This window comes from Nocardia jejuensis NBRC 103114 (assembly GCF_001613145.1).
Lineage (GTDB): Bacteria > Actinomycetota > Actinomycetes > Mycobacteriales > Mycobacteriaceae > Nocardia > Nocardia jejuensis.
In genome coordinates this window covers 56,102-112,172 of the sequence record NZ_BDBU01000011.1, presented here as the reverse complement: position 1 = coordinate 112,172, position 56,071 = coordinate 56,102, and the positions used below count along the sequence as shown (strand labels likewise).

General features: G+C 67.1%; 55 protein-coding genes and 2 pseudogenes (1 of these 57 only partly in view). 39 read left to right on the top strand and 18 right to left on the bottom strand.

What is annotated here, in order from left to right; genetic code table 11:
- Positions 1-13 precede the first annotated feature (13 nt).
- The 3 genes from NJ1_RS08970 (at position 14) to NJ1_RS08960 (ending at position 2,383) form a co-directional block, all read left to right on the top strand.
- Positions 14-601, top strand: a complete 588-nt coding sequence (locus NJ1_RS08970) for a TetR/AcrR family transcriptional regulator (protein WP_067690235.1) — start codon at positions 14-16, stop codon at positions 599-601.
- A 151-nt stretch (positions 602-752) separates the two neighbouring features.
- Positions 753-1,196 carry a Zn-ribbon domain-containing OB-fold protein gene (locus NJ1_RS08965; protein ID WP_067690148.1) on the top strand — a complete coding sequence of 148 codons (444 nt, stop codon included), beginning with the start codon at positions 753-755 and terminating at the stop codon, positions 1,194-1,196.
- A complete protein-coding gene (locus NJ1_RS08960) occupies positions 1,193-2,383 on the top strand; it encodes a lipid-transfer protein (protein WP_067690146.1) in 1,191 nt (396 codons plus the stop codon). The genes NJ1_RS08965 and NJ1_RS08960 overlap by 4 nt, the downstream gene beginning before the upstream one ends.
- A gap of 76 nt (positions 2,384-2,459) precedes the next feature.
- On the opposite strand, the gene NJ1_RS08955 is transcribed toward NJ1_RS08960, so the two are convergent.
- Both NJ1_RS08955 and NJ1_RS08950 read right to left on the bottom strand, forming a co-directional pair.
- Entirely contained in the window at positions 2,460-2,684 is a 225-nt protein-coding gene (locus NJ1_RS08955; protein WP_067690144.1) for a DUF1049 domain-containing protein, read from the bottom strand.
- A gap of 253 nt (positions 2,685-2,937) precedes the next feature.
- Positions 2,938-3,285 (bottom strand): STAS domain-containing protein, encoded by a 348-nt coding sequence (locus NJ1_RS08950; protein ID WP_067690131.1) that lies wholly within the window; start codon positions 3,283-3,285, stop codon positions 2,938-2,940.
- Positions 3,286-3,591: 306 nt separating this feature from the next.
- Here NJ1_RS08950 and NJ1_RS08945 point away from each other — a divergent pair, with 306 nt between their 5' ends.
- On the top strand, positions 3,592-3,849 hold the full coding sequence (locus NJ1_RS08945; RefSeq protein WP_218025156.1) for a helix-turn-helix domain-containing protein: 258 nt from the start codon (positions 3,592-3,594) through the stop codon (positions 3,847-3,849).
- Positions 3,850-3,955: 106 nt separating this feature from the next.
- Entirely contained in the window at positions 3,956-4,129 is a 174-nt protein-coding gene (locus tag NJ1_RS08940) for a CsbD family protein (RefSeq protein WP_067690125.1), read from the top strand.
- 207 nt (positions 4,130-4,336) lie between these two features.
- Here the strand turns inward: NJ1_RS08940 and NJ1_RS08935 are convergent, their stop codons facing one another.
- Positions 4,337-5,254 carry a M23 family metallopeptidase gene (locus NJ1_RS08935; protein ID WP_067690122.1) on the bottom strand — a complete coding sequence of 306 codons (918 nt, stop codon included), beginning with the start codon at positions 5,252-5,254 and terminating at the stop codon, positions 4,337-4,339.
- Positions 5,255-5,374: 120 nt separating this feature from the next.
- Complete coding sequence (locus tag NJ1_RS08930) at positions 5,375-6,085, bottom strand: hypothetical protein (protein ID WP_067690119.1); 711 nt, start codon at positions 6,083-6,085, stop codon at positions 5,375-5,377.
- A gap of 312 nt (positions 6,086-6,397) precedes the next feature.
- Between NJ1_RS08930 and NJ1_RS08925 the strand changes: the two genes are divergently transcribed.
- Entirely contained in the window at positions 6,398-7,012 is a 615-nt protein-coding gene (locus tag NJ1_RS08925) for a cutinase family protein (protein WP_067690116.1), read from the top strand.
- A gap of 17 nt (positions 7,013-7,029) precedes the next feature.
- On the opposite strand, the gene NJ1_RS08920 is transcribed toward NJ1_RS08925, so the two are convergent.
- Positions 7,030-7,734 carry a hypothetical protein gene (locus NJ1_RS08920; protein ID WP_157573848.1) on the bottom strand — a complete coding sequence of 235 codons (705 nt, stop codon included), beginning with the start codon at positions 7,732-7,734 and terminating at the stop codon, positions 7,030-7,032.
- A gap of 20 nt (positions 7,735-7,754) precedes the next feature.
- Here NJ1_RS08920 and NJ1_RS08915 point away from each other — a divergent pair, with 20 nt between their 5' ends.
- The 3 genes from NJ1_RS08915 (at position 7,755) to NJ1_RS08905 (ending at position 11,728) form a co-directional block, all read left to right on the top strand.
- Positions 7,755-9,200, top strand: coding sequence for a glycosyltransferase 87 family protein (locus NJ1_RS08915; RefSeq protein WP_067690110.1), 1,446 nt, complete (start codon positions 7,755-7,757; stop codon positions 9,198-9,200).
- A 108-nt stretch (positions 9,201-9,308) separates the two neighbouring features.
- Entirely contained in the window at positions 9,309-10,541 is a 1,233-nt protein-coding gene (locus NJ1_RS08910; RefSeq protein ID WP_067690107.1) for a cytochrome P450 family protein, read from the top strand.
- 29 nt (positions 10,542-10,570) lie between these two features.
- The gene (locus NJ1_RS08905; RefSeq protein ID WP_084477899.1) at positions 10,571-11,728 is read left to right on the top strand and encodes an aminotransferase class I/II-fold pyridoxal phosphate-dependent enzyme; all 1,158 of its coding nucleotides are present in this window, start codon (positions 10,571-10,573) and stop codon (positions 11,726-11,728) included.
- 41 nt (positions 11,729-11,769) lie between these two features.
- On the opposite strand, the gene NJ1_RS08900 is transcribed toward NJ1_RS08905, so the two are convergent.
- Complete coding sequence (locus NJ1_RS08900) at positions 11,770-12,273, bottom strand: hypothetical protein (protein ID WP_245717293.1); 504 nt, start codon at positions 12,271-12,273, stop codon at positions 11,770-11,772.
- A gap of 207 nt (positions 12,274-12,480) precedes the next feature.
- Between NJ1_RS08900 and NJ1_RS08895 the strand changes: the two genes are divergently transcribed.
- Positions 12,481-12,813: a hypothetical protein gene (locus NJ1_RS08895; RefSeq protein ID WP_067690221.1), complete on the top strand. Its 333-nt coding sequence runs from the start codon at positions 12,481-12,483 to the stop codon at positions 12,811-12,813.
- Positions 12,791-13,312, top strand: a complete 522-nt coding sequence (locus NJ1_RS08890) for a DUF6879 family protein (RefSeq protein ID WP_339380955.1) — start codon at positions 12,791-12,793, stop codon at positions 13,310-13,312. The genes NJ1_RS08895 and NJ1_RS08890 overlap by 23 nt, the downstream gene beginning before the upstream one ends.
- Here NJ1_RS08890 and NJ1_RS40400 read toward each other — a convergent pair.
- Positions 13,264-13,419 (bottom strand): hypothetical protein, encoded by a 156-nt coding sequence (locus NJ1_RS40400; protein WP_245717295.1) that lies wholly within the window; start codon positions 13,417-13,419, stop codon positions 13,264-13,266. The genes NJ1_RS08890 and NJ1_RS40400 overlap by 49 nt on opposite strands.
- Between NJ1_RS40400 and NJ1_RS08885 the strand changes: the two genes are divergently transcribed.
- A complete protein-coding gene (locus NJ1_RS08885) occupies positions 13,363-14,157 on the top strand; it encodes a helix-turn-helix domain-containing protein (protein ID WP_067690218.1) in 795 nt (264 codons plus the stop codon). The genes NJ1_RS40400 and NJ1_RS08885 overlap by 57 nt on opposite strands.
- 102 nt (positions 14,158-14,259) lie before the next feature.
- On the opposite strand, the gene NJ1_RS38865 is transcribed toward NJ1_RS08885, so the two are convergent.
- Complete coding sequence (locus NJ1_RS38865) at positions 14,260-14,397, bottom strand: hypothetical protein (protein ID WP_157573846.1); 138 nt, start codon at positions 14,395-14,397, stop codon at positions 14,260-14,262.
- Between the two features lie 164 nt (positions 14,398-14,561).
- Between NJ1_RS38865 and NJ1_RS08880 the strand changes: the two genes are divergently transcribed.
- The 3 genes from NJ1_RS08880 (at position 14,562) to NJ1_RS08870 (ending at position 18,337) form a co-directional block, all read left to right on the top strand.
- Positions 14,562-15,908 (top strand): ammonium transporter, encoded by a 1,347-nt coding sequence (locus tag NJ1_RS08880; RefSeq protein ID WP_218025154.1) that lies wholly within the window; start codon positions 14,562-14,564, stop codon positions 15,906-15,908.
- A gap of 69 nt (positions 15,909-15,977) precedes the next feature.
- Complete coding sequence (locus NJ1_RS08875; RefSeq protein ID WP_157573845.1) at positions 15,978-16,637, top strand: chymotrypsin family serine protease; 660 nt, start codon at positions 15,978-15,980, stop codon at positions 16,635-16,637.
- Between the two features lie 143 nt (positions 16,638-16,780).
- Positions 16,781-18,337, top strand: coding sequence for an amino acid permease (locus NJ1_RS08870; protein WP_067690079.1), 1,557 nt, complete (start codon positions 16,781-16,783; stop codon positions 18,335-18,337).
- Between the two features lie 7 nt (positions 18,338-18,344).
- Here the strand turns inward: NJ1_RS08870 and NJ1_RS08865 are convergent, their stop codons facing one another.
- The 4 genes from NJ1_RS08865 to NJ1_RS08850 are packed head-to-tail and all read right to left on the bottom strand — an operon-like array spanning position 18,345 to position 22,610.
- Entirely contained in the window at positions 18,345-19,112 is a 768-nt protein-coding gene (locus NJ1_RS08865; protein ID WP_067690077.1) for a 3-oxoacyl-ACP reductase, read from the bottom strand.
- Between the two features lie 24 nt (positions 19,113-19,136).
- Positions 19,137-20,501 carry an aldehyde dehydrogenase family protein gene (locus NJ1_RS08860; RefSeq protein WP_067690074.1) on the bottom strand — a complete coding sequence of 455 codons (1,365 nt, stop codon included), beginning with the start codon at positions 20,499-20,501 and terminating at the stop codon, positions 19,137-19,139.
- The gene (locus tag NJ1_RS08855) at positions 20,498-21,265 is read right to left on the bottom strand and encodes a gamma-glutamyl-gamma-aminobutyrate hydrolase family protein (RefSeq protein WP_067690071.1); all 768 of its coding nucleotides are present in this window, start codon (positions 21,263-21,265) and stop codon (positions 20,498-20,500) included. Before NJ1_RS08855 ends, NJ1_RS08860 begins: the two co-directional genes overlap by 4 nt.
- Positions 21,246-22,610 (bottom strand): glutamine synthetase family protein, encoded by a 1,365-nt coding sequence (locus tag NJ1_RS08850; protein ID WP_067690068.1) that lies wholly within the window; start codon positions 22,608-22,610, stop codon positions 21,246-21,248. The genes NJ1_RS08855 and NJ1_RS08850 overlap by 20 nt, the downstream gene beginning before the upstream one ends.
- 197 nt (positions 22,611-22,807) lie before the next feature.
- On the opposite strand from NJ1_RS08850, the gene NJ1_RS08845 reads away from it, so the two are divergent.
- Positions 22,808-23,821: an alpha/beta hydrolase gene (locus NJ1_RS08845; protein ID WP_067690066.1), complete on the top strand. Its 1,014-nt coding sequence runs from the start codon at positions 22,808-22,810 to the stop codon at positions 23,819-23,821.
- 95 nt (positions 23,822-23,916) lie between these two features.
- Here the strand turns inward: NJ1_RS08845 and NJ1_RS08840 are convergent, their stop codons facing one another.
- On the bottom strand, positions 23,917-24,576 hold the full coding sequence (locus tag NJ1_RS08840; RefSeq protein WP_067690063.1) for a hypothetical protein: 660 nt from the start codon (positions 24,574-24,576) through the stop codon (positions 23,917-23,919).
- Positions 24,577-24,883: 307 nt separating this feature from the next.
- Here NJ1_RS08840 and NJ1_RS08835 point away from each other — a divergent pair, with 307 nt between their 5' ends.
- Complete coding sequence (locus tag NJ1_RS08835; RefSeq protein WP_157573844.1) at positions 24,884-25,366, top strand: hypothetical protein; 483 nt, start codon at positions 24,884-24,886, stop codon at positions 25,364-25,366.
- A gap of 25 nt (positions 25,367-25,391) precedes the next feature.
- Here NJ1_RS08835 and NJ1_RS08830 read toward each other — a convergent pair whose 3' ends face one another.
- Positions 25,392-26,018 (bottom strand): DedA family protein, encoded by a 627-nt coding sequence (locus NJ1_RS08830; RefSeq protein ID WP_067690057.1) that lies wholly within the window; start codon positions 26,016-26,018, stop codon positions 25,392-25,394.
- Positions 26,019-26,187: 169 nt separating this feature from the next.
- Here NJ1_RS08830 and NJ1_RS08825 point away from each other — a divergent pair, with 169 nt between their 5' ends.
- The 12 genes and pseudogenes from NJ1_RS08825 to NJ1_RS08770 all read left to right on the top strand — a co-directional run bounded on the left by NJ1_RS08825 (position 26,188) and on the right by NJ1_RS08770 (position 39,166).
- Entirely contained in the window at positions 26,188-26,796 is a 609-nt protein-coding gene (locus tag NJ1_RS08825; RefSeq protein ID WP_067690054.1) for a TenA family protein, read from the top strand.
- A gap of 292 nt (positions 26,797-27,088) precedes the next feature.
- Positions 27,089-28,177, top strand: a pseudogene (locus NJ1_RS40135) (nitric oxide synthase oxygenase); the annotation flags it as partial.
- 810 nt (positions 28,178-28,987) lie between these two features.
- Positions 28,988-29,866 (top strand): ABC transporter permease, encoded by an 879-nt coding sequence (locus NJ1_RS08815; protein WP_067690049.1) that lies wholly within the window; start codon positions 28,988-28,990, stop codon positions 29,864-29,866.
- Positions 29,867-30,598 carry an ABC transporter ATP-binding protein gene (locus NJ1_RS08810; RefSeq protein WP_067690046.1) on the top strand — a complete coding sequence of 244 codons (732 nt, stop codon included), beginning with the start codon at positions 29,867-29,869 and terminating at the stop codon, positions 30,596-30,598.
- The gene (locus NJ1_RS08805) at positions 30,591-32,204 is read left to right on the top strand and encodes an FAD-dependent oxidoreductase (protein WP_067690044.1); all 1,614 of its coding nucleotides are present in this window, start codon (positions 30,591-30,593) and stop codon (positions 32,202-32,204) included. The genes NJ1_RS08810 and NJ1_RS08805 overlap by 8 nt, the downstream gene beginning before the upstream one ends.
- Positions 32,204-32,545, top strand: a complete 342-nt coding sequence (locus NJ1_RS08800) for a 4Fe-4S dicluster domain-containing protein (protein WP_067690215.1) — start codon at positions 32,204-32,206, stop codon at positions 32,543-32,545. Before NJ1_RS08805 ends, NJ1_RS08800 begins: the two co-directional genes overlap by 1 nt.
- An 18-nt stretch (positions 32,546-32,563) precedes the next feature.
- Positions 32,564-33,565 (top strand): ABC transporter substrate-binding protein, encoded by a 1,002-nt coding sequence (locus NJ1_RS08795; protein ID WP_067690041.1) that lies wholly within the window; start codon positions 32,564-32,566, stop codon positions 33,563-33,565.
- Positions 33,566-33,802: 237 nt separating this feature from the next.
- The gene (locus NJ1_RS08790) at positions 33,803-35,413 is read left to right on the top strand and encodes an MFS transporter (RefSeq protein ID WP_067690039.1); all 1,611 of its coding nucleotides are present in this window, start codon (positions 33,803-33,805) and stop codon (positions 35,411-35,413) included.
- Between the two features lie 10 nt (positions 35,414-35,423).
- Positions 35,424-36,797 carry an FAD-dependent oxidoreductase gene (locus NJ1_RS08785; protein ID WP_067690036.1) on the top strand — a complete coding sequence of 458 codons (1,374 nt, stop codon included), beginning with the start codon at positions 35,424-35,426 and terminating at the stop codon, positions 36,795-36,797.
- 212 nt (positions 36,798-37,009) lie between these two features.
- Positions 37,010-38,068: a M23 family metallopeptidase gene (locus NJ1_RS08780; RefSeq protein WP_067690033.1), complete on the top strand. Its 1,059-nt coding sequence runs from the start codon at positions 37,010-37,012 to the stop codon at positions 38,066-38,068.
- A gap of 36 nt (positions 38,069-38,104) precedes the next feature.
- On the top strand, positions 38,105-38,761 hold the full coding sequence (locus NJ1_RS08775) for a hypothetical protein (protein ID WP_067690030.1): 657 nt from the start codon (positions 38,105-38,107) through the stop codon (positions 38,759-38,761).
- A 3-nt stretch (positions 38,762-38,764) separates the two neighbouring features.
- A complete protein-coding gene (locus tag NJ1_RS08770) occupies positions 38,765-39,166 on the top strand; it encodes a hypothetical protein (protein WP_067690028.1) in 402 nt (133 codons plus the stop codon).
- Positions 39,167-39,221: 55 nt separating this feature from the next.
- Here NJ1_RS08770 and NJ1_RS08765 read toward each other — a convergent pair whose 3' ends face one another.
- Positions 39,222-39,899, bottom strand: coding sequence for a TetR/AcrR family transcriptional regulator (locus tag NJ1_RS08765; RefSeq protein ID WP_067690025.1), 678 nt, complete (start codon positions 39,897-39,899; stop codon positions 39,222-39,224).
- 92 nt (positions 39,900-39,991) lie between these two features.
- Here NJ1_RS08765 and NJ1_RS08760 point away from each other — a divergent pair, with 92 nt between their 5' ends.
- Positions 39,992-41,431, top strand: coding sequence for an MFS transporter (locus tag NJ1_RS08760; protein WP_067690023.1), 1,440 nt, complete (start codon positions 39,992-39,994; stop codon positions 41,429-41,431).
- A 359-nt stretch (positions 41,432-41,790) separates the two neighbouring features.
- Complete coding sequence (locus tag NJ1_RS08755; protein WP_067690020.1) at positions 41,791-42,699, top strand: STAS domain-containing protein; 909 nt, start codon at positions 41,791-41,793, stop codon at positions 42,697-42,699.
- Positions 42,700-42,703: 4 nt separating this feature from the next.
- On the opposite strand, the pseudogene NJ1_RS08750 reads toward NJ1_RS08755, so the two are convergent.
- The 3 genes and pseudogenes from NJ1_RS08750 to NJ1_RS08740 all read right to left on the bottom strand — a co-directional run bounded on the left by NJ1_RS08750 (position 42,704) and on the right by NJ1_RS08740 (position 45,692).
- Positions 42,704-44,268 (bottom strand): annotated as a pseudogene (locus NJ1_RS08750) (adenylate/guanylate cyclase domain-containing protein).
- Positions 44,269-44,328: 60 nt separating this feature from the next.
- Positions 44,329-45,135: a helix-turn-helix transcriptional regulator gene (locus NJ1_RS08745; RefSeq protein WP_084477896.1), complete on the bottom strand. Its 807-nt coding sequence runs from the start codon at positions 45,133-45,135 to the stop codon at positions 44,329-44,331.
- A gap of 302 nt (positions 45,136-45,437) precedes the next feature.
- Positions 45,438-45,692, bottom strand: coding sequence for a hypothetical protein (locus NJ1_RS08740; protein ID WP_067690017.1), 255 nt, complete (start codon positions 45,690-45,692; stop codon positions 45,438-45,440).
- Between the two features lie 279 nt (positions 45,693-45,971).
- Between NJ1_RS08740 and NJ1_RS37885 the strand changes: the two genes are divergently transcribed.
- From NJ1_RS37885 to pgsA, 8 genes are all read left to right on the top strand, one after another.
- Positions 45,972-46,172, top strand: a complete 201-nt coding sequence (locus tag NJ1_RS37885; RefSeq protein ID WP_084477895.1) for a CsbD family protein — start codon at positions 45,972-45,974, stop codon at positions 46,170-46,172.
- Positions 46,173-46,176: 4 nt separating this feature from the next.
- A complete protein-coding gene (locus NJ1_RS38860) occupies positions 46,177-46,332 on the top strand; it encodes a hypothetical protein (protein WP_157573843.1) in 156 nt (51 codons plus the stop codon).
- A gap of 317 nt (positions 46,333-46,649) precedes the next feature.
- A complete protein-coding gene (locus tag NJ1_RS08735; RefSeq protein WP_067690012.1) occupies positions 46,650-48,887 on the top strand; it encodes a SulP family inorganic anion transporter in 2,238 nt (745 codons plus the stop codon).
- Between the two features lie 206 nt (positions 48,888-49,093).
- A complete protein-coding gene (locus NJ1_RS08730) occupies positions 49,094-51,328 on the top strand; it encodes a SulP family inorganic anion transporter (RefSeq protein WP_067690010.1) in 2,235 nt (744 codons plus the stop codon).
- Between the two features lie 540 nt (positions 51,329-51,868).
- Positions 51,869-52,645 (top strand): (2Fe-2S)-binding protein, encoded by a 777-nt coding sequence (locus NJ1_RS08725; RefSeq protein ID WP_245717292.1) that lies wholly within the window; start codon positions 51,869-51,871, stop codon positions 52,643-52,645.
- 343 nt (positions 52,646-52,988) lie between these two features.
- The gene (gene thrS / locus NJ1_RS08720; RefSeq protein WP_067690209.1) at positions 52,989-55,061 is read left to right on the top strand and encodes a threonine--tRNA ligase; all 2,073 of its coding nucleotides are present in this window, start codon (positions 52,989-52,991) and stop codon (positions 55,059-55,061) included.
- A 70-nt stretch (positions 55,062-55,131) separates the two neighbouring features.
- The gene (locus NJ1_RS08715) at positions 55,132-55,746 is read left to right on the top strand and encodes an ATP adenylyltransferase (RefSeq protein WP_067690004.1); all 615 of its coding nucleotides are present in this window, start codon (positions 55,132-55,134) and stop codon (positions 55,744-55,746) included.
- An 82-nt stretch (positions 55,747-55,828) separates the two neighbouring features.
- A protein-coding gene (pgsA, locus tag NJ1_RS08710; RefSeq protein ID WP_067690001.1) for a phosphatidylinositol phosphate synthase crosses the window boundary here: on the top strand, positions 55,829-56,071 show its beginning. The gene runs 429 nt beyond the window's last position; 243 of the gene's 672 nt are visible here — the first part of the coding sequence; the start codon lies at positions 55,829-55,831; its stop codon lies off the right edge, out of view.

The following is a 56,071-nucleotide window of genomic DNA, read 5'->3' as shown; positions in this document are numbered from 1 at the left end:
TTGGATGGGCCACATGGCATGGGATACCGAGGGCACCAAGCGGCGGCTGCTGGAAGCGGCGGTGCACGAGTTCGCCGAACGCGGACCCGACGCGGGCCGGGTCGCGGCCATCGCCACCCGGGCGGGTGTCAACAAGGAACGCATCTACCAGTACTTCGGCGATAAGCGCGGCCTGTTCGAGGCCGTCCTGACCGACCAGCTCGAGCAGCTCGCCGCCGCCAGCCCGCTCTCGCCCGACAAGGCCGGCGAGCTGGCCGAGTACGCCGGGCACGTGTTCGACTTCCATCTCACCCACCCGCAGTTCCTGCGCCTGCTGCACTGGGAGGGATTGCAGCCCCCGGAGCACACGCTCTCCGCCGAATCCGCGCGCGCCGCGCACTACGCCGAGAAGGTGGCCGCGCTCGGCGCCGCCCAACGCGCGGGGGCGCTTCCGGGAGAGGTGTCGCCGGGCTATCTGCTGTACGCGGTGGCGGCGCTGGCGGCCTGGTGGTTCTCGGTGCCGCAGGTGGCCCGCATGGTCATCGGCGCGGACTCCGAGGACCCGCAGGCCCTGCGCGCCGGGCTGATCGCACTGGTGCGGCGGCTCGAGTCCCGGACCTGATCCGCGCGGGTTCGCCGGCCGTCCCACTGGTCGGACCAAAGCATTTCCGTCTCACGGGGATTCACGTAGTATCGCCGCGAATCCGTCGGATAAGCGTGGGCGCTTAAAGTGGGCTCGGAGCGAGCCGACGGAGAAGCCTGGAGGATATGGGATGAGAACGAGAAAACCGGCGTTGGGCGCCGAGGGCTGGTTCACCGAGGAGGGCGGTCCGGCCCTGCTCGGCAGCCGATGCCAGGCGTGCGGCACGGTCGCGTTCCCGGCGGCGAGCTACCGGTGCCCGAATCCCGACTGCGGGGCGAACGATTTCGCGGAGACCCGGCTCGGCCCGGGCGGCACGGTGTGGAGCTACACGGATCTGCGGTATCAGCCGCCGCCGCCGTTCGTGCCCACCACCGATCCCTATGAGCCGTTCGCGCTGATCGCGGTCGAGGTCGACGACAGCGGTCTGGTGGTGCTCGGTGCGGCCGTCGACGGTGTGACGGTCGAGGACCTGCGGGTCGGAAACCGGGTGGAACTGGTGGTGGACACGCTGTTCAGCGATGACGACCACGAGTACACGATGTGGAAGTGGCGTCCGGTAGGAGTGGCGAAATGAGCGAGGTAATCGTTGCCGGCGTCGGTATGACGCCATGGGGCAAGTGGGGCCGCTCGTTCGTCGAGTACGGCGTGGAAGCTGCCGTGGAGGCTCTCGCCGATGCCGGAATCGCTTGGCGTGACGTGCAATTCGTCGCAGCCGGGGAGACCGTGCGCAGTGGCTACGCGGGCTATGTCGCGGGCTCCTCGATCGCGCAGGCGCTGGGCTGGACCGGCGCGCAGCTGGCGACCGCGTACGGGGCCTGTGCCTCGGGCGCGATGGCCATCGACGTGGCCCGCGCGCGAATCATGGCCGGGCTCTGCGATATCGCGCTGGTCGTGGGCGCGGACACCACCCCGAAGGGCTTCCTGGCCCCCAATGCCGGTGACCGGCCCAATGATCCGGACTGGCTGCGATTCCGGCTGCTGGGTGCGACCAACCCGACCTACTTCGCGTTCAGCGCGCGCCGGCGCATGGATGTCTACGGCGCGACCGTCGAGGACTTCGCCGCGGTGAAGGTCAAGAACGCGCGCCACGGTCTGGCCAATCCGCGCGCTCGCTTCCGCAAGGAGGTCAGCGAGGCGGATGTGCTCGCCTCGCCGGTCGTCTCGGATCCACTGCATCTGCTGGACATCTGCGCCACCTCCGACGGCGGCGCGGCGCTGGTGCTGATGAGCGAGGCCAAGGCGCGCGAGCTGGGCCTCAACGCCCCCGCGGTGTGCATCAAGGGCGTCGCGAGCATCACCCCGACCTACCCCAACACGGTCATGGAGATGCCGAACATCGCCACCGACTCCTCCGTGGTGGTTCCGGCTCCGGCACGCTCGTTCATGGACTCCATCGGCGACGCGGTCTACGAGCAGTCCGGCATCAGCCCCGAGGACGTGAACGTCGCCGAGGTCTACGACCTGGCCACATCGCTCGAGCTCGACTGGTACGAGCACCTCGGCTTCTGCGGGCGCGGTGAAGCGGAGAAGTTGCTGCGCGAGGGCGAGACCACGCTCGGCGGCCGCATTCCGGTCAACCCCAGCGGCGGCCTGGCCTGCTTCGGCGAGGCGGTCCCCGCCCAGGCCATCGCGCAGGTCTGTGAGATCACCTGGCAGCTGCAGGGCCGCGCCACCGGTCGGCAGGTCGAGGACGCCCGGGTCGGCATCACCGCCAACAAGGGGCTGTTCGGCCACGGTTCCACCGTGGTGCTGAGCCGCTGAGTTCCACGCGGTCCCGCGAAAGGGGCTGTCTCCGTGATGTTTCGGAGGCAGTCCCTGCCGCTGTGGAAGCGCTGGGTCAGTTGCGGGATCGGCGAATCAGAAATCCCGCGAGCCAGCCGACCGCGAAGGTGACCAGCAGCACCAGCCACATCGGCGAGCTGATCGTGAGGAGCAGGAATTCGATGTCGACCCTGTGCCGGTTCTCGGCGATGAAGGCGATGGCCAGCACGATGAGGATGATGGCCAGCCACTGATTGCGCGAGATGCGGGATATCAGGGACGGCTTTGCCGGGACGGTCATGGGTGGCTCCTGAGGTGGTGGGCCGGTGCTGCGTGGGGTGTCCTCGAATCTTCTGCCATTCACGGTGGCTATTGCTGTTTGTTTGCCCGAATTGGCTGATTTGTAATCGCTGATCCGGCGAACGCGGCATCACCGCGATCGCGAGGGCGGCGTTGAACCGGGCCCGTACGCACGGCGAGCACCGGGAACCCGTGGGGGTGGCGGCTGGGCCGTCGGTTCCGTGGATTCCCGGTGCTCGTCCGATCGATCTGGATCAGATCTGCGGTAGGGCGTCTTCGAGGGATTCGGTCAGGGTGAAGAACTCAGCCATTCCGGTCACCTCGATCGGGCGGCGTGCCTGCTGGGAGACCACGATCTGCAATTCGATCGTGGTCGACTCCCGCAGGGCGATCAGGACGCTGAGCCCCACCGACCCGAGGAAGGTGATCCCCGACAGATCCACGATGAGCATCGAGGGATCGGCCTGTACTGCCTCGTCCAGGGCGGACTTCAGCAGAGGAGCCGATACGATGTCGATCTCGCCGCTGGCGGCGACGACCGGAATCGAGTGCACAATCCGAGATTGAACCTCGAGGATTTCCGAATCGCCTTCGTTGTTCATTGGTGCCCTCCACGTCACTCACAGGCTCCGTGGTCGCGCGTGGTCTGTACGGCCGACGGAGTCGGCACCGGCACGGCGCGGGAAACCCGCGCCGCATCGATGCCCGCGTAGATTTGTACCACGCATCGGTCAGGAAATCTACAGCATCGAGTATAGATATCCTGCCATGTCTGTCATCATGTATTCTTCACCAGGAGTGCAGGAAACATACTCGTCGAGTATGAGGTACGACGAAGGGCACACATGACTTCAGGTCCCGGGAGCGCCAACGCCAGGTTCGACGACGATGACTATCCGGCCTACACGATGGGGCGTGCGGCGGAGATGCTGGGTACCACCCCCGCCTTTCTGCGCAGCCTCGATGAGGCGAAACTGCTCACCCCCCAACGATCCGAGGGCGGCCATCGCCGCTACTCACGCTATCAACTGCGGATCGCGGGACGCGTGCGCGAGCTGATCGACCAGGGCACGGCGCTCGATGCCGCCTGCCGCATCATCATCCTCGAGGATCAACTGCAGGATGCCCTCGAACTCAACGCCAAGCTGAGTCGCACCGACGAGTGATCTGGATCTCTATCTCCGCGCCCCGGTGTTTGTGTGCCCGGGAGCCGGGTAGGCCGCAAACAGGTCGCACCACCACGGTGTGACCGGCCGAGAGAGGAACATTCGTATGAGTGCCACTGACAAGGCCAAGAACAAGGTCGAGGACCTCGCCGGTAAGGCGAAGGAAAAACTGGGCCAGGTTACCGGCGACCACAGCACCGAGAACGAGGGCAAGGCCGATCAGGCCAAGTCCGACGTGAAGGACGCGGGGGAAAAGGTCAAGGACGCCTTCAAACACTGAGCACGACGATGACCTGATCGAGTCGTGATTCGATCACCGGCACAGCGATGACGCCGCCACTCCTCCGCGGACGATGTCGTGGGAACGCCGGGCGATTCGGCCCCCGAGGCGCCGCACAGCGCACCGGGGGCCGGTCCGTGTCCGGGGTCGAAATGCCAGTGCGTGTCCGGGGCCGACGCGTCAGTGCGTGTCCACGGGACCGACGAGTCAGTCCGCGCCCCAATGCTGTTCCGTGAGAATTCCTTTGCCCGCCAGCCAGGCGACGGGATCGACCTTCTTGCCGTTCACGTCCCAGATCTCCAGATGCAGATGCGGGCCGGTGGACTGGCCGCGATTGCCCACCGAGGCGATCACGTCGCCCGCCTCGACGTGCTGACCCGCCTGGACGTACATGTCGTTGACGTGGCCGTAGACCGCGATGGTCCCGTCCTCCTGCTGCACGCGGACCCACTGGCCGAAGCCGGACGCGGGACCCGCCTCGAGGACCGTGCCGCTCATGGCGGAGTGAATCGGAGTGCCCAGCGCGTCGGCGATGTCCACCCCGTAGTGGAATTCGCCCCAGCGACTACCGAATCCGGAGCTGATCTGCCCGGCGGACACCGGAAGCACCGTCGTGTCAGCGGGTTTCGCCGCCTCGGGAATCGCGGGCAGGGCCTCGATCGCCTGCTGCTGCAGATCGACCGCCTGCTGCTGCAGGCCCGCGGCTTGCTGCTGAACATCTTTGATGAACTGCTCGGCCTGCGCGAGCGGCGCCGCGATCTCCGCCGGAAGGCCGACGAGGCCGAAGGGCGTACTGACCGGCGCCACCGGAGGCGCGAGTTGCACTGGGGCGGTATCGGGTTCGGCTTCGGGGGCGAGATCCTCGGCCGGGCCGATCGGCGCCGCGGTGGCGAGCGCGGGCGTCAGATGCGCGCCGGTGGTCAGCAGTGCGCCGGCGGCCATCGCGATACCGGCGAGCGCCCGGAAGCTGCCGGTAGCGGGGGAGTCGGCGCGATGACCGGTGGGACAACGGGTATCGGTCGCGCCGCGACGGTGGGTATCGGTCGCGCCGCGATTGCGCGTATCGGTCTCGCCGAGTAGATCTGCGACGGATAGGGAACCGGAAGACACACGATGGTTCGGCAAGGCTCATCCTCAGGTCGATCGTCGAGGTGTCGCGCTCTCCGATCGCGGCCGTCCGAGTGTCCGAGTGCGCGACGTGACGGGAACTGTACCGATCGCCGATCGTCCTGTACGGGAATCGGATCAATCGGGCAGTGCGTCGGTCGGATCGGCGGTGAGCGCGAGATAGGCGGTATCGAGGGGCAGATCCACCCCGAACCAGGCCGCGGGGCGCTCGTCGTCACGGGGGCACCATGCGGTCGCGATGCACACGCGGACCGCCTCGCCCGCCGCCAGCGCCGGCAGCTGCCAGGCGATGCTCGCCGGATCCCCGTAGCGCACACCGTATTCGGAGGAGTCGTTCTCGTAGGGCGGCAGCACATCGGCCCAGTCCCCGGGCAGCAGGCGGCCGTCCGCGGCCTGCAGGGCCAGCAGCTCGGAGTCCGGTCCGCCGATCGACACCGCGAAGTGATCGTTCTCCACGCTGACTGCGGCCAGGCATTCGCCGGGGTCGGCGCCGCCGGACGCACCGGCGGGCAGATCGGTCATCTCGGCCGAGAATCTCAGACCGGGGACGGCTGCCCGGGCCGTCACCTGCCAGATCGCGGCCCAGGTGGTGACCGGCGCGCCGCCGTCCCAGGCGGGTACGTGAATATTGCCGATCAGCAGATCGACCGTGGCGCCGCGGTGCTGCCATCGATGCAGGCGCGCGCCGCTGGGCAGCACCCACACCGAATCCGGTCCGGCCGGTAGCGTCTCGCCGCCGAGTGCGACGGCGAACCCGACGATGCCCAGCGGCGTGTCGATCAGGGCGGGACGACGGTCTGCCTGTGCCAGCTGCTCGGTGGGGAACATCTGACCATCATGCAGGCGGGGTCGGACACCGATCGCGACAACCCCCGCGTGCGAGGCGGCGCGAATGTTCGGTTATACGAGTCGCGCGCGGGGCCAGCGGGTTTCGCGAGCGTCGCCGCGGAGGGTGGGCGCGGAGTTGTCCGGGCAGCTGAAGACCGATTTCGGAAGCCGGTCTCGGACATTGCGTTCCGGCGTAGGAAATGACGGCCGTTGTAACTGTTTCGCCAGAAATCAAGAACGCCAGCAATTCCTGGGTACACCGAGCTCAGCCGGGCACGCCCCGGAGTTACACCACAGCAAGAAAGTACGACCATGCGTAGAGCAACGGCGCTCTTCGCCGCATTACTGCTGGCCGCCCTCCTCTCCATTACATACGCGACAAGTCCGAAGGCTCACGCTGATGTCTGTACTGGCGACTGGGCCATCGGTATCGGCGGACTAGGCGATAACAGTTCATCGGTTTTCGTCGCCTTCGTGGATCAGCCCATGGGATACAACTCCCTCGACCCGATGTCGGGGTTGAACGAACTCAACCGGCTGTTCTGGTCGCATCGCGACCAGTGTCCCGGTGACCACATTCGACTGATCGGGCACAGTGAGGGTGCGGGCATCCTGCACGCGTGGGTCACCGCGCATCAGGATGCCGACAATGCCAATGCCATTCTGCTGGCGGATCCCAAGCGTGTCGCGGGGCCCGGCTGGGGTGGCCTGGCTTCGACCCCGGGCAGTGGCATCATCGGCTATCCGCTTGCGGGAGTCGATGATTGGTTCGGTGGCTTCCCGGTGTTGACCGTGTGCAACCATGACGACCAGATCTGCGATACCTCCGCAGGCTGGTGGGGTTACCTCTTCGGAGGGGCGCACAATCGCTACGATTTCAACGTCTGGGACTACGGCGACTGGGATTCCGGCGTCTGGTACCGATAACAGGTGATTCATGGGGATCAGTAGCCGTGCGGCTCTGGTCCCCATTGACTGAACCCATGCCCCATGGAAGTGCACACCGCCGTGCCGTTGAAGGTGATCTGGCAGGTGGCCCCGGCATGGGTGACGGAGTATTGCGGGTCGTGATAATTCACGCGTGAGACCGGTTGCAGGGCAGGGTTTCCGCCGGGCAGCGTATGACTGCCGTTCGAGTTCCACTGGGGATGTGCGGGCCACGCGGACGAATCGATGACGATGGCGGGAACATTCGGGAACGGCACCGACATTCCGGCGTACAACACCGCCATGAAGGACGCCGGGATCGGGAGATCGCAGCCCACCGTGCCGCCCGCATCGATGGAGCAGTTCCACTCGCCCAGCGCGAAATACGCCGTATCGCCGACCACTGCCGGACCGGAACCGACCACCGCCGGACCGGAACCGTCGTCGGCGTGAGCGGTACTCACTCCGAACACGCCCGCGGCCATTCCCAGAATTACCCCGCAAATCCTCGCGGCGGAATTTTTCACAACCCTGAACACGCCATCTCCTCGATGCGCGAAGTACTGTATTTCTTGTCGGCCCCCACCATGAAAAATATCACCGTACGGTGCGAAGGCGGGGGTTTTGTCGAGGGGGCTTTCATAATAATTCGCCGTATCAGCCCTGCGTGCGGCCCCCGATCCAGCGACAAGGCAGCAGATTCGCTCCCGGATCTTGCTCACGATCATCGGATGGGCTAGTCGTGATCGCTCGATCCGGGCTCGGCGGGCGGCCTCCCGATTCGCCTCGCCTGGCGATCCTCGGCTGCGGTCACTACGGTGGTTCGGGCAATCGAGAAGCCGGAATTCGCGAGGTGAGCATGGCGGTGTCGACGGTCGAGCAGGTGGCGGGGACGAAACAGGTTCCGCCACAGGGGCGCACGATTCCGTCGGCGGTGGTCTGGGGCGTCTCGCTGCTGGGGGCGCTGGCGGGCTGGTACTACCTCGGGCAGGTGCTGGCCGGGCCGCGCGCGATGCTGCACATGGTCGACCTGGGCGTCTATCAGATCGCGGCGGACCGGGTGGCTCACGGCGTCTCGGTGTACGACACCCCGCTGCGCGGTTCGACGCGTGGGGTCTGGGAGTTCGTGTACACGCCCTTCGCGGCGGTGCTGTTCGTGCCGCTGGCGGCGATTCACGGCACCGCGTTCACCTGGGTCGGCGCGCTGGGCAATTTCGCGCTGCTGACCGGATCGGCCTGGGCGGCGCTCTCGGTCCTGGGCTACCGGCGCGATCGGCGCACGCTGGTGCTGGGACCGGCGATCGCCGCACTGCTGCTGGTGTGCGAACCGGTGCGCGAGACGATGGCCTTCGGTCAGGTCAATCTGCTGTTGCTGCTGCTCGTGCTGATCGATATGGCGCTGCCAGATTCGTCGCGGTTCAAGGGTGTGCTGACCGGAATCGCGGCGGGCATCAAGCTGACTCCGGTGTTCTTCGTGCTCTATCTGCTGGTGACGCGCCGATTCCGGGCCGCGCGCACCGCGATCGGGGCGCTGGTGGTCACCATGGTGATGGGTCTGGCCGTGCTGCCGAAGGATTCGCTGACCTTCTGGAGCGGCGCGTTCGCCGATCCGGCGCGGGTGGGGGTGCCGGAGAATCCGCAGAACGAATCGCTGCGAGGCATGATCGCGCGCTCCGTCGGCTCGGGTGCGGTCAGTCAATTGCTGTGGCTGGCGGCCGCCGCGGCGATCACCGCGGTATGCCTGCTGCTGGCCCGGCGGTTGTCCGCGACCGGGCGTGAGCTGCCCGCTGTGGCGCTGTGCGGGCTGACCAGCACGGTCGTCTCGCCGTACAGCTGGGTGCATCACTGGGTGTGGCTGGCGGCGCTGCTGATCTGCCTGGCCGATCTGGCGATCCGCCGTCGCTCGGTGGTGACGGTGGCGGGATTGCTGCTCGCGTTCCTGGTCGCCTCCGGCGGGGTGTTCGATCTGGTCGGGCTGCACTACGGCAGCGTCTTCGATTTCCCGAACCGGGCGCCGTGGTCCCTGGTCGATCACAACGCGTATATCTGGCTGACGCTCGCGTTGTTCGCGGCGGCGGCGGTGTGGTTGTACCGATTCCCGCTTTCCCGGACGAATGACCAATTCGACGCGCCGGTTCCCCGCAATACCGTGCCGGTCCGCCTCGAAAAGACACCGTCCGCGCAATAGGTGCGCACAGGACTGCACATCTCTGTAGGGTGGCCGTCGTTCCGCGTCCGGGATGTGCGGTGTTCTGTGGCGGTGTGTGGGAGTTGTTCACCGCGGGGAGTTCATCGGATGTCAGAGTCAGTGTCCGCTCGTACCAGCCAGACCGCACCGTTCGATTCCGGGCCGCGCGTGCCCATGTACACGCCGGAATTCGCCGCGGACCCGCATCGGGCCTACCGGGAGATGCGCGAGAAATTCGGGTCGCTCGCGCCGGTCGACCTGGCGCCGGGTGTGCCGGCCACGCTGGTGATCGGATATCGCACGGCGGTGCGCATTTTCAACGATCCGGATCGATTCCCGGCCGATCCCCGGGTGTGGCAGGAAGGCGTGGCCTCCGATTGCCCGGTGCTGCCGATGATGGAGTGGCGGCCGAATGCGCTGCGCAATTCCGGAACCGAGCACGCGCGCTATCGGCAGAGCAATATCGCGGGTCTGGTGGGAGTCGACCAATACGCACTGCAGACCACGGTCGAACGCACCGCGATACCGCTGATCAATTCGATCTGCGGGTCCGGATCGGCGGATCTGGTGCGGGACTACGCTTTTCCGCTCGCCTTCAATGTGCTGAACCATCTGCTCGGCTGTCCCGCCGAACTCGCCGGACAGGCGGCGCAGGGAATGGCCGCCATTTTCGAGGGTGTGGACGCCGAGCGCGGCAACGCGATGCTCGCCGAGGCGCTGCTGGGCCTGGCCCAGTACAAGCGCACGCATCCCGGGGACGACGTCACCACGCGCATGCTGGCGCATCCGGCCGGACTCACCGATGTCGAGATGCTGCACCAGCTGGCGACCCTGTACGGCGCGGGCATCGAGCCGCAACAGAATCTGATCGTCAACACGCTGCTGCTCATGCTCGCCGATGATCGGTTCGGCGGGAGCGTGCTGGGCGGGAGTCTGTCCACTCGCGAAGCGCTGGACGAGGTGTTGTTCGACGATCCGCCGATGGCCAACTTCTGCATCAGTTTTCCGCGGCAGACCATCTTCCTGGAGGACTGCTGGTTGCCGGCGCATCAGCCGGTGCTGATCAGCATGGCCGCGTGCAATACCGATCCCGATATCCGCTCCGGGCAGTTGGCCGGAAACCGCTCGCACCTCGCCTTCGGCACCGGGCCGCACGCCTGCCCGGCCAACGCGATCGCGTATCTCATCGCGCAGGAATCGGTCGATCACCTGCTGGACGCGCTACCGGAGATGAAGCTGGCGGTCCCGGTGAACGGATTGACCTGGCGCCCAGGGCCTTTCCACCGTGCGCTGACCGCCCTGCCCGTTACCTTCCCGCCCTCGCCGCCCATCCCGGAGTGAACCGATTGCCCACCGAGAGAACGATATCCGTGCCCGCCGAGACGAGTGACGCTCTCGTGCGGCGGCTCCGGCCGCACACCTCCTCGCTTTTCGGGGAGGCGTCGCGACTGGCGCTGGTGCACGGGGCGATCGATCTCGGTCAGGGCTTTCCGGACTACGAGGGGCCCGCGGCCATGCTCGAGGTGGCGCGCGACGCGATATCCGGTGGGATGAACCAGTATTCGCCGTCGACCGGTCTGCCGTCGTTGCGGTCGGCGATCGTGGCGGATCGCGCGCCACGCACCGGCGATTGTTACGACCCCGAGTCGGAGGTCGTGGTCACCGCCGGCGCGACCGAGGCGCTCACCGCCGCCGTCCTGGCTCTGGTGGAGCCGGGCGACGAGGTGGTCGTCATCGAGCCGTTCTACGACTCCTACACCGCCGCGATCGCGTTGGCCGGGGCGGTGCGCCGCACCGTGGCCATGATTCCCGACGGCGCGGGATTCACTCTCGACCTCGACGAACTCCGCCGCGCGATCACCCCGCGTACGCGACTGCTGGTGGTCAACTCGCCGCACAATCCGACGGGGACCGTGTTCCCCCGCGAAGTCCTCGCCGCGATGGCCGAATTGGCCTGTGCGAGAGAAATTCTGGTTCTGAGTGACGAGGTGTACGAGCATCTGGTCTTCGACCCGGCCCGCCACCTCTCGATCGCCTCCCTGCCCGGCATGCGCGAGCGCACGATCGTCGTCTCCGGCGCCGCCAAGACCTTCAACGTCACCGGTTGGCGCATCGGCTGGGCCCTGGGCCCACCCCACCTCATCGGCGCCGTCCACGCCGCCCGCCAATACCTCAGCTTCGTCCCCCCGGCGCCCTTCCAGCCCGCCATCGCCTACGCCCTCGAGCACGAGCAGGCGTGGACAGCCGCCAACCGCACCGCCCTGCACCGCAAATACCTCTACTTCTCGAATGCCCTGCGCGACTGCGGGTTCGACGTCAAACGCAGCCAGGGCGGCTACTTCCTCTGCGCCGACATCACCACCGACGCCGCCGCCTTCTGTCACGATTCCCCCACCCACCTGGGCGTCTCCGCCATCCCCGTCTCCGCCCTGGCCGACCGCCCCCACTGGAACACCCTCATCCGCTTCGCCTACTGCAAACAAGACCCCACCCTCCAGGAAGCCATCACCCGCCTGCGCAAGGTGTGAGGTCGAAGCCGGGAACTCGGCCCGCCGCCCTCTCGCACTGGTCAGCTTTCCCCTGCGGTCGCGGGCGGTGCGTCCGTATCCCGAGGTATCGCGTATCGGGCATACGTCTCTTCAGGGTTCACGGTGATCACATCGAGTTGCCTCACCAGCGACTCCGGTACCCGACCACCGGCGAAGTGTTCTGCTCCCGGGACGATGACGGCTTCTGCGGCCAGGCGAGTGGCTTGGGCTTTCAGTCGAGCCAAGGGCGGCCGGCCGAATCTCGGGTCATACAGGACGAAATCGGCGAAATCGTAGCCGAGTCGATCGGCGAGCGCGCGTATCCGGCTCTGATCGCGCAGTATCTCGGAGCCGGATATGTCGATCCGGAGATAACCCAAACACGCTGGCTTCCAACGCATCATGTCTTCCTTGGTGTAGTCGCGGGCTCGCGGGCAAGGTGGGGGCTGCTCCAGGTGGACCCCTGGAGAGTCTGACTGGTCGTAGTAGTCCTCGAATTCCAACAGTCCGCCCGGGAACTCTGCGAGCCGTGTGCGCCTCGACATCTCGCCTCCTGTGCTGACGGGTCGGGCCGGAGAAGCCATACCTCCTCCGAGCGCCTGGCATCGAAGTTACGAACGTCGCGGCGGCACACCCACCTGTGTGCCAATACTTTCCAAAATTGTTTCTACTGCTGGCAGCTGAGATGCGGTTCTGTCACCCTGAATAGTGTTCGGCAAGAGTTGGCATATCCCTCAACAGGAGGCATGACCATGCGTTTGCGACTGCTCGGCAAAGGCGGATCCGGCAAGGATGATTGCCCGTCGCTCTTTGCCACCGACGGGGACACCTTCATCGTTCAAGGGTGGAGGACCGACAACCCGAACGAGGTCGAGATCCCACACCTGCTCACTGGATTCGCCGAGCCCCGTACGTATCTCGGGGTACCGCTCACTGACACCGGCAGGGGGACATTCACACTCGTCGGCACGCCGATCGTCGACGTCGCGACCCTGGATCAACTGACCCTGGAAAGCTACGAGGTGGCGGTCGAGGTGCCCAGAGGAGAGAGGACATATTTCGGTGGAGTTCCGGCAGACTCGTGACCTACTGCGAGAGTGTCGACACGAGGTCTTCCGGCTGGAAGTCCGCGATTCCTACGGTGTGCCGGGCGAATCCGAGCCCTTCCAGCGGTTCTTGAACAACGAGCCCTTCGACCTCAGAGCGTGGTTCAGCGACTGGGCCGAACTGGTCTCGGACCTCGGTCGACATGAGGTGACGGTGAGCCGTGTTCGCGTCATCACCGAGCCTCACACCGATTACCACCGATGGCTGTTGTCGTTGGCGGCGTTGAATGCCGAAGCCGGCGAGGCTATTCGGTACCTTCCCCGGCACCTTGCCGGGGACGTTCCATCGGATGATTTCTGGTTGCTGGACGATCGACGTGTCGCGTTCACTCTCTCGGATCGAGACGGCCGATCGGTCGGTGGCGTTGCGGTCACGATGGACACCCGGATCGTGGATTACTGCCGGGGCGTACGGGATCACCTCTGGCCTCAGGCGATCCCCTTGCTGGAGTACGAGCGAACGATATCTTCGCGGTGACCGACTCGGTCCAGCAAGCGCGGCAGGCTCTCGGCAAGCGCCTTCGGGAGATCCGCAGGCGTGCAGGCATATCCGGCCGAGAGCTTGCTCGCCTCGAAGGTTGGCACGAGTCCAAAGTGTCCAAGTACGAGTTCGGGAAACTGCACGCCTCGGACGCGGTAGTCCGTGCGTACTGCAGGCACTCGAATGCGGAGAATCAGCTCGATGACCTGTTGGCGACTCTGCACGCGGTCGATTCGGCGTATATCGAGTGGAAGCGGTTACTCGGCTCCAGTCTCACGTCCGGGCAGCAGCGGATCAAGAAGATCGAGGCTGCGGCTCAGGCCGTGCGCAACTATCAGCCGGTGATAGTGACGGGACTGTTGCAGACCCCGGAATACGCCGAGGCGATTCTGCGACGGGTCGGTGAGTTCTATCAACTTCCCGGTGACATCGATCAGGCGGTCGCTGCACGGATGGAGCGCCAGCAGGCCCTGTACAAGCGGGACAAACGATTCCACTTCCTCATCGGAGAAGCGGCCCTCTACACGACCGTGGGTGACGATCGAGTGATGATCGGTCAGCTCGACCGCCTGCTGACAGCCGGAAGCCTGCCCCGAGTCACCCTCGGCATCGTCCCATTGACCGCTGAAGCACGAGTGCTGTTCAACAACTTCGTCGTGTACGACAGGCGACTGGTCGCCGAAGAAGGCTCGACCGCCAAACTGACTATCACTCAGCCCCGCGAAATTACGTTGTACCTGCGAGCTTTCGATATCCTCGCCGGTCAATCCGTGACCGGCGAGGCGGCGCGAGCGCTCATCCGCGCGGCCCTGAAACGGCGTGGCAGGCAGGCTGATACGTGAGTGAGCCTGATTGGTGTCGCGCCGAGGTGATTCCGGGGTTGGTGGTGGTCTGACGGGCGGGAGTGGGGCGGGGAGGAGTGGCGGTTCTGGCGGGTCTGTGGACTATCGGTGGGGTTCGGTGACGGTGGGTGGGGAGGGGGTGGTGTAGGCGGTGGGGTTGGGGCCCAGGGCTTCTCGGAGCAGGTGGGTCCAATAGCGTTGGTAGTTCTCGTAGTCGCCGAAGGCGGGACGGTCGCTCATGACCCCGGGCTCCCTCCGTCGGCAACGCTGCCACCTCGACGATATCTGGCAATGATCACTTCCAGATTGAAATCGAATTCATCCAGTCGAAACACGGTGAAATCGCCGGCGAAACAGCCTCTCTCGATGCTTCACGCGACACCGTGCGAGATAGAGGTACGACAGTGAATTCGGGAGATACGGCGTGGGTGCTCGCCGCCGCCGCCCTGGTGATGTTGATGACGCCGGGGCTGGCCTTCTTCTACGGCGGCATGGTCGGTGCGAAGAGCGTGCTGAACATGCTGATGATGAACTTCGTGATGCTGGGCGTGGTGAGCACACTGTGGGTGCTCTACGGCTACAGCGAAGCCTTCGGTGACGACGCCTTCCACGGTCTGATCGGCGACACCTCGCATGTGCTGTTGCGCGATACGCACGGCACCATGGCCGGACCCGCGGGCCATCAGATTCCGACGATGGCGTTCGCCATGTTCCAGCTCATGTTCGCCGTCATCACCACGGCCCTGATCTCGGGCTCCATCGCGGAGCGCACGAGATTCTGGCCGTGGCTGCTTTTCGCGGTCGGCTGGTGCTCGGTGGTGTATTTCCCGGTGGCGCACTGGGTTTTCCACGCCACCGGCTTCACCGGAACCGATGCGGACGGCGTCTCGGCGGAGGTCGGCGGCTGGATCGTGAACAACCTGAAGGCATTCGACTTCGCGGGCGGCACCGCGGTGCACATCAACGCCGGTGCGGCCGGGCTCGCGATGGCGCTGGTGCTGCGCCAGCGCCTGGGCTGGCCCAAGAGCATTCCGCGGCCGCACAATGTGCCCTTCACGTTGTTGGGCGCGGCACTGCTGTGGTTCGGCTGGTACGGCTTCAATGCCGGATCGGCTTTGGCCGCAAACGATCTCGCGGCACTGGCCTTCACCAACACCACCGTCGCCACCGGGGCGGCGCTGCTGGCCTGGATCGTGGTGGAGCAGCTGCGCGACGGGAAACCCACCACCCTGGGCGCGGCCTCGGGCGCGGTCGCCGGACTGGTCGCGATCACCCCGGCGTGCGGGTTCGTGGACACCATCGGCGCCCTGGCCATCGGTATCGCGGCGGGAATCGTGTGCGCCCTGGCGGTCGGGATGAAGTTCTTCTTCGGACTCGACGATTCGCTCGACGTGGTCGGCGTGCACCTGTTCGGCGGCCTGGTGGGCACCCTGCTGGTCGGAGTCTTCGCTGACGCCGCGGTGAATCCCGCCGGCGGTGACGGACTGCTCTACGGCGGCGGCTGGACCCAGGTGCAACGCCAGGCGATCGCCGCGGGCGCGGTCCTGGTCTACTCCTTCGCCGCCACCTATCTGCTGGCCAAACTCATCGACCTGATCATCGGTTTCCGTGTCGGGGAAACCGCCGAACTCGAGGGCATCGACGAGACCGAACACGCTGAAACCGCATACGATCTGAGCCCCGTCGCCCAGGCTCTCGGCATGTCCCAGACCCACCGCTCCCCACCTCGAAGGGTCGATCAACCGTGGTGATCCAGCGCCCGTGATACCGTGCCCGGCGGCGGCGTATTCGGCCGCCTCGCGGATCCACCGGGGGAAGTTGTGCTCGATCAGTTCTACCGTGCCAAGGCATCGACGATTCTCGGTGCGGCGGTGATCGCGGTGACCTTCATGGCCGCGTCCCCGAGCACGGCGAACGCGCGGCAGATCCTGGTCTACCCGGGAATGACGATTCAGGCCGGAAATCGAATTTGCACGGTCGGCGCGACCGGCGAGATCGGTGGCCAGAAATACGCCGTGACCGCCGCGCACTGCGCGGAACCCAACGCCTATGTCTCCGATGATCGGGGCGACAAGATCGGTTTCTTCGCCGAGACCTTCGGCGACGACACCAATACCGACAATCTCGGATTCGCGCTCATCCGGCTCACCGGGAAGCTGACGGTCCGGGCCGGAATCGATTCGGCGGAATCGGCGTATCGAGTCGGTGAGTCGGTGTGCCACACCGGCTATGCCTCCGGGACCGTCTGCGGAGCCATCACCAAATCGGCGACCAACTATCTGGTGGCCGACTTCCCCAGCGCCAGAGGCGATTCCGGCGGAGTCGTATTCCGGCCGACCGCGGGCGACGGTGATTTCCTCGGAATCCTGATCGGCACCAAGACCGACGGTCAGGTCATCGTCGAATCGGCGCGCTATATCCGCGAGACGATCGACGCCAATTTCAATACCGGCTACCACTTCAGCTGGCACGTCGGCTGAGGCTCGCTTTCGCGGGCGTCGAGGTCGACACGCGCGCCGACCGGTCGGATTTGCCGGGTTGCGCTGCGGTTGACCTTGGTTTACCTCACACTGATCTTCTGGCAAACGCCGTGTGAGGGCGGCGTTTACACGCGGGAGCAAGTATGAGCGAAATCCAGGATCGATCCGATGATGAACGCCGGCTCGCGGAGCTCGGCTATAAACAGGAACTGGCCCGATCGTGGTCCGGATTCTCCAACTTCGCCATCAGTTTCACCATCGTCTCCATCCTGACCGGCGGTCTGGCCAGCTACGGCATCGGTCTGGCCAACGGCGGGCCGATCACCATGGCGTGGGGCTGGCCGCTGGTCTCGATCATGGTGCTCTTCGTCGGACTCGCGATGGCCGAATTGGCCTCGGCCTACCCGACTTCCGGTGGCCTGTACTGGTGGGCCGCGGAGCTGGGCGGACCGATCTGGGGCTGGTTCACCGGCTGGTTCAACCTGATCGGGCAGATCGCGGTCACCGCCGCGATCGACTACGGCGCGGCGATCTTCACCACCGTGGTGCTGAACGTCATCGGCCTCGATATCGGCACCGATCGCACCGCGATCTTCTTCGTCTTCGCCGCCATTCTGATTCTGCACGCGGTCCTGAACGCGATCGGCCCGCATCTCTCGGCGGTCATCAACAATATTTCCGCGTGGTGGCACGTGGGCGGTGTGGCGCTGTTCGTGCTGGTGCTGGGAATCGGCGCCGAGCACCATCAGAGCGTCGGATTCGTGTTCACCGAGACCGTCGACAACAGCGCGGTCGGATTCGGTGGCGTGGCGTTCAGCTTCCTGCTCGGCCTGTTGCACGCGCAGTACACGTTCACCGGGTACGACGCCTCGGCGCACATGTCCGAGGAGACGCACGACGCCTCGCGCACCGCGGCCAAGGGCATCATCAATACGATCATCGCCTCGGCCATCGCCGGATATCTGCTGATCATGGCGGTCACCTTCGCGATTCCGAATCTGGACGATGCCCTGGACCCGACCAAGAACAGCGGCTATCCGGTGATCTACATCCTGGAGAACTCGCTGAACTCGTTCTGGTCCGGACTGCTGCTGATCATCGCCGCGGTCGCCCAGCTGTTCTGCGGATACGCCTCGGTCACGTCCGCCTCGCGCATGCTCTTCGCGTTCTCGCGGGACGGCGCGGTGCCGGGATCGGCGCTGTGGTCGAAGCTTTCCCCGCGCAAGGTGCCGGTGAACGCGGTGCTGTTCATCTCGGTCTTCGCGTTCGTGCTGCTGATTCCGTCGATGCTGGTGCCCGAGGCCAATGCCCCGACCGCGTATGCTGCGGCGACCTCGGTGGCGACGATCGGGCTGTACATCGCCTACGGCATTCCGATCCTGCTGCGGCAGCTGCACGGCAGTCGATTCCGCACCGGCCCTTGGCAATTGGGCCGTTCGTATCGTCCGATCGGGATCATCGCGCTGCTGTGGATCGTGTTCATCAGCCTGCTGTTCATCCTGCCGACCGATGATCGCGGCTATCCGTGGAACGACGAATTCAGCTGGAACACGGTCAATTACGCCCCGATCACCCTCGTCGGTGTGGTGGGCGCGATCGCCGTCTGGTGGTTCGCCTCGGCCCGGCGCTGGTTCACCGGGCCGAAGCGGACCGTGGCCGAACCACCGGAGGCCGAACAAGCCCCCGTGGCCGGGTCCTGAGCAGTCCCTAGAGCGGAGTCACGTAGGCGCCGGAGATGCCACCGTCGACCAGGAACTGCGAGGCGGTGATGAAGGAGGAATCGTCGCTGGCGAGAAACGCCACGGCAGCGGCGATTTCCTCCGGCTCGGCGAACCGGCCGGTGGGAATGTGCACCAGGCGGCGCGCGGCGCGCTCGGGATCCTTGGCGAACAGTTCCCGCAGCAGGGGAGTGTTCACCGGGCCGGGGCACAGCGCGTTGACCCGGATGCCCTCGCGCGCGAACTGCACGCCGAGTTCGCGGCTCATCGCCAGCACGCCGCCCTTGGAGGCGGTGTAGGAGATCTGCGAGGTCGCCGCGCCCATGACCGCCACGAACGACGCGGTGTTGATCACCGAGCCCTTGCCGCGCACGAGCATGTGCTCGATGGCGTACTTGCTGCACAGATACACCGAGGTCAGGTTGACCTCCTGCACCCGCCGCCAGGCGTCGATCCCGGTGGTGAGGATCGAATCATCGTCCGGCGGTGAGATTCCCGCGTTGTTGAACGCGATGTCGAGCCCGCCGTAGGTGTCCACGGCCGTCTGGAACATCGCGCGGACCTGTGCCTCGTCGGTGACGTCCACCTTGACGTACAGGCCGCCGACCTCGGTGGCCGCGGCCTCACCGGAGGCGGGGTCGATATCGGCGACGACGACCTTCGCGCCCTCCTGCGCGAAGCGCCGCACGGTGGCGAGGCCGATGCCGCTGCCGCCACCGGTGACGACCGCTACTCGATCCTGTAAGCGCTGCAACATATCTCCTTCGATCTGATGGTTCGGTCATTGATCGGTGGCGATGAAGACGTTCTTGGTCTCGGTGAAGGCGCGGGCGGCGTCGGGCCCGAGTTCGCGGCCGAGGCCGGACTGTTTGTATCCGCCGAACGGCGTCCAATACCGCACGGAGGAGTGCGAATTCACCGACAGGTTCCCGGCCTCCACGCCGCGGGCCACCCGCAGCGCGCGACCCACGTTCGAGGTCCAGACGGAGCCCGACAGACCGAACTCGGTGTCGTTCGCGATGCGCAGGGCATCGGCCTCGTCCTCGAACGGCAGCACCGCCACGACCGGGCCGAACACCTCCTCGACGAGCACCCGATCCGCGGGGCCCGAGGGCAGCACGACCGTCGGCGGATACCAGAAGCCGGGACCCTCGGGGCGGGAGCCGGTGAAGGCCACCTTGGTGGAGGGCTCCACGTAGGCGGCGACCCGTTCACGGTGCGCGGCGGAGATGAGCGGGCCCATCTCGGTTCCCTCGTCGGCGGGATCTCCGACCTTCACCCCCTGCACGGCCGGTTCCAGCAACTCCAGGAAGCGGTCGAACACGCTGCGCTGCACCAGGATCCGGGAACGTGCGCAGCAGTCCTGCCCGGCATTGTCGAACACGCCGTAGGGGGCGGTGGCCGCGGCCTTCTCGATATCCGCGTCGGCGAACACGATATTGGCGCTCTTGCCGCCCAGCTCGAGCGTCACCCGCTTCACCTGCTCGGCGCACCCGGCCATGATGCCCTTGCCGACCTCGGTGGAGCCGGTGAACACCACCTTGCGCACGCCGGGATGGGTGACGAAGCGCGCGCCGACCACCGAGCCACGGCCCGGGATCACCTGAAAGACGTTCTCGGGCAACCCCGCCCGCAATGCCAGTTCACCCAGACGGATCGCGGTCAGCGGGGTGAGGTCGGCGGGTTTGAGCACCACGGTGTTCCCGGCCGCGAGGGCCGGGCCGAAACCCCAGGCCGCGATCGGCATCGGGAAGTTCCACGGCACGATGATGCCGACCACCCCGAGCGGCTCGCAGAAGGTGATGTTCACACCCCCGGCGACCGGAATCTGACTGCCCAGCAGCCGCTCCGGCAGTCCGGCGCTGTAGTGCAGCACATCACGGACGTTGCCCGCCTCCCAGCGGGCATTGCCGATGGTGTGCCCGGCATTGCGCACCTCGAGCTGCGCCAGGTTCTCCAGATCGGCGTCCACCGCCTCGGCGAACCGCCGCAGCAGGCGCGCCCGGTCGCCCGGTGCGAGATCGCGCCAGCCCGGTGCCGCCCGCTGCGCCCGCGCGATGGCGGCGTCGGTCGCGGCCTCGTCGGCCTGCGACACGGTGGCCACGACCTGTTCGGTCGCGGGGTTGATCACCTGGGTGGTTGTCACCTGTCACGCTTCCTTTCCGCTGTCGCCGTCCGTGCTTCCCCGTATAGTGCCGCCTGCTCGACCAGTGCGCGCATCAGCCCGTGATCGGTGGCGTTCGCCTCCGGATGCCATTGCACGCCGAGCAGGAACGGGCCGGAGCCGGTCTCCACCGCCTCGACGGTGCCGTCCTGCGCGTGCGCGGTGGCGAGCAGACCGGGTGCGAGTGTGTCGATCGCCTGATGATGGTGGCAGTGCGCGTGTATTCGCGCCCCGGCGATCTCGGCCACCCGGCTGCCGGGCGTCGTGCGGACGGTGGTGACGCCGAACGCGCCGGGGGTGTGCGCGTGCTCGGTGTGGCCGAGCACGTCCGGAAGATGCTGCAGCAGCGTGCCGCCCAGGGCGACGTTCACCAGTTGCAGGCCGCGGCACACCGCCAGCACCGGCATGCCCGCGTCGCGGGCGAGCGCGAACAGGCCGAATTCGAACTCGTCCCGATCGGGCCGGGTGCCGCCGGTGGCGGGGTCGCGCTCGGCCCCGTAGCGGGCGGGGTCGATGTCCGCGCCGCCGGTCAGGACCAGGCCGTCCAGGCGCTCGAGGAGTTCCGGGCGCGCGGTTCCGGTGGGCGGCAACAGGACCGGGATACCGCCGGCCGCGTCGGTCATGTCGACGTAGCCGCGCGGCAGGACCGCGCTCTCGACATCCCAGACGCCGAACCGGGTGGGTTCGGAGTAGGTGGGCAGGCCGATCAGGGGGCGCCGGGCGTGCTCAGAGTCGTTCGAAGCCACGCATCCGCTCCCAATCGGTCACGGCGGCATCGTAGGCGTCGATCTCCACCCGCGCCGCGTTGCGGTAGTGCGCGACCACGTCCTGCCCGAACGCCTGCCGCGCGATCGTGCTCTCGCCGAACAGCTGCGCCGCGTCACGGAGCGTGCGCGGCACCCGGGGACGATCGGACAGGTAGGCGTTGCCCTGGAATTCGGGTTCCAACTCGAGCTCCTGCTGCACGCCGTGCAATCCGGCCGCGATGGTGGCGGCCACCGCCAGATACGGATTCACATCGCCGCCGGGAACCCGGTTCTCGAACCTCAGCGCCGGACCGTGCCCGACCACGCGCAGCGCGCAGGTGCGATTGTCGCGCCCCCACGCCACCGCGGTCGGTGCGAAACTGCCCGCCTGGAAGCGCTTGTAGGAGTTGATGTTCGGGGCGAGCAGGTAGGTGAACTCGCGCAGGCAGGCGAGCTGTCCGGCCAGGAAGTGCCGCATCAGGGGCGATCCGCCGTCCGCCGCGTCGCCGGGGAAGACCGGCTCGCCCGCGTCATTGCGCAGGCTCAGGTGGATGTGGCACGAATTGCCCTCGCGCTCATTGTATTTCGCCATGAAGGTCAGTGCGCGCCCCTCCTGGGCGGCGATCTCCTTGGCGCCGGTCTTGTAGATGCTGTGGTTGTCGCAGGTGATCAGCGCTTCGTCGTAGCGGAACGCGATCTCGTGCTGGCCGGGGTTGCACTCGCCCTTGGCCGACTCGACATACATTCCCGCACCGGACATCTCGTTGCGGATGCGGCGCAGCAGCGGTTCGACGCGGGCGGTGCCGAGCATCGAATAGTCGACGTTGTACTGGTTGGCGGGGGTCAGCTCGCGGTAGCCGCCGCGAAAGGCCGATTCGTAGCTGTCGTCGAAGACCAGGAATTCGAGTTCGGTACCGGCGTAGGCGTGCAGGCCGAGCTCGGCCAGGCGGTCGAGCTGGCCGCGCAGGATCTGTCGCGGGGAGGCGGTCACGGGTGTTCCGTGCGGATCCACCCGCTCCACATCGCACAGCACCAGCGCGGTGCCCGGCAGCCACGGCACCAGCCGCAGCGTGTCGAGATCGGGTTTCAGCACGAAATCGCCGTAGCCGGTATCCCAGGAGGACATCTCGTAGCCGTCCACGGTCGTCATCTCGACGTCCACCGCCAGCAGGTAGTCGCAGGCCTCGGTCGCGTGCTCGAGGACCTCCTGCACGAAATATCTCGCGGAGCATCGCTTGCCCTGCAGTCGGCCCTGCATATCGGTCATCGCGACCAGGACCGTGTCGATCGTTCCCGCGTCCACCTGCTGCACGAGTTCCGCAGCGGTCAGCATCCCGGCTCGCATCAAGACCCCTCTCGACATCAACTGCGCTCACGCTAGGCGAACGAGGGCCCGGAATACCGGTGAATGAGACTGTCGAGTAACGAATTTGCCCCAAGATCAGACTAGCGTGGAGGACAGGGCGGTCGATGGACCGCCGCACAACCATTTCGACGATGACGAGGCCCACGGCGGCCCGTGGACTGGAACCGACTGTTTCGATGAAGCTCACCGCACTACGTAACGTCTTCGCCCTGCGTACCACCGCTGTCGCGCTCACCGCCGCCATGTTCCTGGCGTTGCCCGGTGGTACCTCCTCCGCCGCTCCGGACAAACCCTCGGCGATCACCTCGATCTCCAAGGACGGACGCACCTGGCATCTGAAGGTGTACTCGGCGGCGATGGAGAAGGAGATCACGGTCGACGTGCAGCGTCCGGCCGACGAATCCCAGCCCGCTCCGAACCTGTACATGCTCAACGGCCTCGACGGCGGTGAGGGCACCGCCAATTGGAAGGCCCGCACCAAGGCGCTGGAATGGCTGGCCGACAAGCCGGTCAATGTCATCCAGCCCATCGGTGGTCTCGGGAGCTACTACACCGACTGGATCAACCCCGACCCGAACCTCGGCGTCAACAAGTGGAAGACCTTCTTCACCGAGGAGCTTCCGCCGCTGCTGGACGAGTCGCTGCACTCCACCGGTCTCAACGCGCTGACCGGTCTGTCCACCTCCGGCACCTCGGTGCTGCAGCTGGCCGAGGCCAAGCCCGGACTGTGGAAGTCCGTCGCCGCCTACAGCGGTTGCGCGCAGATCGCGGATCCGGCGGGCAAGCAGTTCGTCAAGCTCGCCACCGAGACCTGGGCCGGCGGCAAGGTCGCCAATATGTACGGTCCCGACGACAGCCCGCTGTGGGCCGCCAACGACCCGGTGATCAACGCCGAGAAGCTGCGCGGCACGCTGCTCTACGTCTCCAGCGGCAGCGGCATCCCGGGCATGGACGACGTGCAGTACTACCTGGGCAGCGCGCCCGGCGTCACCGGCGGCATGAACCTCGCCCTCGGCATGATCATCGAGGCCGCCGTCAACGGGTGCACCTCGAACCTCAAGAGCCGTCTCGACGGCCTCTCGATTCCTGCCACCTACCAGTTCAACCCGGTCGGCACGCACTACTGGCCGTACTGGGAGCAGGCCCTGCACGACTCCTGGCCGCTGCTGGCCCAGGGCATGGGTCTCTGACACCGCGCATCCGAAAAGGGCCGGGCATCCGAACGGATGCCCGGCCCTTTTTCTTCACGGGGCAGCGCCTCAGGAGGGCTGTTGCAGCAGCCCGGTCAGTTCGTGGACGCGGTGATCTTGACGGCCGGGCTCAGGGCGTACTCGGTGGCGAAGGTGATCGTCTCGCCCTGGGTGAGCAGTCCCTGACACGTCGGGGAACCGCTCGCGGTGGCGACCTTGACCACCGCCGTGGTGGTCTTCAGCGTGGCGGTGGAGTTGGTGTAGGTCATCGCGGTCGAGCGAGTGAAGAACGCGCACTGGTGCGCGGTGTCTCTGCTGGTGAAGGCGATATTGACCGATGTGCTGTTGGGGCCGTTGGTGATCGAGCTGGTTCCGGTCGCGGCGTTGTAGCTGTTGCCGACCAGAGCGGAGTCGCCCATCATGACGCCGGTGGCGTTCCACACCGTGCCCTCGGGCCCGGTGCAGGTGGTGGCCGCGGTGGTATCGATGCTGCCCAGAGCGGAACCGGTCCGGGTGCCCGGGACCAGCTTGCCCGTCGAAGTCAGACTCGCGCAGGTGAACAGCGTCGTCCCGGCCTTGTTCTTGACGGTGACCTGCCCCGACACCGCCGTGAAGGCGCCGTCGGCATTGGAGTTGGTGACGGTCCACGTCGTGGCCCCGGCCTGCGCGGGCGCAGTGGCGGTGAGCATCGCGCCGAGAGGTGTGAGAAGAGCGAGCGCGGCCAGGGCGCGGCGCGTGCGGAGGGTGTGCAGCATGGGGGATCTCGTTTCGTGAAGCCGGGGCGCACCTGGTGATCGACGTCGCGGGTGCGTCGGCGAGCTGGACCGACGCCCGGACCGTATCATCGAAAATTGTTTGTTCTCAGTCACTTTGGTGCCCCTGTCAGGGGTACCGAAGTCGTGGATATCGGAACCCGGTAGTAGTGGGCGAGGCGCTTGTTTCCCGGGTCCAGCCCCGATAATTGCGGGCATCGCGGCTTTATGAAACTTCCGCATTTCACTGCTTGTCGGCGTTAGAGTTCGCCGACTCGGCCGTTTCGGGGCTGTCGAACAGGAGTGGAAGATGAGTGCACGCGGTAAGTCGGGGCGTCGAATTGCCTGGGGCGCACAGGCTTTGATGGCAACCTCGGCGGTGATGGTGATGACGGCGCCGTCGGCGTCCGCAGCGCTCGAGATCCAGGTGCACACGGGATCGCCCGACCCGACCTACACGGTGGGGAAGTGGTACAGCGTGGACTACTGGCCCGAAGACCAGCTGCTCGGACAGCAGATCGTGTTCACCGACAACGGGACCTGCTTCGCGGGTCGCTGGGTGCCGGGCTGGTCGTCGTACGGATCCTCGGGCAAACCGTCGGTGGGGACCAGCGTCGGCTGGGCGCCGCAGGTCGCCGGTACGCACGTCATCACTGCGACGATGGGCGGCAAGAGCACCTCCGCCACGGTGACCGTCCTGCCCGCCTCCGGCGGCGGACGGCCGCCCGCTCCCGATCCCACGGGATGCAACGGGAACAGCGGCGCGAATTCCGGCAGTTCAGGGTCGTTGTGACCGGGCCGCTTCGGCCGATCGCGGCTCACGGCGTGGCAGGCGGCGGCAGGGCGGCCGAGCGGCGCTGCCGCCATTTCCAATAACCGAACGCGGCCAGGGCCACCACCGGGACGATGATCGCCAGCACGGAGTCGACTTGCCGGGCCAAGGCCGTAATCGATTGCCCCGCAAAGTATCCCGCGGTCACCAGGGTCGATCCCCACAGGATGGCGCCCACGGTGGTGACGATCAGGAAGCGGCCGTAGGAGATGGGCGACATGCCGACCAGGTGCGGCAGCATCGTCCGGAAGAAGGTGCTGAACCGGCCGAACACGATGGCCCAGTTGCCGTGGCGTTCGAGGAACTGCCCGGTCCGGTCGAGTTTGTCGCGGTACCGGTCGAACATCGCCCACCGCAGCATCCTGGTCCCGTAGTGGCGGCCGAAGCCGTAGCCGACGCTGGCCCCGGCGATCGCGGCCACGATGACCAGGACCAAGGTCATCGGCAGACCCGCGTGCCATTGCCCGGCGACGACCCCGGCCAGCAGGGCGGCGGTGTCGCCGGGCACCAGCAGGCCGAAGATCATCGATTCCTCGGCGAAGACCAGTGCCCCGACGACGACGTGCATCCAGACCGGGGCGATGCTGGTTATCCGCTCGACCAGGGAGTCCATGCGACGACGCTAACCGGCGCGACGCCGTGGCCCGCGGCAACACCCGCACCGCTCGAACACGGTTCACTCACCTTTCGGTGACGCCGCGGATGTCCGCCGGTGCGGGGTGCTCGAGTGCCCGCGCCAGGTGCGTGGAGCTCGGGATCGTCTCACCTGATTGACTCGGGGGATGAGTCTGGCCGCGCGTTTGCAAGAGTTGGGTCTGCCCTTGGTGCAGGAGCAGTCGAGGCACCCTCTGGTGGTGGGGATCGGGCGGGGGGATCTCGCGGAGGAGGTATTTCGGTCATGGCTGGAGCAGGACTATCTGTTCCTGCTCGATTACGTGCGGGTGTTCTCGCGATTGGCGTGGCAGGCGCCGGCGGAGCATGTGGGCGATCTGGTGGATTTGGCTCATGCGACGTTTCACGAGGAGTTGTCGTTGCATCGGGGGTTGGCGGGGGAGTTCGGGGTTGATCTGGCGGGTGCGGTGAAAGGTGGTCCGTGCCGGGCGTATACGGAGTTCCTGTTGGAGTCGGCGGAGTCGTACGGCGATGGACTGGCGGCGTTGTATCCGTGTATGTGGGGGTACAGCACGCTCGGATCGCTACTGGCGCGGGATCTTCCGCGGGAACCTCGCTATCGGCGATGGGTGCAGACGTATTCGGATCCGGGGTTCGCGGCATCGACTCGACGGGTCGCGGTGATGCTCGACGAATCGGGTGTCGATCCAGATCGTGCCGAACGGTTCTTTATGTCCGGTATGCGGCATGAATTGGCGTTCTGGGATGTGCCGGACTGACTTTCGGCCCTCGGGGTTCGTGGCGGGAAGTGGGTACGTACCGGTCGCTCGGGTGGCGTGTCGACGGGTGTGAACTGGGATGTCGTCCAAATCGGGCAAACTGCGGGTGAATTCGTCATATATTGGTCGGTGGATAGAGATTGAGCTAGACCTGCTTCACGAGACCGGGCTACAACTGAATCGACGCCACGAAAGCACACGCTCCATGACGATTTCTCCCGCGGCCGCACGTACGCAGAGTATCGAAACGGCCGATGATGTTCTCCTGCAAGATATTACGCCCCGCTGCCCGATGAGTCGCGCGGTGCCGTCCAGGTCTCGCACCGACCAGCTGCGCGAGTGCGGAAGGTTCTTCGCGCAGCCCGAATTGGGACATCTACCGCCCGATCGCGGCATGGCGGCACTGCACGAACTGGCCGGCGAGGGGACCTATCAGCACAGCCTCGAAGAGCTCGGAATCGGTGCGAGGCTAGCGTGGCGCAATCACGATCGGTGTGTCGGCCGCAAACACTGGCGCGCCCTGGATGTCCTCGATGCGCGGACCAAGACCACCGCCGCGGGAATCGCGCAAGCGTGCTGGGAACATCTCGAGCGCGCGACCAATGGTGGCGCGGTGCGCTCGATGATCACCATCGGGCCGCCCGCCGATGCGGACGGCCGCGCCTTCCGAATCCTGAATTCGCAGCTCATCCGTTATGCCGGTTATCGCACGCGTGGCGGAATCGTCGGAGATCCGGCGAATCTCGAATTGACCGAATTGGCGATGGATCTCGGGTGGAGCGCGACCGGCGGACCGTTCGACGTGCTGCCGCTCATGATTCACACCCCGGACGACACCATTCGGTATTTTCTGGTGCCGCCCGAGCTCGTCATGGAAGTGCCGATATCGCATCCCGAATTCTCCTGGTTCGCCGAGCTCGGCCTGAAATGGCATGCGGTACCGGCGGTATCGAACATGGATCTGGAGATCGGCGGGATCACCTATCCGTGCGCGCCGTTCAACGGGTGGTACGTGTCCTCGGAAATCGGCCGCAATCTCGGCGACACCGATCGCTACGACATGCTCCCGGCCATCGCGGATCGGATGAACCTGGACTGCAGCAGCGACCGCACGCTGTGGCGGGATCAGTCGCTGATCGAACTGAGCCGCGCGATCCTGCACAGCTACCGGCAGTCCCGCGTGCACCTGGTCGATCACCACACGGTCGCGCGGCAGTTCGTGGACCACGTCGATCGCGAGCACGCCGCCGGGCGGACCTGCCCGACGGACTGGTCCTGGGTCAATCCGCCGCTCTCGGCGAGCCTCACCCCGACCTTCCACCGGTATTTCGACCCACCGGAATCCGATGCGCGCCCGGCCTTCCTGCGGCGCGACACCGCACTGCCGGTGGTGGGCGCGATCGCACAGGATCCGCCGACCACGCCGATGCCGCAGCGGGTGCCACCGCGAGATCAACCGGCCGCGCAGGCTGAGACGGTGTCACCGGCGGCGCCGACGGTGCCGCTGATGTCGAGTGCGCGGTCTGCCGCGGCCGGGGAAGCGCGGTCTGCTGCGGTAGCCGACTCGCGGCCTGCCGCAGTAGCCGATGCGCGGCCTGCCGCAGGAGTCGAAGGGCGGCCTGCCGCGGTAGCCGATGCGCGGCCTGCCGCGGTAACCGATGCGCGGCCCGCCGCGGTGGCCACACCCGGACCGGAGCTCACGGTGGTGCGCGAGTCTCCGCCGGAGCGCACCGCGCCCACCGTATTCGGAGCCGCCGCCGACACGGCGATCCTGCGCGAATCGGTGCGCGCCCGGCCCGAGGCGTTTCCGCCATTGGGGGAGGAGACACTGTTCGTCGGGGATCTGGAGTCCGTCGGGGAGTTGGAGCCCGACTCGGAAATGCCCCTCGATGCGGAGGTGTCCGCCGATTCGTCACCGGCTCCGGCACTGGCACCGTCACCGGCACCCGAGCCGGACGAGGACGAACCCGCGAGCGCCGACCTCGAGCTGTCGCTCTCGGCGGAGCATCGTTCGCTCTGGCGCAGGATGATCCGCTCGAAGCGGACCTGACCCGGGGTCGATTCGGCAAGTGATTTTCCACATCGTGGAAAAATCGGCTCCTTCAGAATCGGTCTGATCCCAACCGTTCGATGGAAAGGGTTGAGCACCTTACCGTTCCGGACACCTACTCTCTTGTGAGGAACGTGTCCGATGACAGTGCAATTGGACCCGCCTGGATTCGTGGCGGTAGCCACCCCCGACCTGCGACCGGCAGCCCCGGCCGAGTCGTCCGCCGACCTGCCCGCCGCACCTGCCTGGCGGTCGGCGGCACGACGAGTGGTCAGCCTGGCCAGGAAGTCGTCCGGCCTGGTGCTGGTCCTGCTGCTGTGGCAGCTGGGGGCACGCGATTGGCTGGGTGTCACCACACCCGCGCCCACGGAGGTGATCGAGGCCGGGCGTGAGCTCATCGCGTCGGGGGAGCTGTGGCAGCACCTGGCCGCGTCCTCCCGGCGGGTGGCGGTCGGGCTCTCGATCGGGATCACGATCGGACTGGTGCTGGGGGCGGCGGCGGGCCTGTTCCGGATCGCGGAAGATCTGGTGAACGGACCGCTGCAGGCGCTGCGCATGCTGCCGACCCTGGCGCTGGTGCCGGTGTTCATCATCTGGTTCGGTATCGGGGATCCGTTCAAGATCGCGCTCATCATCGTCGCGCCGATCTTCCCGATCTACCTGAACGTGCTGGCGGGCATTCGCGGCGTGGACACCCGGCTGGTGGAAGCCGCGCAATCGTTGGGCCTCAACCGTTTCCAGCTCACGGCGAAGATCATCCTGCCGGGGGCGCTGCCGCAGATCCTGGTCGGACTGCGCCAGGCGCTCGGACTCGGCTGGCTGACCCTCGTGGTGGCCGAGATGCAGACCACCACCGTGGGTCTGGGCTTCCTGATGAACGACGCCAAGGAATTCCTGCGCACCGATCAGATCTTCCTGGTGCTGGTGATCTACGCGGTGCTGGGACTGCTCACCGATCTGTTCGTCCGGGCGCTCGAGCGCCGATTCCTGTCCTGGCGCACCGGATTCGAAGGAGCGTAGATGAGCACAGCACTACAGACAGCCGTCCGGATCCGCGGTGCGCGAAGGGTTTTCGCGGGTCGCACGGTCCTGGACGGAGTCGATCTGGACATCGCGCCCGGTGAGTTCGTGGCCCTGCTGGGCGCGAGCGGATCCGGCAAGAGCACCCTGCTGCGCGGGCTCGGCGGACTCGACCGTGGTTTCACCGGGGTGTTCGAGGCCCCCGCGAGCAAGGCCATCGTGTTCCAGGAGCACCGGCTGATCCCATGGATGTCGGTGTGGCGCAACGTCGTTCTCGGAGTGAACCGTGCCACCAGGGCGCAGGCGCTCGCCGCGCTGACCGAGGTCGGGCTCGCGGCCCGCGCCGACGTCTGGCCCGCCACTCTCTCCGGTGGCGAGGCGCAGCGCGTCGCACTGGCCCGCGCGCTGGTCCGCAATCCCGAACTGCTGCTGCTGGACGAACCTTTCGGCGCCCTCGATGCGCTGACCCGGATCAAGGCCCAGGCCCTGGTCGCGCGGTTGTGGACCCAGCACCGCCAGGCGGTCCTGCTGGTCACCCACGACGTGGAGGAGGCGCTGCTGCTGGCCGATCGCGCACTCGTGCTGCGCGACGGGCACATCGCCGAATCCTTCGACATCTCCGTGGCGCGTCCGCGCTCGGTGGTCGACCCCCACTTCTCCGCTCTCCGCCGCCGGGTGCTGCTGGCCCTCGGCGTCGATCCCGAAGCACCGACAGGAGCCGACCATGAATGAAACCTGGCACTCGAGTACCGATGTCCTGGTGATCGGCGGCGGACCGGCCGCCTGCTGGGCAGCCATCCATGCCCGCGAGTCCGGCGCCGAGGTGACGCTGGTGGACAAGGGTTACTGCGGAACCAGCGGCGCTACAGCGCCTTCGGGCACCGGCGTCTGGTACGTCGCCCCCGAGGCGACCGCCCGCGCCAATGCCAAGGCCAGCCGCGAAACCCTCGGCGGGCATCTCGCGGACCACTATTGGATGGACCGGGTCCTGGACCAGACCTACGCCAATATGAACCGCCTCGCGGTCGAGGGGCGCTACCCGTTCCCGGTGGACGAGCACAGCGGTGAGCAACTGCGCACCGGCGTGCAGGGCCCGGAGTACATGCGGCGCATGCGCGCCTGGGTCAAGCGCGTGGGCGTCACCATCCTGGATCACTCACCGGCACTGGAACTTCTGGTCGATTCCGACGGAGTCGTGCGCGGTGCGGCGGGCTATCAGCGCCAGGCCGACCGGGACTACCGGATCGCGGCCGGCGCGGTGGTGCTGGCCAGCGGCGGGTGCGCGTTCCTGTCCCGGGCGCTGGGCACCAATGTCGACACCGGCGACGGCGCGCTCATGGCCGCCGAGGTGGGTGCGCGGTTCTCCGGTATGGAGTTCTCCAATGCGTACGCGATCGTGCCCAAGGGCTCGACCATCACCAAGACCGCCTACTACGGCTACGCCACCTTCTTCCACGAGGACGGCCGCGTGGTCGAGGGTGCGGGCTCGACCAAGGGGCGCTCGGTGATCGCGCGAACTCTGCTGTCGGAGAAAGTGTTCGCACAGCTGGATCGCGCCGACGCCGGGGTGCAGGCGCAGATGCGGCTGGGGCAGCCGAACTTCTTCCTGCAGTTCGACCGGCGCGGCATCGACCCGTTCACCGATCGTTTCGAGGTGGATCTGCTCGCCGAGGGCACCGTGCGCGGCACCGGCGGCATCGATATCGTCGACGACCACTGCGCCACCACGGTTCCCGGGTTGTTCGCGGCGGGCGATGCCGCCACCCGCGAGCGCATCTGCGGCGGCTTCACCGGTGGCGGCAGCCACAATTCGGCCTGGGCCATGTCCTCGGGCAGCTGGGCGGGTCAGGGCGCGGCCGCGTTCGCGCGCGCCTCGCAGCGCGCCGATCACGCCGCGCTGCACGGCGCCGGCCGGGTCGGATTGCATCCGGACACCGCGGAATCGGTGAGTGCGGACGAGGTCGTCGCGGCCGCGCAGCAGGAGCTGATCCCGTTCGAGAAGAACCTGATGCGGCACGGTGATCGCATCACCCCCGCACTGGCGGAACTGGATTCGCTGTGGGAGCGCGCCTCGCGCGGGCTCTCGGGCGGCACCGGGGAGGAGCGGGTGCGCGCTCGACAGGCCGCCGCGATCACCGCCGTGGGCAGGTTGATGTACCGATCGACGCTGTCCCGCACCGAGACTCGCGGAATGAGCAAGCGCGCCGATCATCCCGAACTGGATCCGGCGCAGCACCATCACATCCTGTCCGGCGGGCTGGACCGGGTGTGGACCGCGAACTCCGAGGCCGTGTCGGGTCGGCCGGCGACCGTCGGCGCGAGTGCGGCGGTGGCCTGATGATCGAACTCGTGCGCGCGGCCGACTGCATCGGCTGCGACAAATGTGTCGATGTGTGCCCCACCAATGTCTTCGATCGCACCGAGAGCGGAATCCCGCTCATCGCACGGCAATCGGACTGCCAGACCTGCTTCATGTGCGAGGCCTACTGCCCGACCGACGCCCTGTACGTGGCACCCGACGTGACCCCGCTCGCGGATCCCGCCTCGATTCCCGAGGACCACATCGGGCGCTACCGCAAGGAATTGGGCTGGGGGCAGGGCCGTCGCCCGGGCAGCCTCGTCGCGGTCGGCCCGCGCCTGCCGCACGGCGCACCGCCGCCGCGGCTGTCGGAACTCTGAGATTCACGAAAGATCTTCATGCGCAACCTGAAACGTCTCGTCCCCGCCGTCGTGGCCGCACTGGCGCTGGTCCTGTCCGGCTGTGGATCCGGCGGTGACAACTCGGCCACCCGGACCGAGATCAAGACCCTCCGCATCGGCACCATCGGCAGCGGCAACGTCCTGACCGGGACGCTCGGCTTCGCTCACCAGCGCGGTGCGTTGCTGCCCGCGCTGAAGCCGCTGGGTGTGGACAATATCGAGGTCTACAGCTTCCCCAACGGCCCGGACCTGAACCAGGCTCTCGTCGGCGGGCGGCTCGACGTGGCCGGTTACGGGGACACCCCCGCGTTGGTCGCGCGCGGCAGCGGGCTGAAGACCCGGCTGCTGGGCATCGTCTCGGTCAACTACAACGCGGGCGTCGTGGCCAAGGATCCGGCCGTCCGCACGCTGAAAGACTTGGCGGGCAAGAAGATCGGGGTGCAGTCGGGGTCGTACATCGACCGCTATCTGCAGGGCGCGCTGCAGGCGGAGGGCATCAAGGCCGAGCTGGTGCACCTGCTCGCCACCGACGCCGAAGCGCCGCTCAACGGTGGTGACGTGGCGGCGGTCGCGCTGCCGGATGTGAACCCGTCGGCCTCACTGCAGGCATTCCTGGCCAAGGGATTCCACCTCGTCGATTCGGTCCGGTACAACCATCCCGCCGTGGCGGGAACCAGCGCGGCGGTCAGCAGCCAGGACTTCCTGGACACCCACAAGGATTTCGGGCCCGCCTGGCAGACCATCCTGATCGAGGCCAACAAGTACGCCCTGCAGCATTGGGACGAGTACGTGAATTACGAAGTCTCCCAGTCCAAGGCGCCGGAGGCGGTGGTCCGGGCCACCGCGCGGCCGGAGTACATCGCCGAGGATCTGTTCTCCGCACAGGGCGTCGGCCTGCTGACCGGAACCAAGCAGTTCCTGGTGGACCAGAAGAAGATTCGCGAGGACTTCAGCCTCGAGGACTGGTTCTACCGCCCGGGCAAGCCCGCGCAGAGCTGATCCAGCCCCGCGTACGGCTCCCCCAGCCCGCAGCAGCTCTCGCAGCCGCTGCGGGCTGTTCGCGTGTGCGAAGGAGTGTGTGTCAGTTTCACGATATGAACTGTCTCTATAGCTTGTTTCCGTCACGCCCTCCCGGCCATAGCGTGGACACCGCACTGTTCGCGGTGCGGTTCATCCATCGAAAAGTGTTGTGGTGCAGTCGAATGCTGCCGCAACGAGGCCAGGGAGTGAGAGACGATGTCTACGATCACCACACGGGACACATCACCCGATGCCGACGCGAGACCCGGGCGCACGCGCGCCGGGTGGGTACTGTTCCTGGTCTGCGCGGCCATCTTCATGCTCATGCTCGACGCGACCATCGTCTCGGCGGCATTCGCCGATATCCGCAATGATTTCGACGCCTCCATCGACGAACTGCAATGGGTCGTCGATGCCTACGCGTTGCCGCTCGCGGGACTGCTGCTGAGCTTCGCCTCGGCGGGAGATCGGTTCGGGCGCAGGCGGATCTTCGTGACCGGCATGGCGGTGTTCACACTCGCCTCGCTGGCGCTGGGACTGTCGGGAACGATCCTGCAACTCGATATCCTGCGGGCGGTGCAGGGCGTGGGGGCCGCCATGCTGTTCGCCACGGCGCTGCCGCTGCTGGCCGCGGCGTTCCCGCAGCGCGCCGCCCGGGCCCGCGCGATCGGGGTGTACGGGGCGGTGATGGCGGGCGCGACGGTCGCCGGGCCGGTGCTCGGCGGGGCGCTGGTGACCAGCTTCGGGTGGCGTTCCATCTTCTATGTGAATGTGCCGATCGGGGTCGTGATCGTGATCGCCGCGCTCGCCCTCATGCCCGAGACGACACGGGCATCGGGCCGCCGGACCGACTGGCTCGGATCGGTGCTGCTCACAGCCGGATTGGTAAGCGGCGTGTTCGCGCTGACCCGTGGCAACGCGATGGGCTGGACCTCCGCGACGGTGCTCGGGCTCGCCTGCGCGGCGCTGGTGCTGCTGGCCTGCTTCCTGGTGTGGCAGTCGCGCAGCGCGCATCCGCTGCTGGACATGTCGATGGTGCGCACGCCCGGATTCACCGGGACCGCGGTGGTGTCGGTCGCTCATATGGCGACCATGATGGCCGCGGCCAACTATCTGGCGCTGTACCTGGTCAATACGCTCGGATACACGCCGTTGCAGATGGGCCTGCGACTGCTGCCGGTCAGCGTCGCGGCGCTGGTGGCCGCGCCGTTGGCGATGGTGGTGTTCAACCGGGTGCCGTTCTCGGTCTCGCTGCCGCTGCTGCTCGGGCTCGTCGGGTTGGGCATGTGGTTGATGAACGATTTCGATCCGGATGAATCCTGGACCTATTTCGTGCCGGGCATGATCATCGCCGGACTGGGGGTCGGCGCCATCAGCGGCGTCGGGCAGGCCGCCGCGCTGACCTTCGCCTCGGATCAGGACGCCGGAATGTCCAGTGCCACCTTCGGCACGCTGCGCCAGGTCGGCATGGCCGTGGGCGTGGCCGGGCTCGGGGCGATGTTCAGCCACGCCGCGAGGGCAGGCGCCGGTGATCAACTCGCCGCGTTGCCCGCCGCAAGCGTGCCCGCCGGCGTGCACGCCGATCTCGTGGAGGCGGTCGGCTCGGGCGCGGGAACGGCGGTGGTGGACTCCATGCCACACGAATTCGCCTCGGCGGCACCGGTACTGGTCAAAATCGCGGCGACGGCCTCGACCGATGGGCTCAACGCGATGAACACGCTGGGCGCGACGATCGGGCTCGGCGGTGCGGTGGTCGCGGCCCTCGCGTTCCTGCTCGCCCGGCGATCACGGGCCGTGCACACTCGCCTGGAGTCCGGCGTCTCGTAACGTAGCGGGCATGAGCGAACGCTTGGTGGTCATCGGTGGGGACGCGACCGGAATGTCGGCGGCGTCGCAGGCGCGCAGGCTCCGCACACCCGAGGAGCTCGAGATCGTGGTGTTCGAACGGGGACACTTCGCCTCGTACTCCGCGTGCGGGATCCCGTACTGGGTCGGCGGCGAGGTCCAGGACCGCGACTCGCTGATCGCGCGCACCCCCGATGAGCACCGCGCCCGCGATATCGATCTGCGAATGCGCACAGAGGTGCTCGAGCTCGACATCGAGGGACGGCGGGTGCGCAGCCGGGATCTCGAGTCCGGGGCCGAAACCTGGACCGGATACGACAAACTCGTGATCGCCACCGGCGCCACCCCGATCCGCCCGCCACTGGCCGGAATCGACGCCCCCGGCGTGCACGGGGTGCAGACCCTGGACGACGGACAGGCGCTGATCGACACCCTCGAATCGAGCCCGGGCCGCCGGGCGGTCGTGGTCGGCGCGGGCTATATCGGGGTGGAGATGGCCGAGGCGTTCATTCACCGCGGATACGAGGTCACCCTGATCAATCGCAGCGCCGAGCCCATGGCCACGCTCGATCCCGATATGGGCGTGCTGATCCAGAAGGCCATGGAGGACATGGGAATCCGGGTCGTGTGCGATGCCGAGGTGACCGCCATCCACACCGACGAGGCGGGCCGCGTCCGCGCCGTCGCCACCGCCGACGCCGAATTCGCGGCCGACGTGGTGGTGCTCGGCATCGGCGTGCGGCCCGCCACCGATCTGGCCCGCGCGGCCGGACTGCCGCTGGGCGCGAGCGGGGGCCTGCTCACCGATCTGGCCATGCGGGTGCACGGGCACGAGAACATCTGGGCCGGAGGCGATTGCGTGGAGGTGCTGGACCTGGTCTCGGGTGTGCAGCGGCACATCCCGCTCGGTACGCACGCCAACAAGCACGGGCAGATCATCGGTTCCGGCATCGGCGGGGAGTACGCCACGTTCCCCGGGGTGGTGGGCACGGCGGTGAGCAAGGTCTGTGATCTCGAGGTCGCCCGCACCGGACTGCGGGAGAAGGACGCCGCCGCCGTCGGCCTGCAGTTCGTGACGGTGATCATCGAATCCACCAGTCGCTCGGGCTATTTCCCGGGTGCGGCGCTCATGACGGTGAAGATGATCGCTGAACGCCGGACCGGGCGACTGCTGGGCGTGCAGATCGTCGGGCGCGAGGGAGCGGGCAAGCGCATCGATATCGCGGCCGTCGCCCTGACCGCGCGCATGACGGTGGAGCAGATGACCGCCCTCGATCTCGGCTACGCTCCGCCCTTCTCGCCCGTGTGGGATCCGGTGCTGGTCGCCGCGCGCAAGGCGGTCTCGGCGGTGCGGCGCCTGGGCTGAGGGCCGTGGGGTTCTGGGCGCCGTTGCCGATCCGGTTGATCGGCAACGGTTTCGGTGGACGCACCCTCGCCGCCGGATTCGGACCGGTTGGTGCCGAAGGTCCGGATAGCGCGTATTCGCTGGTCGGCTGGACTCACAGCTTCGGGTGGTATGGTCTCGCACCCGTGGCAGGTTGATGCCCTGCCGACGGCGCGTAGGAGGGTGCAGGTCTGTTGCAGGGCGATGGATTCCAGGAATACGACCAGCGAGAATACGACCAGCAAGAATACGACCAGCAGGGCTATGGTCGGCAGGATTACGGCCTGCGAGATCACGACCAGCGGGACTATGGTCGGCAGGATTACGGCCTGCGAGATCACGACCAGCGGGACTATGGTCGGCAGGATTACGGCCTGCAGGATTACCGCCCGCGGGAGTACGGCCGACAGGACGACGGTCTGCGGGAGTATGGCCGGCAGAACCACGACCGGCAGGAGTACGCGGTTCCGCGCAGGGTGCCGCGCGGGCGCGACGGCGCGCATCGGCGGCCCTCCACCCTTCCCGCACTGCGCGGGCGAATCGTCGTCGCGGCGGTCGCCATGGGTGCCGCGGTCTCGGCGATGCAGGCCGGAATGCAGGACCTGTCCGCACACGGCAAGGACGTGACCGACACCGCCGCACAGGAAGCCGTCGCGCTCTCGGCCGCCAGTCTCACCTCCACCGATGATCACGCCGGCGGAACCGATACGCACCCGGGCGGGACCGACGCGCATTTCCCCGAGATCCTCGAGGCCGCTCCGGTGGAGGACCTGGCCAACTACCAGGACATCCTGGCCAACGGCGAACACTTCGCCGAGGACGACGCTCAGCGGGCGACCTCCGGACTGCGGCCACTGTTCATGAAATTCGCCTCGGGCACCTTCACCTCCGGTTTCGGAGCCCGGTGGGGAGTGGAACATCTGGGCGTGGATGTGGCCGCGCCGATCGGAACACCCATCTACGCCGTCGAAGACGGCAAGGTGATCAGCGCGGGCCCCGCCTCCGGATTCGGCATGTGGGTGCGTCTGCAACACGACGACGGCACCATCACCGTCTACGGTCATGTCGACACCGCCACCGTCTCGGTGGGCCAGCGGGTCATGGCCGGTGATCAGATCGCCACCGTCGGCAATCGCGGCTTCTCCACCGGGCCGCACTGCCATTTCGAAGTGTGGCTCAACGGCTCCGACAAGGTCGACCCCCTGCCGTGGCTCGCCAGCCGCGGCATCTCCCTCGGTCCCGAACGCGACTGACGCGGCATTCGACCGGTAAGCGTTTAGCATTCGGGTATGCGTCGTCACGGGTGGTTGCGAGCCGCCGCGCTGGGCCTGCTCGTCGTGATGACGAGTGGATGTATCGGGGCGGTGGACCGGGCCGATTTCGAGCACGAGTTGCGGGGGCGCGGCGGGGGATTGGATGGCGCGCTGGCGGACTCGGCTCTCGCGGCCCTGCGCGAGCGGCTGGGGACCGGTGAGGTGCAGGCGAACGTCATTCTGCTCACCGCGCCGAACTCGACGGGCTTCCGGCTGGTGCTGTCCGATCAACCCGACCAGGTGACGCGGTTCTTCGCCGCGCATCCGGATACGACCGCCCGGCAGGCGGCGGTGCGGCTGCGAGTACGCGGTGAACCCGGCGCGCGCCGGCTCGATGACTATTGCTTCACCCTCGGTGCGCTCGGCACGGCCGAGCCCGTGCGAGTGTCGGCGTTCGACGATCTCGACGGTGAAGGATTCACCACCGGTGAGGTGACGGGCCTCTCGCGTCTGACGGAGATCGTGGACACCGCGCTCGCGCGCAGCGAACTGCCCGACGGTCAGGTCACGGTGATCGTGGTGAGCCGGTTCGGACGCGAGATCCGGATGGTCGCCAACGTGTCCTCGCCCCGTACCGAGATGATCGCCGAATTCGATCGCACCGGTGCGTTCCTGCGGATACAGCAGGCCTGAGCCATGACGAAACTTCTGCTCACCGCCGCATCCGCCGGTGTGAGCGTCGGCCTGTTCAGCATCGTCGTCCCCGTGGCGATCTGGCCGGGCGAGGCGAAACTCACCGCGCCCCTTTTCTGTTCGCCGCCGTACACCGAACCGATGGTGGTGTCGGACACCTTCCACGATTCGGAGGGGACCTCGACCAACTACACGCTCTACTGCGTGTCCGATCGGGGCGCGGTCACGGACGAGGGATTCGTGCTGCCGTTCCTGGTGCTCCTGGCGGCGCATATCGTGATCGTCACTGTGCTGGTGCTGCTGGGGGGTCTATGGGTTCGACGCCACCCCACCCCACCGCAGGACTCGGGGACAACGGCTTTCGAACCGCTCGTCTACGGACCGCACGAGCCCGATCCGCTCTGAGCGCGCGCGGCGCGCACCGCGTCCGGGGCGGCCGGATATCGCGGTGGTGCGGTGCTCAGGCGGGTTTCGGTGCGCCCGCGAGCAATCCGTCGATCAGATTCTCGAGGGCCGTCGAGGTGCGGTAGTCGGCGCGGACATCGGCCCAGCGCGGCAGCATGCGCAGGACAGCGGGGAACTCGGTCAGGTGCTCGGTCGCCTGGTCGGTCCAGCGCGGGCGGGCAGCGCCCGCGGCCGCGGCGCTCGCGCGCTCGTCCTCCGCCCGCCGCATCATCAACTCGCCCAGGACGAATCGCCACGTGACGTTGTACATGTAGCCCGCGTACTCGTCGGACATCCCCAATTCGTTTGCCGTGGAAACGAATTCGTCGAGGATCCACATGGCCGCGCGGCCGAATGATTCGCCCGCCACGAGAAGCTCGATGACCCAGGGTATTCGGTGCAGCGTGTCGATGAGGTAGTCGATGATCGCGACCAGCCGATCGCGAGGGTCGGCGGGGAGGTCGGGCCGCTCGAGCTGTCCGGCGCGGGCGCTGAGCACCGCGATGAAAAGCGCCGCCTTGGTGGGGAAGTGGTGGTAGAGGGCGGCGGTGCTCACGCCCAGTTCGTCGGCGAGCCCGCGCATGCTGAAGTCGGCCTGACCGGATGTGCTGATCAGGTGCATGGCGGTCTCGACCACGGTGTCGCGGTTCAGTCGGACCGGGCGGCCGCGCCGGCGGGTGGGGTCGGCTGGCATGGGCTCCATTCTGCGGATCGACCCTCTCGACAGCTTGGTAAGGGTGTGCTAACTCTTATTAAAATACGCGTTATTTTATTAAGGAGGCCGCCATGGCGACTCAACCCGGAACCAATCGGAAAGCGACGCTCGCCGTCGTGTTCCTGGTGATGTTCCTCGTTTCTCTCGACCTGTCGATCGTCAATGTGGCGCTGCCGGAGATCGATTCGGCCTTCGGCTTCGGGCCCAGCGGTCTGAGCTGGGTGATCAACGCCTTCATGCTCCCGTTCGCAGGACTCATGCTGCTGGGCGGACGGCTCGCCGATCTGACCGGACGCCGCACGCTGCTGCTGGGCGGATTGGCGGTCTTCGCGCTGTTCAGCGCCTGGGGCGGCGCCGCGCAGCAGGGCTGGGAACTGCTGATCGGCCGGGCCGGGCAGGGGATCGCGGCCGCGGTGCTCGCGCCCATGTCCCTGGCCCTGGCCACCTCCGAATTCCCCGAGGGGACCCAGCGCGCCCGCGCCATGGCGGTGTGGGGCGGCGCGGGTGCGGCCGGTGGCGCGGTGGGTGTCGTGCTCAGTGGCCTGCTCACCGATCACCTCGGCTGGCGCTGGGTGATGTGGGTGAACCTGGTGTTCGTCGCGGGTGCGGTGATCGCGGTGCTGCGCGGGGTGAGCAATGTGGTGACGCGGCCCGGGCGCGTGGATGCCATCGGTGCGATCCTGGTGACCTTCGGGGTGAGCGCGCTGGTGCTCGGCGTCATCGCGACCGACCGCGACGCCTGGGGATCGCCGCCCGTGCTGGCCTGGTTCGCCGCCGGACTCGTGGCGCTGGCGCTGTTCGCCGTGGTCGAGACCCGGGTGTCCGAACCACTGGTGCCGCTGGACCTGCTGCGCCGCCGATCCCTCATCGGTGCAACGGTTTTCGGATTCTTGCTGGTCAGCGGACAACTCGCGAGCTTCTACTTCGTCGCCCAATTCCTGCAGCGAGTACTGGATTACAGCCCGACGCGCACCGGAGTGGCCTTCCTGCCCTTCTGCGTGGGCGTGGTGGTCGGGCTGCGCGTCGCGATGGCGGTCATACTCCGGACCGGTACCCGGCCGGTGTTGCTGGTGGGCGGTCTGGTCGGCGCGGCCGGACTGCTCTGGTTCGGACAGGCCGACACCTCCACCACCTACCTGGGCGGCTTGCTCGGTCCGTCACTGGTGGGCAGTCTCGGCATCGGCGCCGCCATGGTGGCCATGGGCATGGCCGCGGTGACCGGGATCGAACCCGACCGCTCCGGCCTGGCCTCCGGAATCCTCAACAGCGCCCGGCAATTGGGCGGCTGCCTCGGCCTGGCCGTACTGGTCACTGTGGCGACCCGCACGATCGGCGGCGCCACCGATCCGGCCTCGCTGGCCCACGGCTATACCACCGCGCTCTGCCTGGGCGCGGCGCTGCTGGCCGTCGGCTCGGTGGTCGCGGCGCTGATCGTGCCGGGTCGCGCGGGCGCATCCGGCGGGGAGGCGGCGCGGGATCGAGTCCATCAGGCTGTCCACGGCGGCGAATGAACTGTGCGACGTTCTCGGGGCGGGCCGCTGGATCCGGGCGGAGGTGGGCAGGGCAGGATCAGCCGTCGGGCCGGGGCGAGGGTGTGAGTCGGGTCGAATTGGCTTCCAGGGTGAGGTAATCGGTCAATTCGGTCAGATTTCTCGGAATCGCTTCAGTTCGGGGTGGGTTGCCGCTTAGCATCTTTGCGGTCCCGATAGCGGGCGACTTGCTCGCGGGCTGGGAGTGCGGACGTAGGCTGGAAGCGCTGCCGCGCACCCGGGGCCGATTCCGCACGACGGTGTGCGTCGGTGTCGCGACCGCCATCCGGCGGTCGCACCGAGTCCGCAATCCCGGTATCGAACCCGCGGGGAGACAAAGCATGTCGGATCTGTCGGAAAGAGTGTGGCAACACGAGGTGATCTCGGGCGCGACGACCCGGGACGGCTTGCTGACGGAACTCGTCGCACACCTACGGCGGAATCGGACCATGCTGCGCGAGGAGTGGGCGCGGCGGATCACCGACGCCGAACTGCTCACGGCCATGTCGCCGGACGAGATCTTCTCCGAGGCCACCTCGCTCTACGACAATTACGTCGCGGTGCTCGAGACCGGATCGGTCGAGGCATTGCAGAACTACGGCCGGAATCTGTCCGAGCGCATCATTCCCCGAGGCGTGGAGACCGACGAGGTCCTCGGCATCGTGCTGCTGCTGCGAGATGTCCTCGCCCGCAGTCTCTTCGAGAAGTACCAATCCGACTTCGACCTGCTCAAAAGGGTGCTCGACGCGTACGAACCGGCCGCGAACCGGATCGCCAACACCGTGGGCGTCTCCTTCGTGGAGGAACGTGAACGCGTGATCCGCCAGCAGCAGGAGGCGATTCGCGAGCTCTCCACGCCGGTGTTGCAGGTGCGTGAGCAGCTGCTGATTCTGCCGATCATCGGTGTGCTGGACTCTCAGCGCGCACGCCAGCTCACCGAGCAGTTGCTGCGCGCGATCCGCGCCAATCGCGCCAAGGTCGTGGTCATCGATATCACCGGTGTGCCCGCGATCGACTCCACCGTCGCCAATCACCTGGTGCAGACGGTGGATGCCTCGGGTCTGATGGGTGCGAACGTCATCATCACCGGTCTGTCCTCGGAGATCGCGCTCACGCTGGTCACCATCGGTTTGGACCTGTCCAAGATGAACGCCGTCGGCGACCTCCAGGGTGGCATGGAGTCGGCCGAACGCCTGCTCGGCTACGAGGTCCGGCGCATCTCCGACGGCCGCACCACCTCCCCGAACTGATCGCTCAGTTGCGCGGACGAGCCAGCTGGGTGGGTGCGATCCGCCCCCGCAGCGTCACCGATTCGCCCAGCTCCCAATGCTTCTGCTCGGTGAGATCGGCCGCGTCGACCGCGCTGCCGGACGCCAGCACGCGAGCGTCGTCGTACTTGGCCAGCTCGCACAGGCGCGCCGCCTCGTTCACCGCGTCACCGATGACGGTGAATTCGTAGCGCTGATGCGCGCCGACATTGCCGGCCACCACTCGACCCGCCGCGATGCCGATTCCGGCGTCGAATTCGGTTGCCTCGGTGGACAACCGGCGTCGAATGGCCCGCGTGGCCGCGAGCGCCGCACCCGCGGCGTCCGGCAACTGCCGGGCGTGCCGAATACCGCGAGGGCCGCATCGCCCTCGAACTTGTTGAGCAGCCCTCCGTATCGCTCGACCTCGTCCACGACGATGCCGAAGAAACCGTTCAGGATCGCGACGATCTCGTCGGCGGGTCGGGTCGCGGTCATGGTGGTGGAACCGATGATGTCGACGAAGATCGCCGCCGCGTCGCACTCCTGACCGCCCAGTGACTGAGTGCGGGTGAGCGCGGCCTCGGCGACGTCGTCCCCGACATGGCGGCCGAACAGGTCCCGGATCCGTTCGCGTTCGCGCAGTCCGTGCGCCATCCGGTTGAAACCGCTTTGCAACTCGCCCAATTCGGTGCCGTCGTACACCGTGACCGCGACATTCAGGTCGCCGTCCTCGACGCGTCGCAGTGCCCGGCGCACGCTGCGGATCGGCGCGACCGTCGCGGCCAGGGTCTGCACCATCAGACCGCCGCCGAAGATCAGCGTCGCGCCGCCGAGCGAGAGCACGCAGACCGCGAGCCGTTCGGTGCTGACCTCGTCCCCGGACAGCGCCAGCACCGCCACCACCATGAGCAGCGTCACCGGGGTGCCGGACCCGACCATCCACACCAGGACCGACCGGCCCAGTACGCCGAGTCCGCGCAACCGCCGCGTCGGCGCGGCGTCCAGCACGCGGGCGGTGACCGCACGCAACGCGAACTCCGCGATCAGATAGCTGTTGGCGCACACCACGATCGCGCTGAACCCGATGCCGAGCACGAACTTGGGCACATATCCGGGATCCATGAGCCCGTAGAGCGGGGTCAGTACGGCCATCGCGCCGAACCACAGCACGGCCTGCTGCCAGGTCAGCCGCCGGGGCACCGCGGTGGCTGCGCGTTGTTCGGCTTCGGTCGGGATGCGATCGGAATCGATGGCCCAGCGCAGGGTCCGTACACCCCATACGGTTCCCCAGCCGAAGCCGGCACCCAGCGCGACCGCCACGCAGATCGGCCCGGCGACGAAATTCAGCAGTGCGAGGCTGCCCAGGAACAACGGCGGTCCGGGCAGCACGAAGCCGATCAGCACGATCGCGACGATGATGCCGGTGATGTTCGAGGCCAGCATCGGCACCGTCAGCAGCAGCTGGATCCGGACCCGGCGCGATATCGCGCCCTCATCGGCGGGCCCGAGCAGCCGTGACCCCCACGGGGCTGTGCCCAATGCCTGGGGTGTCGCCTCACCGTCGACCATTCGTGCAGCTTATGGCAGGTCGGAGTGATGCTGTCGGCCATACCCGCCGACCTGCGGAGATCAATTCGGCGGCAGCGAAACCGGCTGGGTCGGCAGGCCGATGAAGACCTGGATCTGATCCGGATAGGCGGTGTTCTGAACCCGGAAGAGCTGGACCATGATCGGGCACGGCGCCCCGGTGTCCGGGTCGCGCAGGTGCATGATCGCGCGATCGCGCCCGTAGGCCACCGCGCCCTCGTCCCAGATCTCGCGGAACAACCGATGCCGTCCCAGATCCTCCAGCAGTTCGGTCGACCACTCGGTGGCGCCACTGGATGCGATGAGACTGCGCAGCCATTCGACGGTGAGCCGCAGTTCGTGCTCCCACTCGACGATGACGCGTCTGGAGAGTTCATTGTTCAAGAACCAGCGCAGGATATTCACATCCTCGCGCAAGCCCGGGAACGCCCGGGCATAGCTGTCATTGCACGCCAGCACATTCCATCGGGTGTCGATGTAGGCGGCCATGCGCGGTTCGTGGATGGCGAGCGCGCGCAGCATGTCGGGTGTGAGCGCGCCGCGCAATTGCTCGACGGTCGGGAACTCCTCCGAGCTCAGTCCGGCCAGGTCCAGCAGATGCCGCTGTTCGGCGGGAGAGACCGGGGTGACCCGGCTCAGGTAGCGCACCAGGGCGTCGACGACCTCGCGCGTGGGGTGACCGCGGTCGCCCTTCTCCAGATGGGTCACGTAGCTGGCGCTCACTCCGGCATTGAACGCCAGCCGCTCTCGCGAAACCCGCCGGTCCTCGCGCAGCTTGCGCAGCAGCAGACCGAAGGACGGTGGCTGCAACTCGGCGGCCCCGATGAACTTCATGGTCGGATCCACCATTGATCACCCTTTACAGCACACGAGCGGCCAGGTGGTTTCCACACGATGCCCGAATGGCATCCCCGTCTCTCAGTTCAATTCTTTCCTATTTCTTTACTGTGCCAGGAGGGTAAAGACAACCTGAACTCTTCGCAAGTCGAACGGGCGAATCCGTCCCACTGAGCGAACCACTGGAATTCGGAGTGAGGTTGAAGCCGGCACTGGTAGCCTGAGCGATTTATCGGAATCGGAGATTTGCGAAGCGAATTGGGTAATGTTCCGGCAATCGTCGAGTGTGACCATCGCCGTCGCGGACCGTTCGATTACGACCCGGATTGTTCCTCCGTATGAAATCGGTTGTGCTCGATGGTGATCCAGACGAAACCGGAGATCAGCGCGACGGCCGTCGCGGACGCCCCGGCGATTGTCCAGTCATCGGAGTCCGTTCCGGTGAGGGTCCAGGCGAGGGTGAGAACGCCCAGCAGGAGCAGGGACAAACCCGGCCAGGTGACCCCGTCGAGCACGGTCGGCGGGGTGGTGGTGTGCGCGGATTCCGAAATTCCGTAGTAGTGCGTCATCGAACGACACTCCTTACAGCGTGCTGGTTCCTTGTGCCGTGGACGGGTAACCCCATCCGTCACTCGTGAAACTGCTGTAACGGCGCGTCGCGCGCATGTCGTCGAACTCGAATTATTTTGCGGGGCTGAGTATTTCGAACCGAATACTCGGTAGGGTGCAGGGGTGGTGGTCGTTTTTCGATGAGCGGCCGACCGGTTTGAAAACACCGAAAAGGGTTATTGCCCTGATGAAGCCGTCTTCGGCTCCCGGAGTCGGCTGATCCGACAAGAGGTTTGCCCATGAGTGGTAGCAGCAAGGTCAGGAACAAAATCGACAAACTGAGCGGCCGCGCGCGTCAAGCGTTCGGCGAGGCGATCGGAGACCGGCGGATGGCCGGCGAAGGCCGTCGCCGGCAGTTGGCGTCCGATGTCAGAGGCGCGGGGGAGAAGCTCAAGGACGCCCTCCGCTCCGGCCGTGGTCGTCGTCGGACGGTGCGGTGACGTGATGGCCAATCGGACGGGTGGACCGCGGCACGACTCCGGTGACGTCGTCGCGGTCTGGCCGGACCCCAGCCCGCTGCACGACTGGTGGGAAGCGGTCGTGCTGGGACCGGAATCCGGAACGGGCTCGGAAGCGGCGGCGGACCCCGCCGCGGACTGATTCCACGACGAACACTTCAGCGACGGATGAACACTGACGAATACGGACGAGCGGGCCGGGTGGTCGACCACCCGGCCCGCTGTTCTGCCTGGGTATCGTTCTAGTCGAGTGGCCTAGATCACAGTTCGATAAGGGTTCGTCTCAATCGCCGCAAACCCTTTCCGGATCCTTTGCATCGTCTTTACGATTACCGCGTTCCCCGAGATCTTGATCTTCATAGCGTCGTGCTGTCACAGCCACGCCCGCCGCTCGCTCTCGATGCCAGTACATGTTGACCGATGAACCGGACGGCCCCGCCGTGCCGGCGAAGGAGAAATATGTCCACCGTCACCGAACAGCTTCCACGGACGTCGCTTCCCGGAACCGGGAAATGGCACAGTGCGGACCTGATCCGACGCGATCTACCCGCCTCCGTGGTGGTGTTCCTGGTTTCCCTGCCGCTGTCCATCGGCATCGCCGTCGCCGTGGGCGCACCGGTCGCCGCCGGACTCATCGCCGTGATCGTGGGCGGCGTGGTCGCCGGGGCGCTGGGCGGCTCCAGCTTGCAGGTCAGCGGCCCGACCGCCAGCCTGACCGTGATCGTCGCCGAATCGATCAACCAATTCGGCTGGGCGGCCACCTGTTTCATCACCGTGCTGGCCGGGATGCTGCAAATCCTGTTCGGGCTCAGCAAGATCGCGCGCGGCGCCCTCGCGATCGCGCCGGTCGTGGTGCACGCGATGCTCGCGGGCATCGGCGTGGTGATCGGCCTGCAGCAGATCCACGTGCTGCTGGGCGGCGACTCGCTCAGCAGTTCCTGGGAGAGCATCGCCGGACTGCCGCATCAGTTGCGCGTCGCCCACGTGGGGGACCTGACTCTGGGCGTCGTGGTGATCGCCATCCTGATCGGCTGGCGGCATGTGCCCGCGGCGATCAAGCGAGTGCCCGCGCCGCTGGTCGCGGTCCTCGTGGCGACTCTGCTGGCAATGGTGCTGCCCACCCGGGTGGAGCACATCGTGTTGGACGGCTCGCTGCTGGACGAGATCCGCCTGCCGCAGGTGCCGCACGGCGGCTGGGCCACCGTCGCCCTGACTGCGATGACCATCGCCCTGATCGCGAGCGTGGAAACCCTGCTCTCGGCGGTCGCGGTCGACCGGATGCGACCGGGTCAGAGCTCGGGTCGCAAGAGCGACCTGGATCGCGAACTGATCGGGCAGGGCACGGCCAATATGGTGTCCGGAATGATCGGCGGCCTGCCGATCGCGGCGGTGATCGTCCGCAGCATCACCAATGTGAAGGCGGGCGCGCAGACCAAGGCCTCGACCATGATGCACGGGCTGTGGATCCTGCTGTTCTCGGTGGCGCTGGTCGGGGTGGTGCGCCAGATTCCCAAGGCGGCGCTCGCGGGGCTGCTCATCGTGGTCGGCATCCAGCTCATCAAGCTCGCGCACGTGCGGCGGGCCCGGCGCACCGGTGACCTGGTGGTGTACGCCGCGACCATCATCGTGGTGGTGTTCTGGAACCTGTTGCTGGGCATGCTCGTCGGACTCGCGCTCGCGTTCGCGCTGCTGCTGTGGCGGGTGGTGAAGGTCTCGGTCGTGTCGGAGGCGATCGAGCCCGGGCGGTGGCGGGTGAGTGTGGACGGCACGTTCACCTTCCTGGCGCTGCCGAAGCTGTCGGCAGAACTGGCCAAGGTGCCCGCGGGTGCGGCGGTGACGGTCGAGATGACCGTCGACTTCCTCGATCACGCCGCGCACGACGCGATCCAGGAGTGGGTGAACGAGCATCGGCTCGCCGGCGGCACGGTCGACTTCGTCGAGATGGGCACGGTGCGCATGGCCGGCACCGGCGACGGGCCGCCCGCGCGCGGACATTCGCGGCACATGCTCAACGAGGTGCTGGGACCGTGGCGGCGCACCGGCGCCGATGTGGATCCGATCGTGGCGGGAGTGGCCGCCTACCACCGCAGTCACGCGCATGTGGTGCGACCGCATCTGGGGGTGCTGCGCGACAGCCAGGAGCCGGATTCGCTGTTCGTCACCTGCGCCGATTCGCGCATCGTGCCGAACGTCATCACCAACAGCGGTCCCGGTGATCTGTTCACGGTGCGCAATGTCGGCAATCTGATTCCGACGGACGGGCAGGATTCCTCGATGGAGGCCGCGCTCATCTATGCCCTGGACAAACTCGACGTGCGCTCGGTCGTGGTGTGCGGGCATTCGGGCTGCGGTGCGATGGAGGCGCTGCACTCCGAGGCGGTGACCGGGTCGAATCTGGATCATTGGCTGGCGCACGCGCAGCCGAGTCTGCTGCGGTACCGGCTCGGGCATCCGGTGGCGCTGGCGGCGGCCGCTGCCGGCTACCGGCCGGTGGATCAGTTGGGCATGGTGAACGTGGCCGTGCAGTTGGAGACGCTCTACGCGCATCCGGTGGTGCGCCGCGGGGTCATCGAGCGCGGAGTGGTGCTCTCGGGTCTGTTCTTCGACATCTCCACCGCCAGAGTGGTGGAGGTCACCGTCGACGGCATCGCCGAGATCGACGACGTCGGACGGCCTGTAGCAGCACAACCTGCGTGATATTCCGGTCACGGGCGCGAATCCTGCGAAGGGTTCGCGCCCGTTTCAGATTGTGGCGCAAGTTTTCTCAGGCTTTGCTAAGTCTTTACTTCTAATCTTGCGACAGCTCGTCCGGTGAGTCTGTGGCCAACGCCGTCCACAGCAGTATTCGATGCCCCTCAGCACATGTCTCTTGCGGAGCGAGATCGCTTCGGAGAAGGAGCGCCATGTCGATCGACACCGATTCACCGCCAGGCAGACCCAGCGGCCGGCTCAACACCGTGCTGCGCCATGATCTGCCCGCATCCATTGTGGTCTTCCTGGTCGCACTACCACTGTCCCTCGGCATCGCGGTCGCCTCCGGCGCCCCGATCGCCGCGGGACTCATCGCCGCCGTCGTGGGCGGCGTCGTGGTGGGCCTGATCGGCGGTTCGCCGCTACAGGTCAGCGGTCCCGCAGCCGGCCTGACCGTGGTCGTCGCCGAGACGATCAACCAGTTCGGCTGGAAGACAGCCTGTTTCATCACCGTCGCCGCCGGCATTCTGCAGATCCTGTTCGGTCTGAGTCGAATCGCCCGCGCGGCCCTGGCCATCGCACCCGTGGTCGTGCACGCGATGCTGGCCGGCATCGGTATCACCATCGCCCTGCAACAGCTGCACGTCCTGCTCGGGGGAGCATCGCGCAGCAGTGCGTTCCAGAATCTCGTGCAGCTGCCCAGCGAATTGCTGAGCCTGCACGGCGACGACTTCGCCATCGGCTTGGTCGTGATCGCCATCATGCTGAGCTGGAAGTACGTGCCCGGCAGGTTCAAGATGCTGCCCGGGCCGCTGGTCGCGGTCGTCATCGGCACCGTGCTCTCACTCGTGCTGCCCGGCAATCCGGAGCGAATCGTGTTGAGCGGCTCGCTGTTCGACGCGATCGGTCTCCCGCAGATGCCCAGCGGAAACTGGGGAGCGGTCGCACTGGCCGTGCTCACCATCGCACTGATCGCCAGCGTCGAGAGCCTGCTCTCGGCGGTCGCCGTCGACAAGATGCACACCGGCCCGCGCACCGATTTCGATCGCGAACTCGTCGCACAGGGCGCGGCCAATATGACCTCCGGCCTGCTCGGCGGTCTGCCGGTCACCGGCGTCATCGTGCGCAGCGCCACCAATGTGCAAGCGGGGGCGCGCTCTCGCGCGTCGGCGTTCCTGCACGGAATCTGGCTGCTGGTGTTCGCCGTGGCCCTGGTGGCCGTGGTGGAGCAGATTCCCAAGTCCGCGCTCGCCGGTCTGCTGATCGTGATCGGCATCCAGCTGGTGAAGCTGGCGCACATCCGGCTCGCCCGCCGCACCGGCGATATCGCGGTGTACACGGTCACGGTGCTCGGCGTGGTGTTCCTGAACCTGCTCGAGGGCGTGCTGATCGGTCTGCTGCTGGCCTTCGCGCTGCTGCTGTGGCGCGTGGTGCGCGTCGCGGTGTCGGCCGCCCCGGTCGGTACCGATCGCTGGCTGGTCAGCATCGACGGCACCTGCACCTTCCTGGCGCTGCCCAAGCTGTCCTCGGAGCTGGCCAAGGTGCCCGAGGGCGTCACCGCGCTGATCGAGATGAGCGTGGACTTCCTGGACCACGCCGCCTACGAGGCCATTCACGACTGGGCGCGTCAGCACGAAAGCACGGGCGGCACAGTCGAGTTCGTGGAACTCGGCACCGCCTCGATGGCCGACTCGCTGACCGGTCCGCCGGTGCGCGGGCGGGCTCGCGGCCTGCTGGACGAGGTGCTTCGCCCCGAGCAGGACGGCGAGAGTCCCGGTCAGGACGGGGAGAGCCGCAACCCGGTCACCCAGGGCGTGGCGACCTACCATCGCCGCAACGCCCACGTGGTTCGCCCGCATCTGGACGAGCTGCGAGACGGGCAGAATCCGCACTCGCTGTTCATCACGTGCGCCGATTCGCGCATCGTGCCGAACGTGATCACCAATACCGGACCCGGTGATCTGTTCACGGTGCGCAATGTCGGAAACCTGGTCCCCGCCAACGGACGTGACAGTTCCATCGAGGCCGCGCTGGCGTTCGCGATCGAGGAGCTGGCGGTCGATCACGTGGTGGTCTGCGGCCATTCCTCGTGCGGCGCAATGAAAGCCCTGCTGGCGGGTGCGCCCACGGGAGCGGGACTGGGCGCGTGGCTCGCACACGGCCGGCCCAGCCTCGAGCGTTTCACGCTCGGGCATCATCCGGTCGCCCAGGCCGCCGCGGCCGCCGGGTTCGGCGTCACCGACCAGCTCAGCATGGTCAATATCGCCGTCCAGCTGGGCACCCTGCGCGCGCATCCGGTGGTTCGGGATGCGGTGCGGCGCCGCGGGATCAGCGTGTCGGGTCTGTTCTTCGACATCGGCACCGCGCGCGTCATCGAGGTGACCGCCGAGGGCATTTCCGAGATCGCCGACGCCGACCTATCGGCCTTGGCGACCGTCCTCAACTGACCGGCCCGGGGTGCGCGGAGCCGACTCCGCGCATCCCGGCCCCGTCCGATCGGAAGACACCACCGGACTCACCGCCGAGTGACTCGAACGTGCAGGCGCCTCCTCGCGAGCGCCTGCACGTTCGCGTGTGCCGGGCCGGGTGTTCTGTGCGGGCCCAGGTGTCGAACGCCGCGCTGTTCGCGATGTCGCCGACCACGCTCGGGTGAGTGGTGGACCGGGTCGCCCGATCCGCGGAATGTCGGGGTCCGCCGCGGGATGGACTCGATCTGCGAGGCGTTGGTCTCGAAGTGAAATCTTCTGCGCTGCTTGCCTGTTGGCGGAGGCGTCCTGCCGCCCTCCGGTGGTCCGGCCGATTCCGGGCGCGCCTGCGGTACGTCTGGTTCGGCGCCGCCTAATCTGATGTCCGCGTGCGCGGGGCGGGAGAGCGGCGGCGAGCCGAGGCAGTGGCGCGCTGTGGCGAAGATCGTGACATCGTGGAGGTATAGCCCCGGGTATCGGCGGCTGGATCGGAGTCGGATGGAAATGGTTGCGCAGCCCCCTGTGTCGAGGGCAGCGGTGCCGGGCACCGAGCTGCTGGACCCGCGATGGCTCGAGGACCGGATCTCGGAGATGGGGATCTCCTGGGGCACCGGGGACGCACGGGTGTCGGGGACGCTGTGGTGGTGCATGGCGGCGTCGTCGCTGATCGCGCCGATCGTCGAGGCGTTCGCGACCGGCAGTGCGGCCATGGATCCCGCGCTCGAGCACATCGCGTGCGAGATTCGGCCCGACGGCGGGATCGAGAGGGTGTTTCCCGTTCCGGGGATCGGCGAGTTCGACGATCTCGAGATGGCCGGTTCGATCCTCGGGGATATCGCCGCCGACGTCACGGTGGGCGAGTGGGCGGGCGCGGGCGAGCGGCCGAGCACGCCCGGCGCGGGTGCGGGACCGGGGGCCGATTCGTGCTGCGGCGCTGCGCCGGACGAGCACGGATGCTCGATCGGGCATCGGCTGCGGGTCTCGCTCTCACGGGTGATTCCGGTGGTCGCACAGGTGTCGGGGGCGAGCGTGCCGTCGCTGTGGGCGATCGTCGCGGACGCCATCGGGAACCGGGCGCTGGACGCCGGAGATCAGGACGCGGCCGCGCGGCTGGCGCACGAGGTCGCCGGGCGACTGCCGGTTCCGCGATTCAGCGATATCGGGTCGCGGACGTTCGTGCGCCGGATCTCCTGCTGCCTGGTGTTCGAGGTGCCCGGATCGGAGATGTGCACGAGCTGCCCGAAACGGCCTGCGGCGCAGCGGGAGAAGTTGCTGTACGAGCTGGCGACGCGGGGCTGACCGGATCGGCCGCACGGTGCGCGTCGATTCCGGCCGCGCCAGCCCGCTGGTCTCGCGTGCCGCGATCTGGGCGATTTCCGCATAACCCGAGGTAGAACCGAGTCGGCGGGGGCAGGTCCGGAGGGTCGCCCCCGACGGCGGCGCGGCGGGGCCGGTCCATCGGCACGCGGCCACCCCCATGCCGATAGCATGGTGCGCGCCGGAGCAAAGCGTTTCGCGAAGTATGGCGAGCGTGACCGGCTGTGATCGCGGGGACCTCTCCCCGCGCGTCCACCCCAGCACTGCCCGACACGAACGGCCGGACCGAGCGGTCCGCCGCCAGATTGCCAAGGAGCGCACAGCCGTGACCACCTCAGCCGCAAGGACCCCAGCCGCCCTCGTCCGGGTGCCGGCCGGGACTACGGCCGGGGCCGCGGTGCGCGAGGCAGAACTGCCGAACAAGGGTCCCGAAGCCGTCATCGTCGTGCGCGACGGTGAGGGCAACCTCAAGGACCTGTCCTGGATCCCCGAGGTCGACGTCGAGGTCGAGGCGGTCACCGCCGACTCCGAGGACGGCCGCAGCGTGATCCGGCACTCGGCCGCCCACGTGCTGGCCCAGGCCGTGCAGCAGGAGTTCCCCGAGGCGAAGCTGGGCATCGGCCCCTTCATCAAGGACGGCTTCTACTACGACTTCCAGGTGCAGCGCCCCTTCACTCCCGAGGATCTGACCAAGCTCGAATCCCGGATGAAGAAGATCGTCAAAGGCGCGCAGCGCTTTTCGCGTCGCGTGGTCGACGTCGAGGAGGCCCGGGTCGAACTGGCCAAGGAGCCGTTCAAGCTGGAGCTGATCACCGACAAGTCGGGTATCGACGATCCGGAGATCATGGAGGTCGGCGGCAGCGACCTGCAACCGAACGAGCTGACCATCTACGACAACCTGGACCCGCGCAGCGGCGAGACCCTGTGGGGCGACCTGTGTCGCGGCCCGCACATCCCGACCACCAAGTACATTCCCGCCTTCAAGCTGACCCGCAGCTCCGCCGCCTACTGGCGCGGTGATCAGAGCCGCGAGGATCTGCAGCGCATCTACGGCACCGCGTGGGAATCGCAGGAGGCACAGGACGAATACCTGCGTCTGCTGGAAGAGGCCGAGAAGCGCGATCACCGCAAGCTCGGTCTCGAGCTGGACCTGTTCTCCTTCCCGGACGAGCTGGGCTCGGGCCTGCCGGTGTTCCACCCCAAGGGCGGCATCATCCGCAAGGAGCTCGAGGACTACTCGCGCCGTCGCCACGTGGCCGCGGGGTACGAGTTCGTCAACACCCCGCACATCACCAAGGGCCACCTCTTCGAGGTCTCGGGCCACCTGGACTGGTACCGCGAGGGCATGTTCCCGGCCATGCACCTGGACGCCGAACTCAACGAGGACGGCACGGTCCGCAAGCCCGGCCAGGACTACTACGTCAAGCCGATGAACTGCCCGATGCACAACCTGATCTTCCGTTCGCGCGGCCGGTCCTACCGGGAACTGCCGCTGCGCATGTTCGAGTTCGGTTCGGTGTACCGCTACGAGAAGTCCGGTGTCGTACACGGTTTGACCCGTGTGCGCGGCATGACCCAGGACGACGCGCACATCTACTGCACCAAGGAGCAGATGCACGCGGAGCTGACCAGCACCCTGCAATTCGTGCTCAGCCTGCTGCGCGACTACGGCCTGGACGATTTCTACCTCGAACTCTCGACCAAGGATCCGAAGAAGTTCGTCGGATCGGACGAGCTGTGGGAGGAGGCCACCGAAACCCTGCGCAAGGTGGCCACCGACTCCGGTCTGGACCTGGTGCCCGATCCGGGCGGCGCGGCCTTCTACGGACCCAAGATCTCCGTGCAGGCCAAGGACGCGCTGGGTCGCACCTGGCAGATGTCCACCATCCAGCTGGACTTCAACCTGCCCGAACGCTTCGAGCTCGAGTACACCGGCTCCGATGGTCAGAAGCATCGCCCGGTCATGATCCACCGCGCGCTGTTCGGTTCCATCGAGCGCTTCTTCGGTGTGCTGACCGAGCACTACGCGGGTGCGTTCCCGGCCTGGCTCGCGCCGGTGCAGGTGGTCGGCATCCCGGTCGCGGCGGACTTCGCCCCGCATCTGGACGCGGTGATCGAGGAACTGCTCTCGCACGACATCCGCGCCGAGGTGGATCGCAGCGACGACCGCATGCAGAAGAAGATCTTCAACCAGACCGCGCAGAAGATCCCGTTCATGCTGCTGGCCGGTGCGCGCGATGTGGAGGCGAACGCGGTGAGCTTCCGGTTCCGGGACGGCACCCAGGTCAACGGCGTGCCGGTGGCCGACGCCATCGCCACCGTCCGGGACTGGGTCGCGCGGCGCGAGAACACCTCGCCCACCGCCGAGGGCTTCGAGATCCGATCGGCCACGGCATGAGTGGTCAGGGGCCGGAGGCGGCAGCTTGTGTAACCACGGAGGGCCTCCACGCATGCCAAGGAGATGCAGCATGAGTGGTCAGGGGCCGGGGGGTATTGCCGAAGAGACTGCCGGGCAACAGGATTCGGCCGGGCAGATCATCGATTGCGGCGCGGGGGAACCCGATCGCCTGCAGCGGCTCTGGACCCCCTACCGGATGTCCTACATCGTCGGGGCGACGGCCGATCGTGAAGTGCCGCAGGAGGATGCGCCGAAGAAGACCGGCCATCCCTTCACCGACATCCCGCAGATGTCGGACGAGGACGGGCTGGTGCTCGCGCGCGGGCAGTGGGTGTACGCGGTGCTGAACCTGTACCCGTACAACCCCGGCCACATGATGGTGGTGCCCTACCGCCGCGTCGCGAACCTGGAGGACCTCACGCTCGAGGAGAGCACCGAGCTGATGGCCTTCACCCAGCAGGCCATCCGGGTGATGAAGCAGGTCTCGCGGCCCGAGGGCTTCAATGTCGGCCTCAATCTCGGTGGCGTGGCGGGCGGTTCGCTCGCCGACCATCTGCATCAGCACATCGTGCCCCGCTGGAGCGGGGACGCGAACTTCATCACCGTGGTCGGTGGGGTGAAGGTGATGCCGCAGCTGCTGCGGGAAACCCGAGCTCTGCTGGCGGGGGCATGGAAGGAGGCGTAGGTGAGCCACACTTGCGCAGCCCGGCTCGCCGTAGCCGACCGGGTGCGGGTGCCCCGCAAATCATGGAAGGAAAGCGACTAGCGTGCTGAGCTTCTTCGGTCGCGAGACGTTCGCCAAAGCGACTGCGCCACTGGGCAAAGCACTGGTGAGCACGGGGCTCACCCCGAACGCGATGACGCTCATCGGCACCACCGCCTCGATCGCCGCGGCGGTGACGCTGTTCCCCACCGATCACCTGTTCTGGGGAACGATGGTGATCTGGCTCTTCGTCATGTTCGACATGCTGGACGGCGCGATGGCCCGCGCGCGCGGCGGCGGCACGAAA

What these genes read in the sequence shown, in the direction of transcription:
- NJ1_RS08970 (WP_067690235.1), top strand. Translation starts at nt 14, where the DNA reads ATGGCATGGGATACCGAGGGCACCAAGCGGCGGCTGCTGGAAGCGGCG.
- NJ1_RS08965 (WP_067690148.1), top strand. Translation starts at nt 753, where the DNA reads ATGAGAACGAGAAAACCGGCGTTGGGCGCCGAGGGCTGGTTCACCGAG.
- NJ1_RS08960 (WP_067690146.1), top strand. Translation starts at nt 1,193, where the DNA reads ATGAGCGAGGTAATCGTTGCCGGCGTCGGTATGACGCCATGGGGCAAG.
- NJ1_RS08955 (WP_067690144.1), bottom strand. Translation starts at nt 2,684, where the DNA reads ATGACCGTCCCGGCAAAGCCGTCCCTGATATCCCGCATCTCGCGCAAT.
- NJ1_RS08950 (WP_067690131.1), bottom strand. Translation starts at nt 3,285, where the DNA reads ATGAACAACGAAGGCGATTCGGAAATCCTCGAGGTTCAATCTCGGATT.
- NJ1_RS08945 (WP_218025156.1), top strand. Translation starts at nt 3,592, where the DNA reads ATGGGGCGTGCGGCGGAGATGCTGGGTACCACCCCCGCCTTTCTGCGC.
- NJ1_RS08940 (WP_067690125.1), top strand. Translation starts at nt 3,956, where the DNA reads ATGAGTGCCACTGACAAGGCCAAGAACAAGGTCGAGGACCTCGCCGGT.
- NJ1_RS08930 (WP_067690119.1), bottom strand. Translation starts at nt 6,085, where the DNA reads ATGTTCCCCACCGAGCAGCTGGCACAGGCAGACCGTCGTCCCGCCCTG.
- NJ1_RS08925 (WP_067690116.1), top strand. Translation starts at nt 6,398, where the DNA reads ATGCGTAGAGCAACGGCGCTCTTCGCCGCATTACTGCTGGCCGCCCTC.
- NJ1_RS08910 (WP_067690107.1), top strand. Translation starts at nt 9,309, where the DNA reads ATGTCAGAGTCAGTGTCCGCTCGTACCAGCCAGACCGCACCGTTCGAT.
- NJ1_RS08900 (WP_245717293.1), bottom strand. Translation starts at nt 12,273, where the DNA reads ATGTCGAGGCGCACACGGCTCGCAGAGTTCCCGGGCGGACTGTTGGAA.
- NJ1_RS08895 (WP_067690221.1), top strand. Translation starts at nt 12,481, where the DNA reads ATGCGTTTGCGACTGCTCGGCAAAGGCGGATCCGGCAAGGATGATTGC.
- NJ1_RS38865 (WP_157573846.1), bottom strand. Translation starts at nt 14,397, where the DNA reads ATGAGCGACCGTCCCGCCTTCGGCGACTACGAGAACTACCAACGCTAT.
- NJ1_RS08870 (WP_067690079.1), top strand. Translation starts at nt 16,781, where the DNA reads ATGAGCGAAATCCAGGATCGATCCGATGATGAACGCCGGCTCGCGGAG.
- NJ1_RS08865 (WP_067690077.1), bottom strand. Translation starts at nt 19,112, where the DNA reads ATGTTGCAGCGCTTACAGGATCGAGTAGCGGTCGTCACCGGTGGCGGC.
- NJ1_RS08850 (WP_067690068.1), bottom strand. Translation starts at nt 22,610, where the DNA reads ATGCGAGCCGGGATGCTGACCGCTGCGGAACTCGTGCAGCAGGTGGAC.
- NJ1_RS08845 (WP_067690066.1), top strand. Translation starts at nt 22,808, where the DNA reads ATGAAGCTCACCGCACTACGTAACGTCTTCGCCCTGCGTACCACCGCT.
- NJ1_RS08840 (WP_067690063.1), bottom strand. Translation starts at nt 24,576, where the DNA reads ATGCTGCACACCCTCCGCACGCGCCGCGCCCTGGCCGCGCTCGCTCTT.
- NJ1_RS08835 (WP_157573844.1), top strand. Translation starts at nt 24,884, where the DNA reads ATGAGTGCACGCGGTAAGTCGGGGCGTCGAATTGCCTGGGGCGCACAG.
- NJ1_RS08830 (WP_067690057.1), bottom strand. Translation starts at nt 26,018, where the DNA reads ATGGACTCCCTGGTCGAGCGGATAACCAGCATCGCCCCGGTCTGGATG.
- NJ1_RS08825 (WP_067690054.1), top strand. Translation starts at nt 26,188, where the DNA reads ATGAGTCTGGCCGCGCGTTTGCAAGAGTTGGGTCTGCCCTTGGTGCAG.
- NJ1_RS08815 (WP_067690049.1), top strand. Translation starts at nt 28,988, where the DNA reads ATGACAGTGCAATTGGACCCGCCTGGATTCGTGGCGGTAGCCACCCCC.
- NJ1_RS08810 (WP_067690046.1), top strand. Translation starts at nt 29,867, where the DNA reads ATGAGCACAGCACTACAGACAGCCGTCCGGATCCGCGGTGCGCGAAGG.
- NJ1_RS08805 (WP_067690044.1), top strand. Translation starts at nt 30,591, where the DNA reads ATGAATGAAACCTGGCACTCGAGTACCGATGTCCTGGTGATCGGCGGC.
- NJ1_RS08800 (WP_067690215.1), top strand. Translation starts at nt 32,204, where the DNA reads ATGATCGAACTCGTGCGCGCGGCCGACTGCATCGGCTGCGACAAATGT.
- NJ1_RS08795 (WP_067690041.1), top strand. Translation starts at nt 32,564, where the DNA reads ATGCGCAACCTGAAACGTCTCGTCCCCGCCGTCGTGGCCGCACTGGCG.
- NJ1_RS08790 (WP_067690039.1), top strand. Translation starts at nt 33,803, where the DNA reads ATGTCTACGATCACCACACGGGACACATCACCCGATGCCGACGCGAGA.
- NJ1_RS08785 (WP_067690036.1), top strand. Translation starts at nt 35,424, where the DNA reads ATGAGCGAACGCTTGGTGGTCATCGGTGGGGACGCGACCGGAATGTCG.
- NJ1_RS08775 (WP_067690030.1), top strand. Translation starts at nt 38,105, where the DNA reads ATGCGTCGTCACGGGTGGTTGCGAGCCGCCGCGCTGGGCCTGCTCGTC.
- NJ1_RS08770 (WP_067690028.1), top strand. Translation starts at nt 38,765, where the DNA reads ATGACGAAACTTCTGCTCACCGCCGCATCCGCCGGTGTGAGCGTCGGC.
- NJ1_RS08765 (WP_067690025.1), bottom strand. Translation starts at nt 39,899, where the DNA reads ATGCCAGCCGACCCCACCCGCCGGCGCGGCCGCCCGGTCCGACTGAAC.
- NJ1_RS08760 (WP_067690023.1), top strand. Translation starts at nt 39,992, where the DNA reads ATGGCGACTCAACCCGGAACCAATCGGAAAGCGACGCTCGCCGTCGTG.
- NJ1_RS08755 (WP_067690020.1), top strand. Translation starts at nt 41,791, where the DNA reads ATGTCGGATCTGTCGGAAAGAGTGTGGCAACACGAGGTGATCTCGGGC.
- NJ1_RS08745 (WP_084477896.1), bottom strand. Translation starts at nt 45,135, where the DNA reads ATGGTGGATCCGACCATGAAGTTCATCGGGGCCGCCGAGTTGCAGCCA.
- NJ1_RS08740 (WP_067690017.1), bottom strand. Translation starts at nt 45,692, where the DNA reads ATGACGCACTACTACGGAATTTCGGAATCCGCGCACACCACCACCCCG.
- NJ1_RS37885 (WP_084477895.1), top strand. Translation starts at nt 45,972, where the DNA reads ATGAGTGGTAGCAGCAAGGTCAGGAACAAAATCGACAAACTGAGCGGC.
- NJ1_RS38860 (WP_157573843.1), top strand. Translation starts at nt 46,177, where the DNA reads ATGGCCAATCGGACGGGTGGACCGCGGCACGACTCCGGTGACGTCGTC.
- NJ1_RS08735 (WP_067690012.1), top strand. Translation starts at nt 46,650, where the DNA reads ATGTCCACCGTCACCGAACAGCTTCCACGGACGTCGCTTCCCGGAACC.
- NJ1_RS08730 (WP_067690010.1), top strand. Translation starts at nt 49,094, where the DNA reads ATGTCGATCGACACCGATTCACCGCCAGGCAGACCCAGCGGCCGGCTC.
- NJ1_RS08715 (WP_067690004.1), top strand. Translation starts at nt 55,132, where the DNA reads ATGAGTGGTCAGGGGCCGGGGGGTATTGCCGAAGAGACTGCCGGGCAA.